This is a genomic window from Winogradskyella ouciana (assembly GCF_009709615.1).
In the GTDB taxonomy this organism is placed as follows: Bacteria; Bacteroidota; Bacteroidia; order Flavobacteriales; family Flavobacteriaceae; genus Winogradskyella; species Winogradskyella ouciana.
Genome location: NZ_WJYA01000006.1, coordinates 1 through 57,671 on the forward strand (window position 1 = coordinate 1; position 57,671 = coordinate 57,671).

At 35.7% G+C, this 57,671-nt stretch carries 46 protein-coding genes (1 of these 46 running past the window's edge); 19 read left to right on the forward strand and 27 right to left on the reverse strand.

The window, feature by feature from the left end; translation table 11 throughout:
- The 7 genes from F1003_RS10010 to F1003_RS10040 form a co-directional block, all read left to right on the forward strand.
- Positions 1-2,823 (forward strand): CLIPPER-2 domain-containing protein (locus F1003_RS10010; RefSeq protein WP_155089285.1); only part of this gene is annotated, 2,823 nt, incomplete at its 5' end.
- Between the two features lie 34 nt (positions 2,824-2,857).
- The gene (locus F1003_RS10015) at positions 2,858-3,784 is read left to right on the forward strand and encodes a PorP/SprF family type IX secretion system membrane protein (protein WP_155089286.1); all 927 of its coding nucleotides are present in this window, start codon (positions 2,858-2,860) and stop codon (positions 3,782-3,784) included.
- 10 nt (positions 3,785-3,794) lie between these two features.
- Positions 3,795-5,774 carry an OmpA family protein gene (locus F1003_RS10020; RefSeq protein WP_155089287.1) on the forward strand — a complete coding sequence of 660 codons (1,980 nt, stop codon included), beginning with the start codon at positions 3,795-3,797 and terminating at the stop codon, positions 5,772-5,774.
- Positions 5,775-5,881: 107 nt separating this feature from the next.
- Positions 5,882-6,409 carry an isopentenyl-diphosphate Delta-isomerase gene (idi, locus tag F1003_RS10025; RefSeq protein ID WP_155089288.1) on the forward strand — a complete coding sequence of 176 codons (528 nt, stop codon included), beginning with the start codon at positions 5,882-5,884 and terminating at the stop codon, positions 6,407-6,409.
- On the forward strand, positions 6,406-6,816 hold the full coding sequence (locus F1003_RS10030; RefSeq protein ID WP_155089289.1) for a 6-pyruvoyl trahydropterin synthase family protein: 411 nt from the start codon (positions 6,406-6,408) through the stop codon (positions 6,814-6,816). The genes idi and F1003_RS10030 overlap by 4 nt, the downstream gene beginning before the upstream one ends.
- Positions 6,817-6,820: 4 nt before the next feature.
- Entirely contained in the window at positions 6,821-7,792 is a 972-nt protein-coding gene (locus F1003_RS10035; RefSeq protein ID WP_155089290.1) for a type I phosphomannose isomerase catalytic subunit, read from the forward strand.
- Between the two features lie 72 nt (positions 7,793-7,864).
- Complete coding sequence (locus tag F1003_RS10040) at positions 7,865-8,131, forward strand: hypothetical protein (RefSeq protein WP_155089291.1); 267 nt, start codon at positions 7,865-7,867, stop codon at positions 8,129-8,131.
- 97 nt (positions 8,132-8,228) lie between these two features.
- Here F1003_RS10040 and F1003_RS10045 read toward each other — a convergent pair whose 3' ends face one another.
- The 9 genes from F1003_RS10045 to F1003_RS10080 all read right to left on the reverse strand — a co-directional run bounded on the left by F1003_RS10045 (position 8,229) and on the right by F1003_RS10080 (position 14,460).
- Positions 8,229-8,939, reverse strand: a complete 711-nt coding sequence (locus tag F1003_RS10045; protein WP_155089292.1) for a DUF4369 domain-containing protein — start codon at positions 8,937-8,939, stop codon at positions 8,229-8,231.
- Between the two features lie 64 nt (positions 8,940-9,003).
- Complete coding sequence (locus F1003_RS10050; RefSeq protein WP_155089293.1) at positions 9,004-10,314, reverse strand: DUF819 family protein; 1,311 nt, start codon at positions 10,312-10,314, stop codon at positions 9,004-9,006.
- A gap of 67 nt (positions 10,315-10,381) precedes the next feature.
- Entirely contained in the window at positions 10,382-10,561 is a 180-nt protein-coding gene (locus F1003_RS10055) for a type II toxin-antitoxin system antitoxin (RefSeq protein WP_155089294.1), read from the reverse strand.
- Positions 10,554-11,063: a hypothetical protein gene (locus F1003_RS16845; protein ID WP_155089295.1), complete on the reverse strand. Its 510-nt coding sequence runs from the start codon at positions 11,061-11,063 to the stop codon at positions 10,554-10,556. Before F1003_RS16845 ends, F1003_RS10055 begins: the two co-directional genes overlap by 8 nt.
- Positions 11,063-11,221: a DUF4177 domain-containing protein gene (locus tag F1003_RS16850; protein WP_202913893.1), complete on the reverse strand. Its 159-nt coding sequence runs from the start codon at positions 11,219-11,221 to the stop codon at positions 11,063-11,065. The genes F1003_RS16845 and F1003_RS16850 overlap by 1 nt, the downstream gene beginning before the upstream one ends.
- Positions 11,218-11,403 (reverse strand): hypothetical protein, encoded by a 186-nt coding sequence (locus tag F1003_RS10065; protein ID WP_155089296.1) that lies wholly within the window; start codon positions 11,401-11,403, stop codon positions 11,218-11,220. The genes F1003_RS16850 and F1003_RS10065 overlap by 4 nt, the downstream gene beginning before the upstream one ends.
- A gap of 2 nt (positions 11,404-11,405) precedes the next feature.
- Complete coding sequence (locus F1003_RS10070) at positions 11,406-12,266, reverse strand: SPFH domain-containing protein (protein ID WP_155089297.1); 861 nt, start codon at positions 12,264-12,266, stop codon at positions 11,406-11,408.
- Positions 12,267-12,553: 287 nt separating this feature from the next.
- Positions 12,554-13,480: an alpha/beta hydrolase family protein gene (locus F1003_RS10075; protein WP_155089298.1), complete on the reverse strand. Its 927-nt coding sequence runs from the start codon at positions 13,478-13,480 to the stop codon at positions 12,554-12,556.
- Between the two features lie 374 nt (positions 13,481-13,854).
- A complete protein-coding gene (locus F1003_RS10080; protein WP_155089299.1) occupies positions 13,855-14,460 on the reverse strand; it encodes an alpha-ketoglutarate-dependent dioxygenase AlkB family protein in 606 nt (201 codons plus the stop codon).
- 32 nt (positions 14,461-14,492) lie between these two features.
- Between F1003_RS10080 and F1003_RS10085 the strand changes: the two genes are divergently transcribed.
- Positions 14,493-15,173, forward strand: coding sequence for a M15 family metallopeptidase (locus tag F1003_RS10085; protein WP_155089300.1), 681 nt, complete (start codon positions 14,493-14,495; stop codon positions 15,171-15,173).
- Here F1003_RS10085 and F1003_RS10090 read toward each other — a convergent pair whose 3' ends face one another.
- The 4 genes from F1003_RS10090 to F1003_RS10105 all read right to left on the reverse strand — a co-directional run bounded on the left by F1003_RS10090 (position 15,174) and on the right by F1003_RS10105 (position 17,401).
- A complete protein-coding gene (locus F1003_RS10090) occupies positions 15,174-15,596 on the reverse strand; it encodes a WapI family immunity protein (protein WP_155089301.1) in 423 nt (140 codons plus the stop codon). It abuts the gene before it with no gap.
- Positions 15,597-15,601: 5 nt separating this feature from the next.
- Positions 15,602-15,958 carry a DoxX family protein gene (locus F1003_RS10095; protein ID WP_155089302.1) on the reverse strand — a complete coding sequence of 119 codons (357 nt, stop codon included), beginning with the start codon at positions 15,956-15,958 and terminating at the stop codon, positions 15,602-15,604.
- A complete protein-coding gene (locus F1003_RS10100; RefSeq protein WP_155089303.1) occupies positions 15,951-16,922 on the reverse strand; it encodes a peptidase associated/transthyretin-like domain-containing protein in 972 nt (323 codons plus the stop codon). Before F1003_RS10100 ends, F1003_RS10095 begins: the two co-directional genes overlap by 8 nt.
- Before the next feature lie 134 nt (positions 16,923-17,056).
- Positions 17,057-17,401 carry a DUF6249 domain-containing protein gene (locus tag F1003_RS10105; RefSeq protein WP_155089304.1) on the reverse strand — a complete coding sequence of 115 codons (345 nt, stop codon included), beginning with the start codon at positions 17,399-17,401 and terminating at the stop codon, positions 17,057-17,059.
- 143 nt (positions 17,402-17,544) lie between these two features.
- Here F1003_RS10105 and F1003_RS10110 point away from each other — a divergent pair, with 143 nt between their 5' ends.
- Positions 17,545-18,129 (forward strand): RNA polymerase sigma factor, encoded by a 585-nt coding sequence (locus tag F1003_RS10110; RefSeq protein ID WP_155089305.1) that lies wholly within the window; start codon positions 17,545-17,547, stop codon positions 18,127-18,129.
- A 98-nt stretch (positions 18,130-18,227) separates the two neighbouring features.
- Positions 18,228-18,632, forward strand: a complete 405-nt coding sequence (locus F1003_RS10115) for a hypothetical protein (protein WP_155089306.1) — start codon at positions 18,228-18,230, stop codon at positions 18,630-18,632.
- Positions 18,633-18,669: 37 nt separating this feature from the next.
- Here the strand turns inward: F1003_RS10115 and F1003_RS10120 are convergent, their stop codons facing one another.
- The 6 genes from F1003_RS10120 to F1003_RS10145 form a co-directional block, all read right to left on the reverse strand.
- Positions 18,670-19,905 (reverse strand): DEAD/DEAH box helicase, encoded by a 1,236-nt coding sequence (locus F1003_RS10120; protein WP_155089307.1) that lies wholly within the window; start codon positions 19,903-19,905, stop codon positions 18,670-18,672.
- A 47-nt stretch (positions 19,906-19,952) separates the two neighbouring features.
- Positions 19,953-20,357, reverse strand: a complete 405-nt coding sequence (locus F1003_RS10125; RefSeq protein ID WP_155089308.1) for a hypothetical protein — start codon at positions 20,355-20,357, stop codon at positions 19,953-19,955.
- A 30-nt stretch (positions 20,358-20,387) separates the two neighbouring features.
- Positions 20,388-21,344 (reverse strand): 23S rRNA (adenine(1618)-N(6))-methyltransferase RlmF, encoded by a 957-nt coding sequence (gene rlmF, locus F1003_RS10130; RefSeq protein ID WP_155089309.1) that lies wholly within the window; start codon positions 21,342-21,344, stop codon positions 20,388-20,390.
- Positions 21,345-21,399: 55 nt separating this feature from the next.
- Positions 21,400-24,852, reverse strand: a complete 3,453-nt coding sequence (locus F1003_RS10135) for a pyruvate carboxylase (protein ID WP_155089310.1) — start codon at positions 24,850-24,852, stop codon at positions 21,400-21,402.
- A 19-nt stretch (positions 24,853-24,871) separates the two neighbouring features.
- Positions 24,872-25,933: a hypothetical protein gene (locus F1003_RS10140; protein WP_155089311.1), complete on the reverse strand. Its 1,062-nt coding sequence runs from the start codon at positions 25,931-25,933 to the stop codon at positions 24,872-24,874.
- Between the two features lie 330 nt (positions 25,934-26,263).
- A complete protein-coding gene (locus F1003_RS10145; RefSeq protein WP_155089312.1) occupies positions 26,264-27,436 on the reverse strand; it encodes an NAD-dependent epimerase/dehydratase family protein in 1,173 nt (390 codons plus the stop codon).
- 188 nt (positions 27,437-27,624) lie between these two features.
- Here F1003_RS10145 and F1003_RS10150 point away from each other — a divergent pair, with 188 nt between their 5' ends.
- Positions 27,625-32,751 (forward strand): T9SS type A sorting domain-containing protein, encoded by a 5,127-nt coding sequence (locus tag F1003_RS10150; RefSeq protein WP_155089313.1) that lies wholly within the window; start codon positions 27,625-27,627, stop codon positions 32,749-32,751.
- A gap of 76 nt (positions 32,752-32,827) precedes the next feature.
- Here F1003_RS10150 and F1003_RS10155 read toward each other — a convergent pair whose 3' ends face one another.
- From F1003_RS10155 to F1003_RS10170, 4 genes are all read right to left on the reverse strand, one after another.
- On the reverse strand, positions 32,828-34,477 hold the full coding sequence (locus tag F1003_RS10155; RefSeq protein WP_155089314.1) for a serine hydrolase: 1,650 nt from the start codon (positions 34,475-34,477) through the stop codon (positions 32,828-32,830).
- Between the two features lie 75 nt (positions 34,478-34,552).
- Entirely contained in the window at positions 34,553-35,860 is a 1,308-nt protein-coding gene (locus tag F1003_RS10160; RefSeq protein WP_155089315.1) for a hypothetical protein, read from the reverse strand.
- 117 nt (positions 35,861-35,977) lie between these two features.
- On the reverse strand, positions 35,978-37,885 hold the full coding sequence (htpG, locus tag F1003_RS10165; RefSeq protein ID WP_155089316.1) for a molecular chaperone HtpG: 1,908 nt from the start codon (positions 37,883-37,885) through the stop codon (positions 35,978-35,980).
- A 273-nt stretch (positions 37,886-38,158) separates the two neighbouring features.
- Positions 38,159-40,603, reverse strand: coding sequence for a prolyl oligopeptidase family serine peptidase (locus tag F1003_RS10170; RefSeq protein ID WP_155089317.1), 2,445 nt, complete (start codon positions 40,601-40,603; stop codon positions 38,159-38,161).
- Between the two features lie 155 nt (positions 40,604-40,758).
- On the opposite strand from F1003_RS10170, the gene F1003_RS10175 reads away from it, so the two are divergent.
- From F1003_RS10175 to F1003_RS10200, 6 genes are all read left to right on the forward strand, one after another.
- Complete coding sequence (locus F1003_RS10175) at positions 40,759-41,769, forward strand: 3-oxoacyl-ACP synthase III family protein (protein WP_155089318.1); 1,011 nt, start codon at positions 40,759-40,761, stop codon at positions 41,767-41,769.
- Positions 41,770-41,881: 112 nt separating this feature from the next.
- Positions 41,882-42,442 carry a hypothetical protein gene (locus tag F1003_RS10180; protein WP_155089319.1) on the forward strand — a complete coding sequence of 187 codons (561 nt, stop codon included), beginning with the start codon at positions 41,882-41,884 and terminating at the stop codon, positions 42,440-42,442.
- Positions 42,443-42,612: 170 nt separating this feature from the next.
- Entirely contained in the window at positions 42,613-43,077 is a 465-nt protein-coding gene (locus F1003_RS10185; RefSeq protein ID WP_155089320.1) for a VOC family protein, read from the forward strand.
- A 155-nt stretch (positions 43,078-43,232) separates the two neighbouring features.
- Positions 43,233-44,144 (forward strand): TolB family protein, encoded by a 912-nt coding sequence (locus F1003_RS10190; RefSeq protein ID WP_155089321.1) that lies wholly within the window; start codon positions 43,233-43,235, stop codon positions 44,142-44,144.
- 86 nt (positions 44,145-44,230) lie between these two features.
- Entirely contained in the window at positions 44,231-44,713 is a 483-nt protein-coding gene (locus F1003_RS10195; RefSeq protein WP_155089322.1) for a YybH family protein, read from the forward strand.
- Between the two features lie 65 nt (positions 44,714-44,778).
- On the forward strand, positions 44,779-45,156 hold the full coding sequence (locus F1003_RS10200; protein ID WP_155089323.1) for a DUF2200 domain-containing protein: 378 nt from the start codon (positions 44,779-44,781) through the stop codon (positions 45,154-45,156).
- 374 nt (positions 45,157-45,530) lie between these two features.
- On the opposite strand, the gene F1003_RS10205 is transcribed toward F1003_RS10200, so the two are convergent.
- A complete protein-coding gene (locus F1003_RS10205; RefSeq protein WP_155089324.1) occupies positions 45,531-48,005 on the reverse strand; it encodes a TonB-dependent receptor in 2,475 nt (824 codons plus the stop codon).
- Between the two features lie 104 nt (positions 48,006-48,109).
- Here F1003_RS10205 and F1003_RS10210 point away from each other — a divergent pair, with 104 nt between their 5' ends.
- The gene (locus tag F1003_RS10210; protein ID WP_155089325.1) at positions 48,110-48,472 is read left to right on the forward strand and encodes a CoA-binding protein; all 363 of its coding nucleotides are present in this window, start codon (positions 48,110-48,112) and stop codon (positions 48,470-48,472) included.
- Between the two features lie 4 nt (positions 48,473-48,476).
- Here F1003_RS10210 and F1003_RS10215 read toward each other — a convergent pair whose 3' ends face one another.
- The 3 genes from F1003_RS10215 to F1003_RS10225 form a co-directional block, all read right to left on the reverse strand.
- Complete coding sequence (locus F1003_RS10215) at positions 48,477-49,808, reverse strand: vanadium-dependent haloperoxidase (RefSeq protein ID WP_155089326.1); 1,332 nt, start codon at positions 49,806-49,808, stop codon at positions 48,477-48,479.
- 4 nt (positions 49,809-49,812) lie between these two features.
- Positions 49,813-53,064 (reverse strand): VCBS repeat-containing protein, encoded by a 3,252-nt coding sequence (locus F1003_RS10220; RefSeq protein WP_155089327.1) that lies wholly within the window; start codon positions 53,062-53,064, stop codon positions 49,813-49,815.
- Positions 53,065-53,186: 122 nt separating this feature from the next.
- Complete coding sequence (locus F1003_RS10225) at positions 53,187-54,644, reverse strand: sodium:solute symporter (RefSeq protein ID WP_155089328.1); 1,458 nt, start codon at positions 54,642-54,644, stop codon at positions 53,187-53,189.
- A gap of 76 nt (positions 54,645-54,720) precedes the next feature.
- Between F1003_RS10225 and F1003_RS10230 the strand changes: the two genes are divergently transcribed.
- Positions 54,721-57,671, forward strand: partial view of a VPS10 domain-containing protein gene (locus tag F1003_RS10230; protein WP_155089329.1) — the 5' portion only. Its footprint extends 43 nt past the window's final position; only the first 2,951 of its 2,994 coding nucleotides appear in the window; the start codon lies at positions 54,721-54,723; the stop codon falls past the right edge of the window.

The window sequence follows — 57,671 nt, forward strand, 5'->3', positions numbered from 1 at the left end:
GATCCAACAGATACGACGATTCCACAGGCAGCAAGCATCGCTATAGAGAAGACCAGTAGTTTAGACCTAGGAGTTGATGGAGTAGCCAGTGTAGGAGATATCATTACTTACACGTATACAGTAACCAACACAGGTAACACGACCTTATTTGATGTTAGTGTCACAGAAGACGCAGCGGACTTTACAGGAACGGGTACCTTACCAACACCGACCTATGTCAGTGGAGGAACAGACCAAGACGGAGAAGCCGACTTAGAAGATATGGTAGTAGGTAGTGGAACGATAGTTTATACAGCGACCTATGCGATCACTCAGGCTGATATTGATGCAGGTATCGTAACGAATCAGGCGATAGCCGATAGTGATGACCCAAGCGGTAATCCAGTAACGGACGATAGTGATGATCCAGCAGATCCAACCGGAACGGACGATCCAACAGATACGACGATTCCACAGGCAGCAAGCATCGCTATAGAGAAGACCAGTAGTTTAGACCTAGGAGTTGATGGAGTAGCCAGTGTAGGAGATATCATTACTTACACGTATACAGTAACCAACACAGGTAACACGACCTTATTTGATGTTAGTGTCACAGAAGACGCAGCGGACTTTACAGGAACGGGTACCTTACCAACACCGACCTATGTTAGTGGAGGAACAGACCAAGACGGAGAAGCCGACTTAGAAGATATGGTAGTAGGTAGTGGAACGATAGTTTATACAGCGACCTATGCGATCACTCAGGCTGATATTGATGCAGGTATCGTAACGAATCAGGCGATAGCCGATAGTGATGACCCAAGCGGTAATCCAGTAACGGACGATAGTGATGATCCAGCAGATCCAACCGGAACGGATGATCCAACAGATACTATCATTCCAGAGAACCCAAGTATTGAGACGGTTAAAACTGTAATGATCACAAATGATGTGGCACCAGTAGGAGCTTCATTAGGAGATGAGATGACCTATACAATAACTGTAACCAATACAGGTAATGTAACCTTGGATAGCGTGGGTATTGTTGATACATTCACAGATGCCAATGGGAATACATTGACCTTAGCTTCAGGACCTACATTTGTAAGTTCGGATGCGGGAAGTGCAGAAGGCACATTACAAGTTGGTGAAACAGCTACTTACGAAGCAACTTATATAGTTCAACAAGATGCAGTGGATGCAGGTGGTTTCCAGAATAGCATAGTAGCTAGTGGAGACAGTCCAGCGGGAACAACGGTAAATGACACGAGTGATGACGATGATGATACCGATGGTAACACCGAGGATGATCCAACTGTGACTATCATATTAGAGGATCCAAGTATTGAGACGGTTAAAACTGTAATGATCACAAATGATGTAGCACCAGCGGGAGCTTCATTAGGAGATGAGATGACCTATACAATAACTGTAACCAATACAGGTAATGTAACCTTGGATAGCGTAGGTATTGTTGATATATTCACAGATGCCAATGGGAATACATTGACCTTAGCTTCAGGACCTACATTTGTAAGTTCGGATGCGGGAAGTCCTGAAGGCACATTACAAGTTGGTGAAACAGCTACTTACGAAGCAACTTATATAGTTCAACAAGATGCGGTGGATGCAGGAGGTTTCCAGAATAGCGTAGTAGCTAGTGGAGACAGCCCATCGGGAACAACGGTAAATGATACGAGTGATGACGATGACGATACCGATGGTAACACTGAGGATGATCCAACGGAGACTATAATTCCTCCTAATCCAAGTATTAGTTTAATTAAAACAACTTTACCGTTAGAAGATACTAATGGAGATGGGATAGCAGGAAGTATAGATGATATTATTTCATATGTATTTATTGTTGAGAACACAGGTAATCTTACATTAACTAATATAGATGTACAAGATGCTTTACCAGGACTGACATTGATGGGTGGACCTATAGCTCAGCTTTTGCCAGGTGAGATTGATAGTACGACTTTTACAGCTACTTATCAAATAACTCAAGCTGATTTAGATACAGGGTTTGTTACGAATTCTGCTACAGTTAGTAGTGAGGCACCAGGAGGTGATCCAGGTGATCCATCAGATGATGTTACTGATACCAGTGATGATCCTAATGATAATAGTAATAATGATGACAATGGTGATGGAGAACCAGATGACCCAACGATTACATTTGTAAATTCAATTTTCGATTTAGAAGTTGATAAAGTTGTTGATGAACTACAACCTGTAGTTGGTGATGAAGTCACATTTACAATTGAAGTTGCAAATGTTGGTAATGTTACTGCTACGAATGTTGTTATTAGTGAACAAATACCAAGTGGATATGTATTTGTGTCAGCTATAACAACCGCAGGAACTTATTCTGATATAGATGGTGAATGGATTGTAGGACAACTTGATCCAGATCAAGTTGAAATACTTCAGATTACAGTAGAAGTTCTAGGTATTGGAGATTATGCAAATACTGTGTTTGTCCTCAATGCTGATGGCGGAACAGATGTTAATCCAAGCAACGATGAAGATACTGCAGCTGTCGATCCTATATGTTTAACAATTTACAACGAATTCTCACCAAATGGTGATGGTGTTAATGAAACATTTGTAATTGATTGTTTAGAGCGATTCCCTAATAACAAGTTAGAAGTTTATAACAGATGGGGTAACATAGTATATACTAAGAATGGTTACTTAAATGATTGGGATGGTACTTCTAATGGTAGAGCTGTAATTAATCAATCTGATAAATTACCAGTGGGAACATATTATTATGTACTTGACCTAGGTGATGGCTCAGAACCAAGAGTAGGATGGTTATACATCAATAGATAAGACTAATTAACACTGAATTATAAAATACATTAAAATGATACATAAATCATCAATAATAAAAGGATTAATAGTTTTAGTATTTATACTACTTAGTGCTAATAGTTCTGCACAGCAAGATCCTCAGTACACACATTATATGTACAATACGCTAAGTGTTAACCCAGCATATGCTGGTCAACGAGAAACGTTGAGCGTAGTAGGTTTACATAGGTCCCAATGGGTTGGAATTGATGGTGCGCCTCAAACACAATCTTTAGGGATTCATTCACCTTTGCGAAATGAACGCGTTGGATTGGGTCTTAATATTGTAAGTGATGCCTTAGGACCAGCAAGAGAAACCTTTGTCGATGCAAACTTTTCATATACAATACCATTAAACGCTAATGATCTTAAATTGTCATTTGGTGTTAAAGGTGGTGTACATATGTTAGATACAGATTGGAGCAAAGGACGTTTTCAAGATTCAGATGTTGTGTTCAATAATAATCTAAACTTAATTTCACCAATGGTAGGTGCAGGTTTATACATGCATACCAGAAAATGGTACCTAGGTTTAGCTGTTCCTAATTTTTTAGAGACAGAGCATTATGACGATTTTCAGGAATCTGTAGCCACAGAGCGTATGCATTTTTATGCTATAGGTGGATATGTATTTAATCTTAGTGAAACCTTAGAATTAAAACCAGCTTTTTTAGTAAAAGGTGTATCAGGTGCTCCACTTATTGCGGATGTCTCAGCGAACTTTTGGTATAAAAAGAATCTTACAGCTGGTTTAGCTTGGAGATGGGATGATTCATTTAGTGCATTAGTAGGGTTCCAGGCGACACCAGGAATGTTTATTGGTTATGGTTATGACTTAACGACAACAGGATTGAATAATTACAATAGCGGAACTCACGAAATAACTTTAAGATTCGAAATTAAGCGATTAGGTAGAATTTTATCACCACGTTTCTTCTAAAAATAGGACTATGAGAACAATTACAAGATATATATGTTTAGTGTTTGCAGGTTTATTTGCTTTAACTGCTTATGCTCAAGAAGGAAAAATTAAAAGCGTACAAGATGACTATAGAGATTTCGCTTACGTTAAAACTAGCGAAGTTCTTCTCGAGGTTGCCAATAAGGGCTATAAGTCCGTTGATCTTTTTCAGAAGTTAGCTAATTCCTATTATTTTCTAAATGATATGGAAAATGCTGCTAAGTGGTACGGTGAATTAATGGAGCTTAATGAAGTCATAGATCCTGAGTACTATTTTAGATATGCTTTAGCTCTTAAAGGTATTAAGAACTATGAAGAGTCAGACAAATGGATGAAAAAGTTTCACGAATTGAAACCAGATGATTTAAGAGGAAAGGCATTTCTTTCGAGAGTAGATTATAGATCTAATATTGAAGAAGCAAGTAGAGAAGATATTGAGCCTCAAAACCTTGAAATCAATACAGAGTTTTCAGACTTTGGTACAACAGAATATGAAAATGGAATTGTATTCGCTTCAGCTAGAGGCGGAGGGCGAAAGTATCGTTGGAACGAAGAACCATACTTAGATTTATATTCAGTAGAAAAGACCGAAAATGGTTTTGGTGAAGTAAAGGAGATTGATGGTAAGGTAAACACAAAGTTCCACGAGTCTAGTGCTGTATTTTCACCAAATGGCAAGTATATGTTCTTTACCAGAAATAATTTTTTCAAACTAAGATATAAGGAAGACGATTCTGGTATTAACAGACTGCAGTTATATAGAGCAACATTAAGTGAAGATGGAACTTGGGATGAAATTCACAAAATTCATTTTAACAGTGAAGATTATAGTGTGGCACATCCTGCTTTAAATCTTACTGGTTCTCGTTTATACTTTGCATCAGACATGCCAGGTACTTTTGGGCAATCTGATATTTTCGTTGTTGATGTCAATGACGATGGTACGCTAGGTGAACCTGAAAATTTAGGGCCATCAATTAACACTGAAGGGCAAGAATCATTTCCATTTATGGACACAAGTGGTAATTTATTCTATTCTTCAACTGGGTTTCCAGGTTTAGGTGGGTTGGATGTCTTTAAGTCAGAAGGATTAGATCAAAAAGTAGCTCAAGGTTCAAACAGAAATTTCCCGATAGAAAATATAGGAAAGCCAGTGAATAGTGCCGCAGACGATTTTGGTTATTACGAAAATTTAGTAACCAAGCGTGTTTATTTTAGTTCTAACCGAGAAGGTGGAAAAGGAAGTGATGATATCTACACCTTTCAAGTTCCAGAATGTGAACAACTTGTTGTGGGTACTGTTCAAGATAAAAAGACAGATGAGTTGATACCAAATGCGACGGTTATTTTATTTGACGGTGAAGGTAATGAGCTAGAGCGTAAGACCGTTGGTGACGATGCGGCTTTTGAGTTTGAGCTAGAGTGCGAAATGGAATACTTAATTAGAGGTGAAAAGGAAACGTATATTTCTGACGAAAAACGTTTTACCACGCCAAAGAAAAAGCAAGAATTACAGCTGCAGTTGTTATTGGATAAAGATGTACAGGAAATCAATCCATGTGATGATTTAGCCAAAATATTGGATATTCCAATCATTTATTTCGACTTCGATAAATACAACATTAGATATGATGCCGAAATCGAATTACAGAAAGTTTTGGCTGTATTGAATAAATATCCAACAATGACTATTGATATTCGTTCTCATACCGATTGTAGAGGTACTATGGCTTACAATAAAACACTTTCAGAAAATAGAGCACAATCTACGCGTCAGTATTTATTGGATAATGGTATTTCTGAAGATCGTTTAACGGCAAAAGGTTATGGTGAATCTAGATTAGTAAACGATTGTGGTTGTGAACCTACAAACGAATCTAGTTGTTCTGAAGAAGAACATCAATTAAACAGACGTAGTGAATTTATTATTACAAGTATTAATGGTAAATCTTGTGACGATAAAGACTAAACTATAAATTTGATAAAATATAGAAATAGCCGTTTAAATTTTTTAAACGGCTTTTTTTTTATGAAATCCTTTACTTTTGTTTCAGGTTTAGATAGTAACTTTGCAATATGACAGAAGAACAAGTCATCCTTGTGGATGAGAATGATAATCAAATAGGGCTCATGCCCAAAATGGAAGCGCACGAAAAAGCATTGTTGCATCGTGCATTTTCGGTGTTTGTTTTCAATGATAAAAATGAATTAATGCTGCAACAACGTGCCATGCACAAATACCATTCACCTGGACTTTGGACCAATACCTGTTGTAGTCACCAACGCGATGGTGAAAGCAACTTAGAAGCTGGTAAACGACGTTTACAAGAAGAAATGGGATTTGTTACGGACCTGGAGGAAACTACATCATTCATTTATAAAGCACCCTTTGATAATGGGTTAACAGAACACGAGTACGACCATATAATGATTGGTTATTACAACGATGCGCCAAATATAAATACAGACGAAGTCGCAGATTGGAAATGGATGCCACTGGAAGAAGTTAAAGTGGATATGGCATTAAATCCAGAAAAATACACAGCTTGGTTTAAAATTATATTTGAGAAGTTTTACGAATATATAAACGTTAATAAGACATGAAGGTAACCGTACACAGAAAAGCACATTTTAATGCAGCGCACAGGCTTTACAGAAAAGATTGGAGCGATGAAAAGAATGAAGCAGTTTTTGGTCTGTGTAACAACCCAAACTTTCATGGGCACAATTACGAATTAATTGCAAGTGTTACTGGAGATATTGACCCAGAAACAGGCTATGTTATCGATGTGAAGATTTTAAAGGACATCATAAAATCTGAAGTTGAGGATGCCTTTGACCATAAAAATCTTAATGTTGAAGTTCCAGAATTTAAAGATTTAAATCCTACCGCAGAAAATATAGCTGTAGTCATATATAATAAAATAAAGGCAAAATTAGATTCTAAATTCCATTTGGAAATCACACTTTATGAAACTCCACGTAATTTTGTAACCTATTCTGGTGAGTAATGTTATGAAAAACACTTTACATCCTTTAAAGTTTCAGCCAATTTTAAAAGAAAAAATTTGGGGAGGCGAAAAACTTATTCAGCAGTTCAATAGAAAATCCAATTCTAAACAATTGGGTGAAAGCTGGGAGGTGAGTACTGTACCTGGTGATATTTCTAAAGTTGTAAATGGTCATTTAAAAGGACAAAGTCTTCAAGAAATTCTAGAAGCTTATAAAGCCGATTTAATAGGGCATAAAAACTATAAACGCTTTGGAAATGATTTTCCTTTACTTATCAAGTTTATTGACGCAAAGCAGGATTTAAGTATTCAATTGCACCCTGATGATGACTTGGCAAAAGAACGTCATAATTCCTTCGGAAAAACAGAGATGTGGTATGTGATGCAGGCAGATAAGGATGCTAATCTTATTGTTGGATTTAATCAAGATATGGACAGAGACACTTACTTAAAGCATCTTGAAGAAAAAACACTGCCTAAGATTCTAAATTTCGATAAAGTAAAAGAAGGTGATACCTACTTTATTGAAGCCGGAAGAGTCCACGCGATTGGAGCAGGAGTGTTGTTGGCAGAAATTCAACAAACTAGTGATGTAACATATCGTGTATATGATTGGGATAGAGTAGATGATGAAGGTAATGCACGCGATTTGCATAATGATATTGCTATAGATGCTTTTAAATTCAACATGAAAGATGATTTTAGAGTTGACTATGAAAAGCAAAAGAATGCATCCAATAAAATGGTGAGTTGCCCTTTCTTTACAACCAACTTTATAGACATCGATTCTGAAATTGAAAAGACTAACACTAAAGACTCTTTCCTCATTTATATGTGTGTTGACGGTGAAGTTGAATTGTCAACAGAAACTACAAGCGATGTCATTTCAAAGGGTGAAACCATATTAGTCCCAGCTGATATAAAAGACTTTAAACTAAGAACAAAGGGCGCAAAACTTCTTGAAGTCTATGTTTAAAACTATAAGGCTTTGCCGATTATATAATCATAGGATTCATTACCTTTGCACAAGAAATTAATATAAATTATCATGGCGAATAAAAGAGATTTAAAAAAGGACATTAATTACGTTTTTGGAGATATCATTGAAGCGGTTTACTACTGGGAATTGGAGAATGCCGAGAAACCAACCAAAGAAAGTAATGCCATTATCGATGATGCTATTGCTGGATTTGATGAATTAATAGGACGTGTAAACGAGAGAGACATCGAAGATCCTAAAGCACACTTTAAATCAATAAACAATGATTTAGAAACCAAAGGTAGAGCGTTAATAGATCGTATCAATAAATTATAATAGACTCATTCAGGCTATTCAACAAAAAAACCAATCATGAAAGTGATTGGTTTTTTCGTTTTTGGTTCTGTCCTTCTGAACTTGTTTCAGAATTTCACTATTCGTCAGATGATCTGTTAGCGATAACCTCTTCCAGCTTTTTTCCATAAAAAGATTGCTTTATGTCTTCGGTTAAGCCATTATAAACCGAATCGATATAAATAGGATTGGCAGATGGAATTTCATACAATGCAAGATAAGGTGCAATCATATTATCTTTATGGTTGAGTGCAAATTGTATGGTATATGAGTATTTGCGCTTCATGAGGGTTTCTGATACTTTATTTAATGAATCCACAGCAATACTATCATTTTCTTTCTGAGCTAAAAAATTGGCTTCAATAAGACTTAGGTTTTGGTCATTGAATTTAGACATAACCTTTGTGTACTCGTTTAACAAATCTTGCTGTTTAGAGCCGTTTATTTCAGCATCATAGTTGAATTTATTTAAAGAGGTTTTAATTGTGGTAACACCTTTGTCAGCAAAAAATGGAATATAATGTTCTTCACCATCATTTTTAAACAATTTAAGATAGAGTAGGATGGGCTCATCAATATTGGTGTGTAAGGTGAATTCTGGTTGTCCAGCTATAGTCATTGAGTCTAAATCAATTATAATGGAATCTCCATCTTTTTGAAGATACACCACACCTTTTTTCAATCCTTTGATACTACCCTTTAAAGTAAAGTTTGCCTCTTTGTCCTTTCCGCAAGAAACGATCATAGAAATTAAGATTAAAAGGCTTAGAATTTTATTGAATTTCGTCATGTTTTGTTTTAATAGTTATGCTTGAAAATAGAAGCGCAAATATCTTATTTTGAAATTAAATATACTAGCCACCTGCTGCTAATTGCATTAAAATTGTACAACCTATGGCGGCAATGGTACCAACTGCATAACCAAAAACGGCAAGTAGTACACCTACGGTAGCTAGTGATGGATGAAATGCTGATGCTACAATTGGTGCAGAAGCTGCTCCACCAACATTGGCTTGGCTTCCTACGGCAAGGAAGAAATAAGGTGCTTTTATCAGCTTTGCAACTAAGATTAATAATAAGGCATGAATGGTCATCCAAACTACACCGATGGCGATAAGTCCTAAATTATCAAAAATGAGCGTTAAATCCATCTTCATACCAATGGTTGCCACGAGGATATAAATAAACACACTACCAAATTTACTGGCTCCTGCGCCTTCATAGTTTCTGGCTTTAGTGAAAGACAATAAAATAGCAATGATAGTAGCAATACTTATCATCCAAAAAAATGTCGATCCTAAAAATGTGAATATATTTTTAGTGGTTTCAGATTGAATATTAGCAACAACACCTTTAAAGAATGGAGCTAAGAAACCTGCACACAAATGCGCTATACTAACAGTGCCAAAAGCTATGGCCACTATAATCATTAAATCTGTTAGTGAAGGGTTTCGTTTTACTTTTTCTGAAAATGTAGTGACTTTTTCTTTTAAGCTTTCAATAGAAGAGGTGTCAGCTTTTAGCCAAGTATTGATTCTTTTGCGTTTGCCAATTCCTAATAAAATAATTGCCATCCATATATTGGCAACCACAATATCCACGAAAACCATTCCACCGTAAAGTTTTTGATTGTATCCATAAATTTCTAACATGGCGGTTTGATTGGCACCACCACCAATCCAACTTCCTGCTAAGGTAGAAAGTCCTCTCCAAACGGCATCTGCACCAGCACCTCCAACGGTTTCTGGTGAAACCATGGCAATTAATAAAATGGCAATAGGTCCACCGATGACAATTCCTATAGTACCAGTAAAGAACATCACAAGTGCTTTCCACCCTAAATTGAAGACTGCTTTTAAATCTATACTCAAGGTCATCAGAACAAGTGCAGCTGGTAATAAGTAGCGACTTGCGACATAATATAAATTAGATTTGTGTTCTATCTCGACTCCAGTCTCAGAAACTGTTGTCCATTCTGGTGCAATTAAGCCTGAAGTAGTTAAAAATGCCGGAAGCATATATGCCATAAACAATCCTGGTACTATTTTATAAAACTTTGCCCAAAAACCAGTTTTTATAGATTCTGTTAAAAAAACTAATCCTAATGCAAGCATCAGGAGTCCAAAAACAATAGTGTCATTTGTAAATATAGGAGAGTTGTCCATATCGAAGATTATTTAGCGGTTGCAAAATACCAAAATAAAAGCGCATTAAAAAAGTGACCATCTCTGATCACTTTTCGTCTGTAGGTTTCTCTTTCTTTTTGGGTTGCCGATTATGCTCTTTTAGGTATTGCATTAGCATCCATTCTATTTGGCCATTGGTACTACGAAACTCATCTGCAGCCCATTTTTCAACGGCTTTTAGCATATCTTCATTAATTCGTAATGCAAAGGCTTTTTTCTTAGACATTATTCTCAATTTTGTTTTTATATGTTGCTAAAACACTCTCCGTCTCAGCTTTTTTTTGTGTACCTATCAGCAGTTTTTTTCCGTTTTTTAGCTCCAGTTGAATACCAATATCTCCTGAAACGTTAATAGCTCTACCTTTAGATTTTTTCCAAAGTGGCCCGCCTTTAAATCCCCAACCTCCGTATTCGCTTAAGGCATCATACCTTCTCACGTAGGCTTCGTTAATATCATGCCATTCTAAGGTTTTGAATTTCCAATGAAACGGAAAGAATTTATAATGAATACCTTTTTCATCAATCCTGGTTGTGAGTTTAAACATAAATATTAAAGTAGAAACTAACACTAAAAAGCCGATGAGCAATACAAGCTCAATGGCAGAAAAACTACTTGGGTCTTTTATATATACGGCAATTATGAGACCAATAGGCACTAAGAGGCTTATCACCATTAAGATGATAAGCCACAATTGTTTAAATCGTTGTTCTTCTTTAAATATTCGCATTATCTGTTTTTATCACGTTCTAAGACTACGCTAGACCAACCTTGCCCTATGTGCTTAACTATCCAGCCTTCACGTGCATGCTGGTTTAATAAATCTTCAAAATTTTGAAACCTTTGTCTGAAGCCCAGTTTAGGTTGAATTACTTTATATTCTTTCATAGATTCTCTGTTTTATCATTTTTAAATACTACTAATGCCAAAACAACACCGATAACTAATCCTATCATAGAACCGTAGACAGTTCCCATTGCCACTTCATTTATTACAGCTCCAATAGTGGTGCCAATGCTTGTACCAAATGCGCTTCCTAAGGCAATACTGTAAATTTGTTTTTTATTCATTTTTAATGGCTTAAAGTTCCTGTATTAACGATTGGTGAGGCATCTTTGTCTCCACATAGAACCACCATAAGATTGCTTACCATAGCAGCTTTACGTTCCTCATCTAATTCTACCACATCATTTTTATTTAGTGCTTCGATGGCCATTTCTACCATGCTTACAGCACCTTCAACGATTTTATGTCTTGCTGCGACTATGGCTGTAGCTTGTTGACGCTTAAGCATGGCATTTGCAATTTCATTGGCATAAGCTAAATAACCTATACGAGCTTCAAGTACTTCAATACCTGCAATGGTTAAACGCTCATCAATTTCTTTTTCCAAGGCTTCGCTTACTTCATTCACGCTTGATCGTAATGTGATGTCTTCATCAACGCCTTCGTCAGCAAAATTATCATAAGGGTACATACTTGCCAATTTACGTACGGCTGCATCAGTTTGTACACGTACAAAGTTTTCATAATTATCCACGTCAAAAGCTGCTTTGTAGGTGTTTTGTACGCGCCAGACCAAAATAGTACTGATCATAACTGGGTTTCCAAGTTTGTCGTTGACTTTAAGACGCTCGCTATCAAAGTTACTAGCTCTTAATGAAATCTTCTTTTTGGTATAAAACGGATTTACCCAATAGAAGCCATTCTTCTTTACGGTGCCTACATACTTTCCGAATAAAAGTAATACTCTAGAGCCATTGGGTTGCACCATTAAAAAGCCAAAGGCCATAACTATTGATAGGAATATGGTTATTCCTGGCCAAGGTGTCTGCATGGCAATTATTGTAGCTATACTTCCAAAAAAGAGTATAATAAATAAAAATAGCATTAAGTAGCCATTTGCTGGGACGATGATTTTTTCTTCTTTCATGATCTTAGAATTTAATAGGTTTATCATTAATAATTCAATATGATATTAAAATGATATCATAAAGATATAACATGTTAGTGTAAGGAAAGATGATTTTGTTACATTTTTTATAAAAAAATTAAAAAATAAAGTTTGGCACGCGGTTTGCTGTAAACTAATTGTAATGATTACAGCGATAGTTACAATCGTAACAACACTACAAAATCGCGACATTACGTTTGGTTGGTTAGTTAGTAAAAAAGCATCTCGGTAGAGATGCTTTTTTAATTTCTATTATTTCGGGTGAATTATTCTTTAATGAATTCAGTAATGGTTTCTATGAGCTCAGAAGAAATTGGTCTAAAAGATTCATTGTATGATTTTGAATTTTCCAGATCATCTCCTTCAATTTCAAAAAGGACATGATTCATATTTTCAATGATTTTGAGCTCAGCCTTTTCATTTGCTTCCTTTAAAAGTTGGGCTTCATCCTCTGAAACTTGAAGATCTTTTGTGCCATTAACAATTAGAATCGGTATTTCTAAATCTTGTATAATTTCTGCAGGATTGTATTCCATCCAATTAATCATAAAAGGTTGAACATCTGCATTAAAAACTGAAGCTAATGCTGCTGGATAATCTGTTGTGGTTTCTCCTTGTTTTAACTTATCCACCACTTTTTGTGCTTCTTCACCAAGTTGAGGTGCCATATTGGTAACCTGGTCAACAATAACATCTCCAATATTTTGACCAGCTCCTGCAAGCGATATAAATCCATCAGCATGTTCTTTAGCCGCTAGCATGCCAATTAAGCTTCCTTGACTATGGCCAATAACATAAATTTTTGAATACGCGTCTTGTTCCTTAAAGTAGGTGATGACGTCTGAAGCATCATTGACAAAATCATCAAACATTATATCTTTATCTACCTTGCCTTGTCGAATCTGCTTTACGATACGCTTATCATATCGAAATGTAGCAATGCCATTATTTGTAAGGCTTTCGGCTAATTTTTTAAGGGCATTACTTTTTAAAAAGTTTTGGTTTCCATTTCTGTCTGTAGGACCAGAACCAGCTATGATAATTGCCAAATTTGGTTTTTTATTATCATTTGGTGTAAGCAGTGTACCATCTATCCATTTTGAAACCGCAATTTCTTTTTCATCATTATTTTTATTTTGACAAAAACTTACTACTGAAAAAAAGAGTGCCAGAACCCATATATAATATTTCATTTTTTTAAAATTTAGAGTTATAAAATTACAGGATATTAAAATCAATTCTTTGCACTTAAACAATTTTTATACCATTTTATTATTTCTTATTTGTGATTCCTTGGACTAAATCGAGTTGCATTTTATCGACGAAATGCACTATTTTATCTTTAAATGTTAAAATTATATGTATTTCATCGATTCAATATGTTTTTAGACGTTGAAATTAAAACCTAATTATATATTTGAAGTGTACTAAAATTTAGTTTTTAGTTCAATGGATTAATTAATTAATATTTGCATATGTTATGTTGACTTAGAGACCCTGAATCTACTAACATATATTAAAAAGCAAATTAGAGAAACCGGGTTTGAGGGAACCCGGTTTTTTGTTTTTATAGTTTTATTAATTTTCTAAATGTGAGGTTAATTCTCGGTTGAATCTCTTTTTTTGTTTTCGCAATTTGATGTAGCCAATAGTGTTGCATTTCTCCTTTCATTAGTAACAGACTAGCGTGTTCTAATATTAGTTTGTGCCTTTCTTGCTTTATGGTTCTGTGCTTAAAATGGAATGGACGTGCTTCACCAAAACTCACAGAAGCGATGACTGGGTTTATGCCTAATTCCTTTTCATTATCGGCATGCCAACCGTTGCTATCATTACCGTCTCGATAAAGGTTAATTAAAAGTGTATTGAATTTTTCTTCTGAAAAATCTTCAACCTTGTCCTTTATGGATTGTAATGTTGAAGTAAATGGTTGAGGATACATTGTGATATTAGAATAGCTATAAGGTTGATCTGTATCTCCAAATAGCGCTGTTAATCTTGGTTGTTTATAGGTTTTTCCAAAGACAGTAATATTATCGTGTTGCCAATCGGTTTCAGCTTTTATGGATTTAAGATAGTTGTCGGATTCTTGTGTATTGAAGAAGTTGGGAATGTAGATCAATTCCGCATTTGGTAATTTAAAATGTTGTTTCTCTGTAGAAAACAAGTCCATAGTGTAATTTTTCTCTAAATTAGTGCTTCAATATGAAATATAAAATACTCATATCTTTATTTGTAACTGCTATGTTAGCGATGACTTTCAATGGTAAACAGAGTTTACCTGAAGGTTTTGTGTATGTAAAGTCAGTGATACCAGACATAGAAGTGGAGTTAAGCTACTATGGCACCAATAATTTTGTTGGTGACACCATTGATGGTTATAAGGCAAACAAACTGATACTTACTAAGGAGGCTGCTGAAAAATTAAAACTGGTTCAAGACGAGTTACAAAAGCAAAATCTATGCTTAAAAGTTTACGATGGTTACCGTCCGCAACGTGCGGTAAATCATTTTATTCGTTGGGCAAGGGAGTTAAAGGATACCATAAATAAAGCCCAATTTTATCCAGATGTAGAAAAGCGAAACCTATTTAAGGAAGAATATATTGCTTCTCGGTCAGGACACAGTAGAGGTAGTACAGTAGATTTAACCATCATCGACGGTAATACAGGAGAACCTTTGGACATGGGAAGTGCTTATGATTTTTTTGGACAACAATCTTGGGTAAATTATGAAGGGGTAACAGAGGTACAGAAAAAAAACCGACAGCTGTTACAAACGGTAATGCTAAAACACAATTTTAGAAACTACCCAAAAGAGTGGTGGCATTTTACCTTACGCTGGGAACCGTTTCCTGATACTTATTTTGATTTTGAGGTTGAGTGATTAAGCTTTGTACTTATCTAAAAATGTCATCTGATTCAATGTTTCTTTTACGAAAGTTTGATCACTATAGAATTCAAAGCTTAAAACATTGTCTATTGATAAAAATTTTTGGAAGCTCCCATATATATGAACACCACCTTGTTTTAAAAAATTTAAATTCATTTTTAGGTTTGAGTCTCTGTGAAAAAAAATTACTTCACCATCAAGCATTTGGTAACACTGAAGAATATCATCTCTTAACTTGATTAAATTATTTGTTGTTGCATAAAAACTTGAATTAGCAGAATAGTCTTCAACATTAATAGCTATTTTCATATTACAATCGTAACCTCCATCAAAATGCGTATTATTTGGGTAGCCTATTACTTCTACTAATTCAATTTTTATAGAGCCACTTGACCCTTTAATTTCAAATTCATCCATTTATATTAATTCAAATAAATCCAAGCCCAATACATTAAACCAAACTGAAGCGGAATTCGTAAAATCAGTATCCACTTTGGGAAACCAGCTGCCGCTTTTTCGCTCGATAGCATATAAAAGTGAACAAGTAGAAATACAGAAAGCATGGCGATGATGCCATAAATGGATATTGTTTTCATTGTAGGAACGCACAAGCCAACACCAAGTAAAATTTCAGTAACACCACTCCAAAATACCAAAGCCTTGTGGTTGGGTAAGTATCTTGGCATTATACGCATATACATTTTTGGTTTCACAAAATGCATGATGCCAGCTAGAATGTATAAGCCAGCCATAATGTAAAGTCCTGCTGGCTCAGTCATCCTTAAAGGTTTTGTAGGTTAAGCCAATACCATAATTGTAAAGCCCTTTGTCCAATAAGCTTGATTTAAAACCATTGCCCTTGTCAAACTTCACCCAATTGTTGCCATTAATAAATACACGTTTTATATAGGTGTTTTTGGTTTCTCGTTCATCTGTAAAGGGTAATAGTGGTCTGAAATTGGTTGGAATCTTTACCACACCATTCTTAGTTTTAATTTCCTTGTATTTTTTGTTTGGCAGTAATTTTCCGAATTTATCCGTGTAACCCATGACTTGTAACGATACAAAGAAACCGTCTTTTGGAATGTAAATACCGTAGTCTTCAACATTGAGTTCATAAGCATCACCATTTTTTTCAGTGGCTCTAAAGACAATCGTTTCGTAAGTCAGCACTTTGCCAGGTTTGCCATTATTGTTTCCATAAAGCTTCACCTTAAACAAGGTTGAAAATTTCTTCTTATCACTATTGGCACGTTTACGTTTGCTCCAATCTTTTGATTCCAAAGCAATAGGAAATATAACTGAAGTCAATTTTTGGTCTTGACTGGAAGTTTTTGGAAAATAAACCGCAATTTCAGATTCTATGGTCGGTAACCAACAATTATAGTAATCATCGTCGAGATAGGGTTTAAGTTTTTCTTCCTTAAATTTTCGGTTCAGTTTGGTGCCAATGACCACTTCATCTAGCTCATCTGCCTGTGGCTGTAGAAATAATTGATTCGGTAAGTTTTCTGTGGAAATATTCAGATCCTTAAAGCCCAGTGCTGAAATAAAAAGCGAATCAATATCTGGATATAGTTTTTTTGTGAAGTAAAATTTACCTTCATCATCAGCAAAAGTGCCGTTACCATCACCAAATGAAATGGTGGCATAGCTCACAGGATATTTTGTGATGCTATCACTCACTGTGATTTGGGCATAGCTTAATTGGCTAAATGAAATTAAGAATAGGTATTTGTACATTTTAACTTATTATGGAATTAAAGATGCTGAAATAAATTCAGCAAGGCAAATTATTCTTAAGCTACATTATTTGTGCCACAAAAAAACGCCTCATAAATGAGGCGCTTTCTTATTTGATTGATTAGCTTTAAGTGTTAGTTGTCTAATGCTTTTTTGGTTTGGGTAAAGCCTACGTAAAGTCCGACTCCAGCCATTAAAAAGGTCATAGCAGGATAAATAACATTGTCGTCTAAATTTGTAGTGCTTTCTAACAAATTTGCAAGGAAAAGCCCTAGACCAATACCCATTAATAGAAAGGCTATATTTATAACAACAACCTTCCAGGCTGATCCAGATCGCTTTCCAATATTGAATATACTGGCGTCTGCGCCTTTTTCGATTAGGGCCAAACGTTCTTTATTTCGTGTTGAAAAGTATAGATATACCATTCCGAAAATAGCGGCGAACAGACTAATTGGTATTAAAATTTCTTCATCCATAATGTTTGTTTTTTAATTGATTAATTTTACGTGTTTCATACCTTATGACGATAGGTTTTTGATTTAGGTTACAATTTTTTCAAAAAAAAATAATTTGAACTGTTTGTGTAACCTAATATATAATGTAGTCGTCTTAAATAAAAATGACCACCAACGACGAAAACATATTAATAGATGCTATTAATAATGGCGATACTAGGGCTTATGCGCAACTAGTTGATCGTTATAAGGACTTAGTCTATACTTTAGCGTTACGAATGTTAAAGCATAAGGAAGAGGCGGAAGAGGTGGCGCAAGACACCTTTATAAAAGTATTTAAGTCATTGGACAAATTTAAAGGAGACTCAAAGTTTTCTACTTGGATTTACAGAGTGGCTTATAACACGTGCTTGGATAATATAAAAAAGAACAAGAAACATCTAAATAATGTAGCCATAGATGAGTTTACTTTTAATAAACTCGATACTATAGATAATGCTTTGGACAATATCATTAATGAAGAAAGAAGTGTATTGATTAAAAACTGTATTGACAAATTACCAGAAGATAGCAGTGCGTTATTAACCTTGTTTTATTTTGAAGAGTTATCTTTAGAAGAGATATCAAAGATTATAAATATTGAAGCCAATACCGTAAAAGTGAAGCTTTTTAGAGCTCGGAAAAAACTGGCAGTTATTTTAGAGCAGTATTTGCAACCACAAAATATGATAAACTATGGAAGCCCATAACCTGTCTGCCGGCAGGCAAGTGGGCATTTGGTCAATGGTGGTTATTGCCATCTAAATAAGTTAGTGCATTAGAACTAATGTTATAAAATATTGAAGTTATGATAGAAGATGATAAAAGAATAGAAGATTTAGTTAATAAGTTGATGTCTGCTGATAGCTTAGAACAAGCACCTGCTGACTTTACCGATAATGTAATGTCAAAAATTGAAGCTATATCAGAATCTAAAACTATTGTCTATAAACCATTAATTCCTAAATATGTTTGGTGGCTCATAGCCTCAGGTTTTGTAGGATTGGTTGGGTATGCGCTGTTTTCAAAATCCAATGACACTACAAGTCTTTCTGAGCGTTACAATTTACCTGATGTATCATTTAGCTTATGGGAGAATTTTTCTTTTGACTTTTCTAATGCATTGATGCATGCAACGGTATTGTTGGCTATAATGGTTGGTGTTCAAATTCCGTTGTTGAAACAGTATTTTAATAATAGATTGTCTTATTAGTTGTGATTCAGGAATTTTATCTAACCTATTAGACAGATTAATACCAACGCTTCTTCTTTTTCTTTGAAGCTACACTTTTACGTCCTTTTTTATACTTACTACCTTTCTTTTTATGTACTATCGGTTTGGCTTTAGGATCTAAAGGATATGGATGTTCAGTCTCAATTGGAATTTGAACATTAATGTACTGTTCAATGGTTTTTACATAGCTTTTTTCGTCCGCCGAGCACATGGAGTAGGCTTTTCCAATATTACCAGCACGACCAGTTCTGCCTATTCTATGCACATAGGTTTCGGCTTGGTTGGGCATATCAAAATTAAAAACATTGTCGAGCTTATTGATATCAATACCACGAGCGGCAACATCAGTGGCAATTAATACTTTTACATAACCGTTTTTAAACTTGTTTAAAGCCGTCTGTCTATCACTTTGGTTTTTATCGCCATGAATACTATCCACCTTGTATCCATTTTCAGCAAGGCGTTGTTCGAGTTTATTGACACCAAATTTGGTACGTCTAAAAATGAGGACATTGCCTTTAATTTCATTTCGTAGCAAGTGCAAGCACAGTTCTATTTTTCTTCGCTTAGGGACATAATACAACACTTGACTTACATCTTGAGCCACAGATTTGGTTGGTGTTACATCAATACGCTCAGGATCTTTGAGAATGGTTTTGGCTAATTCTTCAATTTTATAAGGAATTGTTGCCGAAAACAAAAGGGTTTGTTTCTCTTCTGGGCAAAGACGTTCAATCTTTTTGACATCATCTATAAAACCCATGGCCAACATTAAATCGGCTTCATCCAGAACCAAGGTTTCTATATGATCTAAATTGATATAATCTTGTTTGTGCAAATCGAGTAAACGACCAGGTGTTGCCACTAAAATATCAACGCCTTTTTTCAACACATCAATTTGTGGTTCTATGGAAGTACCACCAAAAACCACCAAAGATCTTAGGTTAGAAAATTGCGCATAGTTTTTAAAATTCTGTTGAATTTGTACGGCCAATTCTCGTGTAGGACTTATAACCAAAGCCCTGATTTTTTTACCGCGTTTTGGAGCATCTTGCTTGTCAAACAATTGTTGTAAAATAGGCAAAGCAAAAGCAGCAGTCTTACCAGTTCCTGTTTGCGCAGACACAATAACATCTCTCCCTTCCAATACTGGCGGAATAGCACGTTGCTGCACTAGCGTAGGTTCAGAATATCCTGAAGCTTCAATAGCTTTAAGTAAAGGTTTTATGATTTTTAGGTCTTTGAAGGACATTTAATTTGATTTAGTGTAAAGGTAGAATTATAATTTACAATTTATTATCAACTCCAACTCATATCAATCCGTATTTTATTATCATTTATTTCAACTTCACCACCATAAGAATCATTTTCACCAGGATAAATTTCAAATGTTTTTGTATTCCCTTTAATTTTAGGAATATTATCTTTCAACCTTTTACTTCGCTTTATCCAATTGTCTATTTCTTTTGCATTGTCTAATTCAAATTCAATGATGTATTGTCGAGTGAAAATACTTCCTCTTTTTTTAATTGACAGGTTTTTAATTCCTTGAGGTAACTCATCCAATCCACCCATTTCTATTGTAGCCTCAATCGCTTCTTGTTTTTCCCATGGAAGGACATAAATACTAGAAATATAAATATAGGTAAAGAATAATGTAGCTATTGCAAGTAATAATTTGAATATAAATTTAATTTTTTGCATAAAAGCTTTGCCTTAATAATTTATATCATTCTACCAACGCTTATTAACCCAATCCTTTTGTTCTTGTTCAGTCAAAAACGTCCAAGCAATAAATCGGCTAATTTTATTTCCTTGTCCCATTTCAATGGTTTTTACATCAGTTGCATTCACTTTTTGTAAAATTTTGTAGGTAGGTTTTAATGTCGCTTCTTTCGAAATTAAACTCGTAAACCAAAAGCATTGTTTGCCAAAATGTTTGCTTTCGTAAATCATGTCTTTTACAAAACGGGCTTCACCACCTTTGGTCCATAACTCATTGTTTTGTCCACCAAAATTTAAAAGTGCCTTACTTGGTCGTTTTCCTTTTAAGTTTTTAAGCTTTTTTAAACTTGCTTTTTCAGCATCTTTGGCAGAGGCATGAAATGGAGGATTGCACATGGTGAAATCTACTTTTTCTTCTGGTTTTAGAATGCCGCGGAAGAAATTATTAGCTTGCTCTTGGCGTCTAATTTCAATGTTAGATTTTAAATTAGAATTGCGTTGCTCAATTTGTTTTGCAGATATAATAGCAGTCTCGTTGGTGTCACTTCCAATAAATGACCAGCCATATTCGTGATTGCCAATAATTGGATAAATGCAACTGGCGCCAACACCAATATCAAGTCCTTTAATGTGACTGCCTTTTGGGATTTCTTCCCTATCACCCTTTAAAAGATCAGCGATATTATGAATATAGTCTGCACGACCTGGAATTGGAGGACATAAATAATGCTCAGGAATTTCCCAGAACTCAACACCATAATGATGCTTTAAAAGCGCTTTGTTTAAAGCTAATACGGCTTTAGGGTTAAAAAAATCTACAGAATCATCACCATATTTATTCGGTGCAACGAAAGCTCCTAATTCTGGTGAACTTTTTATAAGTGCATCAAAATTATAACGTTCTCTATGTTGGCTTCTGGGATGAAGTTCTGATTTTACTTTTGGATGCGGTTTCTTTTTATGCAAATTGAAAGATTTTCTTCGTGCAAAGGTAGTTGAAAAGAAACAGTTATATTTCTTTTTATTCCATAGTCACAATCAAATCGTCCTGCTTCACCATACTCCCTTCACCTAAAGTAACCGATTTAATTTTGCCAGCTTTATGCGCAGTTACAGTTGTCTCCATTTTCATGGCTTCAATAATAAATAATGGGTCGTTCTCTTTAATGTCTTGCCCTTTCTTAACTAAAACCTTATAAAGCGAACCTTGTAAAGGTGCTCCAATTTGGTTGCTGTCTTCTGGGTCGATTTTTACATTTTCATGTTTTTTAATGTTGAGCGATGCATCCAATACTTCAACATATCTGTTTTCGCCATTGACTTTAAAAAACACGATACGTTTACCTTCGTCGTTAGGTATGCCAACAGATAGTAGTTTTACAATAACAGTCTTTCCAGGTTCTAAAGTCACTAAGGTTTCTTCACGTAATTTCATACCATAGAAAAAGTTTTTGGTCGGAATTAGAGCCACGTTGCCATATTTCTTATAATTTTCGTGTGCTTTGTCAAATACCTTTGGGTATAAGGTGTAAGACAGAAAATCTTCCATCTCAATAGCTCTGGTAAATCCTTTTTGATATTTTTTCTTGAAGGCCTTATACTCCTTGTCAAAATCTATAGGATCTAAATGCGCATTTGGTCGATCTGTGTAGGGTTCTTTATCTTTTAAAATTATTTTTTGAAGTTCCTTTGGGAAACCACCGGTCGGTTGTCCTAAATCTCCTTTAAAGAAACTGATGACGGACTCTGGAAACGAGAGCTCCTTGCCACGAGACATCACATCTTCTGGAGTAAGATTGTTGGTAACCATGTAAATAGCCATGTCACCAACCACTTTAGAACTTGGTGTAACTTTTGGGATTTCACCAAACATATCATTCACTTTGGAATACATTTGTTTAACTTCGTCAAAACGATCTCCTAGCCCTAATGCTTCACCTTGTGGTCTTAAGTTAGAATATTGTCCACCAGGAATTTCGTGTTGAAACACTTCGGCTGTACCAGCCTTTAAACCCGATTCAAATGGGTAGTACATCTCACGAGTATCTTCCCAGAAATTAGAGAATTCATTGAGCTTAGTCATGTCAAAATCGTGCTCACGTTCATGTCGTTTCATCATCTCTACAACTGCATTAAAGTTGGGTTGCGATGTTAATCCTGAAAGTCCTCCTAAAGCTACATCAACCACATCAACTCCAGCTTCTATGGCTTTAAGATATGTTGCTGTTTGTAATGATGATGTGTCGTGCGTATGTAAATGGATAGGCACATTAACTGTGTCTTTTAAAGCAGTGACCAACTCAGTTGCAGCATAAGGTTTTAGTAATCCAGCCATATCTTTAATGGCAATCATATGCGCACCTGCATTTTCTAAATCCTTAGCGAGTTGTGTGTAATATTTTAAATTGTACTTAGTCTGTGTTGTATCTAAAATGTCGCCTGTGTAACTCAAGGCTGCTTCTGCGATTCCGCCAGTTTTATTACGAACATAATTAATACTTGGTTCCATGGCTTTTACCCAATTGAGCGAATCGAAAATCCTAAAAATATCGACACCATTTTCCCAAGATTTTTCTACGAATTTTTCAATCAGATTATCAGGATAAGCCTTATAGCCCACACCATTAGAGCCACGTAATAGCATCTGAAACAAGATGTTTGGAACTGCTTCCCTAAGTTGCTTTAAACGTGTCCATGGACTTTCGTGTAAAAAGCGTAAGCACACATCAAAGGTTGCTCCTCCCCAAACTTCCATACTAAAAGTGTTTGGATGATTTTTTGCAAAGCTTTCAGCGACTTTTAGCATGTCAAAGGTTCGCATGCGCGTAGCTAAAAGTGATTGATGCGCATCACGCATCGTTGTATCTGTATATTGAATTTTCTTTTCGTCTTTAAGCCATTGACAAAATTTTTCTGGCCCGAGTTCTGTCAGTAAATCCTTTGTGCCTTTCGGGTAATCTTCTTTAGAATTAAACTTAGGGACTTTGGCATCTCTAAAGACTTTGTTCTCATCAATAAATTTTACATCCGAATTTCCGTTAACGATGACTTCGGCTAAAAAGTTTAAAGCTTTTGAGGTTCTATCCTGAGGCAGCTTAATGTCAAAAAGCTCTGGTGTGTTTTGAATAAAATTCACATTCACCTTCCCCTCTCTAAAGGTTTCATGTAGAATGACATTCTGTAAAAAATGAATATTAGTTTTTACACCTCTAATTCGAAACTCTTTTAGTGCACGTGACATTTTTCTTATAGCTCCATCTAGTGTTCTACCATGAGCAGAAACTTTTACAAGCATAGAATCAAAAAAAGGACTCACATTATAGCCTTGATAAATACTACCAGCATCTAATCGAATTCCCATACCAGAAGCACTGCGATATGTAGTAATGTCTCCGTAGTCTGGTGTAAAATTGTTTTCGGGATCTTCTGTAGTCAATCGACATTGTAAAGCAAAACCATAAGTAGCTAAACTATCTTGATCGTAAATCTTGATTTGCTTATCAGATAACTTATAACCACCAGCAATAAAAATTTGTGATTTCACCAAGTCAATACCAGTAACCATTTCGGTAACGGTATGCTCAACTTGGATTCTTGGATTCACTTCGATAAAGTAGATGTTGTCTTGTTGATCGACCAAAAACTCAACCGTACCAATATTGTTATAATTAACTTCTGAAGTGATATCAACTGCATATTTGTAAAGCGAGTCTTTAACCTTTTGAGAAACGTTATAAGATGGAGCTACTTCAACCACTTTTTGATGACGACGTTGCACAGAACAATCGCGTTCAAATAAATGACGAATATTACCGTGTCTGTCTGCAACGATTTGAACTTCGATATGCTTAGGATTTTCAACATATTTCTCTAAAAACATGGTATCATCACCAAACGCATTAAGTGCTTCATTACGAGCTGAATCGAAATTCGATTCTAAATCTTCACTGGTTCTAATAACACGCATTCCTCGACCACCACCGCCTGAAGCAGCTTTTAACATTACAGGATATCCAATTCTATTCGCTTCAGAAATTGCAACGTCAACAGATGTTAAATCGTCTTTATTACTTTCAATAATCGGTACGTTACATTTTACGGCAATTTTTTTAGCTGTAATCTTATCACCAAGCGCATCCATAACTTCAGGGTCTGGGCCAATAAAAATGATGTCATTTTCGGCACAACGTCTGGCAAATTCTGAGTTTTCAGATAAAAAACCATAGCCAGGATGTATAGCATCTACGTTTTTTGCTTTAGCTAAAGCCACAATTTCCTCAATATCAAGATAAGGCCTCAAAGGGTCATTGTTTTCACCAATCTGGTAGGCTTCGTCAGCTTTGTAGCGATGTTGGGAGTAACGGTCTTCATAAGTGTAAATCGCAACAGTTGCTAGATTTATTTCAGAGCAAGCTCTTAAGACACGTATAGCAATTTCGCTTCGGTTGGCAACTAAGACTTTTTTGATTTTCATGATGGGTTGATTGGTCTGGTTATTTGATGAGGTATGGATTTTCGTTAACATAGTTTCTGGTAATAAAATCTAAGCCATTGCTTAGAAGTTCTCCCATGTTTTTCGATTTTTTAAAGTTAACGTCTTTAGTTAACTTGAACAAGGCAGCTCGTAGTTCATTTATTTTGTCTGGAGTAGAAATAGTGTCGGCTTTCATACATTTAACGAGATCATCTAATCGTTCGTGCTCACTGGTAGCACGTTTTGCCAATAGCGAACGTTCTTCCTTTTCGTATTGTTCTATGGATTCCTTTGCCAATACATTTAAGGTCATCTCCACATAGGCATTATTTTCTTTTAGAAACTGAGGTTTATAGACTTTTGGGTTGCCTTCATAACATTGTTGGTCAAAATCTATGGCTCTGATACGGTATTGCACACGATCGAAATCTTGTGTAATGACAATGACATAATTATACGAGCGCATATCTGCCAACAACCGCACAAAACAGCGTTCGTTAAACTTTACAAACTCTTTGGCTAGTGCTCGCTTGTCTTGCTCAGAAAGAGTGTTTAGATTGTTGTCTATAAAGGTGTCTCCCGGAATTCCAGAAATATGTTCTTCTATAAGTGTGTCTTTATGAACCAGAAAATTGATATGATTCGGTGATAATAAATGCTCTAATTCCAGACCATAAATACGTGAAGCATCTGCCTTTTTTATATAGAGGAAAATATAGTTGTCGTTAAGTATATTTCTAACCTTTACTCTGAATGGTTTGGTGTTACCGAACGTACAAAAATCAATACTGTCTATATTGAGATATGGAATAATATTATCACTACCATCAGAGTGTAAGATGGAATACATTTGCTTTAGGCTGTGCTCAATTTCGTCACGTTCGTATTCTGCGTAGTAACAACTGATCCATAACGTGTCTTTACCGTCATTATCAAAAATTTCTACCGCTCCTTGAAAGCGCAATAAGTCATCATAAAAAATCGGAATTTTTATGTTTCTGCCTTGTTCGCTTAGATAATCGGATAGGCAATTACTTATGGGATAAGCAGGCTTTTTTTTGGATATCAGCTTTTCACTCATGGCATTTATTTGGCGGCTATAAGGTAAATTTTAATTATTAAATTTCCTATGCGTGCATAATATTTTTTAGTTTTCTCTATTAATCAGCTTGAAAAACAGTTAAATAGAGATATAATGAAAATTACATAATAAATTAACGTGCTGTTAATTAAGTGTTTAAATAATAGATATACGGTTAATTATTGACTATAAGTTGAAGTGTTTTTCAAAAAAAATCGATGTAATTACAAAATCCTATTTTTAGGGCTATCGCATGAAGAATTTTAGACGCTTTTTTAATAGTTGTGGGTAATAGTTTGAGATGGATGTTGTTTCAATAGGACGGATTTACTAGTTGCGCTCTTTCCATTGTGCAATCATTTCTTCTTCCTTTTTAAGCATAGCTTCAAGATTCGTATTAAAATTTGTCTTTCGTTCGCTATCCACTTTATCGGAATTCCACCAACTTAAGGTGTCCTTGACTATAGTGCTAATCGGTCTAAAGGTTAATCCTGCAGCAATAGATTTTTCATTAGAAACTCTAGCTGATCCATAATGTTCTTTATCAGGGAGTATCCATGGAATAGAATAATACATGTCACTGGCTTTTAAAAACTCATAATCATCGATCATGACAAAAGACGATTCAACGTCAAAAGCATTTGCAGCTTCTTTAATAAATTCTTGCATGGTCTGTTCAGATTTTGGACCAACTCCATTGTAAGTGCCATGCTGATTATTTTCTGCCAATCTAATAAACCATTCTGCAATATCCCTTACATCTATATATTGCACAAGATCTTCACTTTTTCCGGGAATTAGGTGTTCGCCTCCTTTTGATAATCTAACAGGCCAATGCACAAAGCGGTCTGTTCTGTCACCTGGCCCTAACATATAGGTTGGCCTTACAACGACTGTACGTTCTTTACCAAAGGCTTTTATAGCTGCTAATTCAGAGTTGGCTTTCATTACGCCATATTCCATTTCGTACTTTTCATATTCATCGAGACCTTCAGGCATTATTAAAGCAACTTCTGTTTCTGGAGTTAGATTACCATTTAAATATGGATAATAAACACCAGTTGAAGAGGTGTACATATACAAGTCAACGTTATCCTTTAGCAATTCTGCCGTAGCTTTTGTCCATTCCACTTTTCGGCCAGAGTTGTCTATAACGACATCCCATTTTCTATTTTCTAAAGCTTTAAGATTATCTTCTCGGTCACCTATAAGTTGTTCAACTTTGTCAAATAATTCCGCGTGTATTCTCGGCTTTGTTTTTCCTCTTGTAAATGTAGAAACAGAATGTCCCCTAGAAAGTGCATAGGCTATTTGATGTGGCCCCAAATAACTTGTTCCTCCTAATATTAAGATGTTAAGTTTTTTGGAAGTTTTATTAAGATCATTTGATTTGGTTTGTGCATCCGATTTACAATTCAAAACACTACTGCCTAAAATTGGAATTGCGACACTTGCCAATGCACTTTTTTTTATAAATGACCTTCTTGTATTTGGCTTTTTCATCTTAATGGCTTTAGATTCTAAAGTTATGAAAATAATGGTCGGTGATGACGTTTTAGCACTTTTTTCATTATGTTAAAATAATGTTAAAACAACACTTTTTTAAAACCCTCATTAGCACTATCTCGTAAGCATTATGTCTTTCCCAAGAGACTAACCACAACCTATTCATTTAATTTAAAACTTACCAAATGAAAAACAAAACTACCTTTATTGCTATTCTCTTAGCAATTTTTACAACTTCATTATCTTTTTCACAGGTCGTCACTAGTGGCGCAGATGATGGTACAGACGGAACTTTACGAAACGAAATTGCAGATACTCCCGTTGGTGGCACAATAACCTTTGCCGGTGTATCTACAGTGACGTTAAATAGTGAATTATTAATAGACAAAGATCTAACTATTGATGGTATAGCAGTTACAACAGTTACAATTGACGCTAATAACAATGGTCGAGTATTTAATATAACTGCAGGCAATGTTACTTTTAATGATTTAACAATTACTAATGGTTTAGCAGATGATGGTGGTGGAATTTACATGACCAATGCAACCGTAACCATTAATAATTCAGTAATAACAAACAATGTTGCTAATGGAACAGGTTCTCCCGCTGGATCTGGTGGTGGAATTTTTAATGACATAGGTGGTGTTCTAACGGTTAACGATTCAGAAATTTCCAACAATACAGCCAATAGAGCTGGTGGTGGAATCGAAGACAATTCAGGTGCTGGTTTAGCTATCACACTTAATAACGTCAATTTAGATAACAATAATGCTGGTGCTTCACCGGCAATTGCTGCTCCAGGAAATGGTGGTGGATTACATATTACAGGAGCAGGTGATGCCAATATTACAGGAGGAACCGCTAATGGAAACATCGCTGGCAAAGAAGGTGGTGGTTTATGGAATGGATCTGGTGCAATGACAATTACAGGTACAATAATTACAGGTAATTCCGCAATTGGTGATGCTACAGGTGGAGGAGGCCTTTTTAATAATGGAGGAATAATCGATGTAGACGCTACAACAACTTTATCTGGAAATATAGCAATGGGAGCGACACCAGGAGGACGTGGTGGAGCCATTTTTAATAATACAGGTGGTACATTGAATTTAGCATCTGGACTAACGATCTCAGGAAACTATGCAAGTAGAGCTGGTGGTGCAATAGAGGATGCTTCAGGTGGAACATTAGTTTTATCAGGTGTAACACTTAGAGATAATGCAGCAGGTGTTGATATAGGATTAGGAAATCCTATTATGCCAAATCCAGGAAACGGAGGTGCATTACACTTATCTGGTACAACCAATGCTACATTAACCAATGTAACTGCAGATGACAATTTTGCTGCCTCAGAAGGTGGTGGACTATGGAACAATTTAGGAACCATGAATGTTATTAGCGGTAGTGTGAGTGACAATATTGCGTCTGGTGATGCAGCCGATAATGGTGGTGGTGGAATCTTCAATAATGGAGGAACCTTGTTTGTAGGAAGTGGTGCAACAGTTTTAAATAATATTGCCAATGGAGCCTCAGGTTCTGGTGGTGGAATTTTTAGTACTGATGGTGATGTCACAATAGATTCATCATGGGTAGCTTATAATACATCCAACAGAGCTGGTGGTGGTATTGAATTAGTGGAAGGTTTTGTAACTATTACAAATACCACTCTAGATTTTAATGAAACAGGTTCTGCACCAGGAAATGGTGGTGGACTTCATATCACAGGTGCTGCCAATGCAAATATCACAGGTGGTACCGTAAATAGTAATATAGCATCTCGAGAAGGTGGTGGTCTATGGAATGGTACTGGCTTAATGACAGTTAATGGTACAACTATTGACGGAAATACAGCAAGTGGTGCAGCAGCAGATGATGGTGGTGGAGGAATCTTCAACAATGGAGGTGACATGCTAGTTCAAAACAGTACTGTAATCAGTAATAATATAGCTGACGGAGCATCTGGTTCTGGTGGCGGAATTCTAACTATTGGTGGAACAGTAACGGTAGATGGTTCTACTATTACAATGAACCAAGCGAATAGAGCTGGTGGTGGAATTGAACATGCAGGTGGAACACTAAACCTTGTAAATACAACTTTAGATATAAATAATGCTGGAGTCACTCCTGCAGTAGCTGCACCAGGTTCTGGTGGAGGATTGCATGTATCTGGAGCTGCAACAACAAATATTACAGGAGGTACAACAAATGGAAACATCGCTGCTAATGCAGGTGGTGGATTATGGAATGGTTCTGGAGTAATGACTTTAGTAGATCACACAGTCGATGGAAATACAGCATCTGGAAATGATGCTATGACTCCAGGCGCTGCAGGTGGTGGCGGAATTTATAATGAAGGTGGTACACTAGATTTATCAGGTTCTACAGCTATTACAAATAACGTTGCAGACGGAGCCCAATCTACTGGTGGTGGAATTTTAAATGCAGCTGGTACTTTAATGGCAAACGGCATTTCTATTATGAATAATACATCTAATAGAGCTGGTGGTGGAATTGAAGCTAATAACAGTGGACCAGTAATACTTACTAATGTAAGTTTAAACTTAAATGAAACAGGAGTTGTTACAGGAGCTGGTGCGCCAGGAAATGGAGGTGGACTACACATAAGTGGAGACAGTGCTGTAACAATTACTGGTGGAACTGTAGAAGGCAACACTGCTGCCTCAGAAGGTGGTGGATTATGGAATGGTTTAGGTTTAATGACAGTAGATGCTGTAAATATTGAAAATAATACTGCTAATGGTGATGCTGCAGATAATGGTGGTGGAGGAATCTTCAATAATGGAGGTTCGGTTACCGTACAAAATGGAACAATAATCACTAGTAATCTTGCTGCAGGGACTGCTGGTTCTGGTGGTGGAATTCAAAATGTTGACGGTGGGACTATAACGGTTTTAAATGCTTCAGTAAGTGGTAACCAAGCTAATAGAGCTGGTGGTGGAATTGAGGATAACTCTTCAGTTGCTATTGGTACAATTATATTAACCAATGCTACTTTAGATAACAATACAGTAGGTACAGCACCAGGAAATGGTGGAGGACTACATATTACTGGACCTGGTAATGCAACTATTACTGGAGGAACAGTTAATGGAAATATAGCTGCTTCAGAAGGTGGTGGATTATGGAATGGTTCTGGTATAATGACTGTAGATGGAACAACCATAGATAACAACACCGCAAATGGTGATGCTGCTGATAATGGTGGTGGAGGAATCTTCAACAATGGAGGAACACTAATTGTTCAGAATGGAGCAATCATTAGCAATAACAATACTGGTGGAGCTGCAGGATCTGGTGGAGGCATTCAAAATGTTGATGGCGGTTCGGTTTCAGTTTCAGATTCATCTATTACAGGAAACGTTTCTAATAGAGCAGGTGGTGGAATCGAAGATAATTCTACTGTTGCCGTTGGAACAATCACCCTTCTTAATGTGATGTTGAATAACAATTCAACAGGTTCTGCACCAGGAAATGGTGGTGGATTACACATGACAGGCCCAGGAAATTCAACAATAACAGGAGGAACAGTTAATGGCAATACTGCATCTTTAGAAGGTGGTGGATTATGGAATGGCTCTGGTATGATGACTGTTGATGGTACAACTATCGATGGAAATACTGCAAGTGGAGCTGCTGCCAACGAAGGTGGTGGAGGAATCTTCAACGCTGGAGGAACGCTGATTGTTCAAAACAATACAGTTATAAGTAATAATATTGCTGACGGAGCTGCTGGTTCTGGTGGTGGTATATTGAATGATATGGGAACATTGACCGTAACTGATTCTCAATTAAATGGTAACACATCTGTTAGAGCAGGTGGAGGAATTGAAGATAATTCTGCTATGGGGGGTTTATTAACCTTAACCAATGTTACACTTTCAACAAATAGCACAGGTGCAGCACCAGGAAATGGTGGTGGACTTCATATCACTGGACCTGGAGATTCAAATATTACAGGTGGAATGGTAACAGGTAATGACGCTGCTAGAGAAGGTGGTGGACTATGGAATGGTTCTGGAATTATGACTATAGATGCTGTTACAATTGATGCCAATACAGCAACAGGTGATGCTGCCGATGATGGTGGTGCAGGAGTCTTCAACAATGGTGGAACCCTAAATATCACAAATGGAACTATCGTTTCTAATAATGTGGCCTCAGGAGCTTCTGCTTCTGGTGGAGGATTGTTAAGTACAGCTGGTGATGTTACCGTTATAGATTCATCATTTGATAATAACTCAGCTAATAGAGCTGGTGGAGCAATTGAGCTGATTGATGGTAACTTAACATTTACAAATTCTGTAATGTCTAACAATGATGTTGATGGTTTTGCTGGTGTAGCTAATCCAGGTAATGGTGGTGGATTCCACGTTACGGGAATGTCTGGTACAATAGATATTTCAACAAGTACAATTACAGGAAATGCAGCTGCTAATGAAGGTGGTGGATTATGGAACCAGAATGGAACTACAATGAATGTATCTATGTCAACTATAGATAATAATACTGCTGGAGAAGGTGGTGGAATCTATAATAATGGTGGTGCGATAACTACGGTAATAACAAGTACAATTTCAGGTAATTCAGCATCAGTTTCTGGTGGTGGAGCAACCAATAATGGTGCTAGTCTCGATTTTAATGCGGTAACTATTGCAATGAATACATCTGCTGGAAATGGTGGTGGTATTGATGCTGTTAACAATGTATCTTTAAAAAATACCATTGTAGCATTGAATACTGCAGCTTCTGGAACTGATGTTTCAGGTACTTTAACGTCAAATGATTATAATTTGATTGGTATGGATGATTTAAACGTATTCACACCACAAACAAATGATATCGAAGGTGCAGACCCAGTAGTTGGTCCATTACAAAATAATGGAGGAACAACATTAACACATCAATTACTAGATGGTTCTCCGGCATTTGATGCTGGTGATGCTGGTGATGCCTTTGTAGATCAGATTGGGCAACCTGTATTTGGAGCTGCAAGAGATATTGGAGCATACGAATCGCAAGTAGCATTGTCTATTGAGGATTTCAATGAAGTTTCAGTATTGAATATTTATCCTAATCCAACAAAAGGACAATTCAATATTGTAATTGATGACGCTGTAACTGGTGAAGTTAAGGTTCAGATTGTATCTATGACAGGTAAGATGGTGAAACAACTATCTATCGGAAATGGAACAAACCAAATGGATATAAGCGGTATGGCTTCAGGTATTTATGTGGTTAACATTAATACAGAACGCGGAAGTTCTACTCATAAATTGATTTTAGATTAATAGTAAATTAACCGCTTGCTAATACTGAAAAAGACCATCGATAGATGGTCTTTTTTTATTTTAAAGGTTTAAGTTTTTATTCAACTTTTTTGGCAACCGTCTCTGCTCCTCCTTGATATAAGGTAAAGCTTTCAACTTCACCAGAATCGTTTTTACTAAATTTTACTTTCAGAGGAGTTACTTTAGCAAAGAATGTCGTTTCGTTTTCAGCAAAAATTTCAAACTTACCTTGCCCAGTCGCTTGTCCAAAAATTTGGTTGCCATCTACGGTGACTTCAACATTAAAATTAGGAGCTATTTCATAGGTTCCAGCATATTGTTTTAATACGTCGTTGGATAAAGTGATTTCTTTTCTGGCTTCAGGCATAGGTTTATCAACTTCTTTACCTACATTTTCGGAATCTGTAATAAAGATGGCCTGTCGCTTTCCATCTGCTAATGTTGAGAATTTGTATTCAATATTTCCTTCTTCAAACATAAAACGATTTTCAGAAAGCGGGAAAATTTCAAAAACAGTATTGGTTTCTGATTCTCGCATACTGTTTAGTTTTCCATCTTTCATAAAAATATGTCTAATGGCTCCATCTTCAAATTCATAAGCACCGACCCATTGTTTCATTTTTTCTTCAGAAAGTGAAATAACATCCTTCATGGTTGGGAATGGTTTGCCGATAGCTGCTGCTGCAAGGCTTCTTGTAACTGCTCCGATATCATTACAGCTGCAGTTGCTGAGTCCGATAACATAAACATCTTCATCAATTAAGTAAATACCATTGGTTGAAGTCCCAAAAATACCACCACTATGGGTATAGCCTTTTGAGCCTTTTAAGTTCATTTCTCCCAAGCCATAACCATACGGAATATGTTCTCCGTTATTAAGTTCTGAGCCTTTAATCGCTTTATTGAAAGTTGCTTCTTTGATTAGCGTATTATTCTTTAGAGCATTTTGCCATTTTAGCATATCATCTACAGTTGAGGTTAAGGAACCTGCAGCGTGTGGTAAGGTCATGCTAATATAGTTTGCGTTTACATAACCATTAGCATCTTGTTCGTAACCGTCAACTCGATTTTTAACTATTTCTCTATTGTTACCAAAACTAGAACTTGTCATTCCAAGTTGTTTGAAGATTTTGTTCTCTATAAAGTTCTCATAGGTGTCACCAGACAAAACCTCAATGATTTTTCCAAGGAGGACATAACCCGAATTATTATAAGCAAATGCTTCACCAGGATCGAAATCCATAGGCTCATTTTTAAAGTAGTCAATTAATTCGTCCAGGGTTTTATCGTGACGAGCTACTTTGGCTAAATCTCCCATACCTGTATAACTTTTTATCCCAGAGGTGTGATTAAGCAAATGATGGACAGTTATAGTTTTACCATGTGTGGGATAATCTGGAATAAATTTAGTGATAGGGTCATCTAAACTCAATTTTCCCTGCTCTTCTAGCATTAAAATTGCTACAGCCGTAAACTGTTTAGTGATAGATGCCAGCATAAATACATTCTCAGGAACCATATCTACGTCTAATTCTAAATTGGCCTTGCCTACGGCTTTCCTATAAATAGGTTTACCGTCTTTGGCAATTAAAATTGTAGCACCTGGCATATCATCTTGATAATATTTTGAGACAATATCATCAAATTGTGTGGTTAGGTCTTGGGCTTGTGTGGTTGTAAAAAGAAAACAAAGGGCAAGAGTTAAGAAAGAGAATTTTGGTTTCATAATGTTGTGAGATTGATTGTTTTATGTGTGACGACTTATTTGCCAATAAGTTACAAAAAAACCACTTAGAGTTTGCTAAGTGGTTTCTTCTTCGTCATTGTTGATTTTTTGAATGAGATCCATTGGATGCTCTTTGTAAATAATTTCACCTATTGTATCAAATAGAAGGCTTTCAATTTTCTTCTTATTGATTTTTTTGGTTTTGAAATCCAAATAAATACTCAATAATTGTAGACCTGTTATAATAGCCTGTTCTTTACGATTGACATAAGTCAACATTTGCTTAGGGAAATCTATATCAGTTCTTTCTTCTAGTTTAAGCTTTTTATAAGTATTAACTACTAATATCCCTTTAGGCTCAATACCATTTTCTACATGATAACTACTTACCCATTTTTCAAGTTGAGCAGCATTCTGTTCTTTGGCGCTTTTTGTCAATCCTTTAATTTCAAATACAGCAACTTTAGATTTGGTTTTTATTATTAAATCAGTTCTATTTTTTTCTTTATACTTTTCGATATCAAAACCAATTTCTTTCAGAATAAATTCTACTGCTTTTTCAAGAGTTTCACCATCTGAAGAGAATAGTGCTTTTAGAAACCTATATTTATTCAACAACTCCTTACTTTTATTAAGAGATTTTTTAAGTTCACATAATTTATCATTGAGTTTTACATAATTTTCACTTTCTGATTTTTCAATGTCGAAACTATAGTTATCAACCCAATCAGGTATTTCTAATTTGGCTACACTTTTTTGTTTTAAACTTCTTATAAAACCTTCAGTATAATGAATAAAATTGTTTGTTTCTTCAACTTCACGTTTTGGGTTAAAACTTATATCTGGTAATATTATTATTTTACCATTTTTCACATTATAATACTCAGCGACAATGTATTTAGTGTCCTTAATAAAAAGTAACGGAATACCACTTGATTTAACTATTTTTGATGTATATGAGAGATATTCTTTACACTCATACAAAAAATGTTCTGTATGGTCATCTCTAATTGGCTCTAATACGTGACCTTTTACAGGCTTTAAAATTGGTTTTTTTATACCCAATGCATCAATAAAATTAATTTTGGTTTCTTGGTTGCCATTTCTGTAAACATAATCTCTAAAATCTGGTTTTATAATTATTAAGGTTCTACCTATCTCAAAAAATTCATCAAACTCATCTTTTCTGTTTTTTATGCATTTAGCAAATTGAGCCATTATATTTGAATTTTTATTCGATATTGGCATTTCGTTGTATGATTTGCTTACATTCCAGAAAATAAGCTCAGCATCGAGAAAAGTTATGCCAGAAAGAAAAGATGTATTGGAAACTTTGTAATGAGAGCTGCTTTTTATAGAAGTTCCTATATTTATTATATGCATTTTTATAAAATTGGTTGATGAAAAGTATAACATTTTTAAGAAAAAAACCACTTAGAAGATTATTCTAAGTGGTTTTTACAATTAATTATCAGATTCCTGCCTGCGCAGGAATGACATCTACTTTATCATATCATAGCTACGTTTAATAAAGTTCGTCAGCTCTTCACCTTTAAGTAGGCCTTGAGATAAACGTGCTAAGTCTAAACTTTGATTAATTAAACGCTCTTGTTTTTTTCGTGTTTTGGTATTTAAGATTTCGTTCACTAAATCGTGATTGGTGTTTACTACTAGATTATACATCTCTGGCATATTGCCCATACCAAACATACCACCTCCAGTTTGTTGCATCTCTTTCATACGACGCATAAACTCTGGTTGCGTAATCATAAATGGTGAGGCAGAACTATCCATAGCTTCTAATTGTACCATAAACTTTTCTGATGGTACAACGTCTTTCAACAATTCATCTAACTTCGTTTTTTCCTCATCAGATAATTTTGAAATGGCAGTGTCTTCTTTTTTGATTAAGTTATCAATATGGTCTGCATCTACACGAGCAAATGATATATTTTCCTTAGAGGTTTCCAACTTTTGCATTAAATGACTCACAATTGGTGAATCTAATAACAATACCTCGTAACCTTTGTCCTTGGCCGTCTGGATGTAGCTGTGTTGCTCATCTTTATTAGATGCGTATAGAATCACCATTTTATCATCCTTATCAGTTTGCTTCGCTTTAATAGCATTTGTCAATTCTTCAAATGTATAATGCTTGCCATCAACCGTTGGGTATAGCGCGAATGCATCTGCTTTTTCAAAGAACTTTTCTTCAGACAACATTCCGTATTCAATAACGATTTTAATGTCGTCCCATTTCTTTTCAAAATCCTCACGGTTATTGTTGAATAACGACTTCAACTTATCAGCAACCTTACGTGTAATGTAAGATGAAATCTTCTTCACGTTTCCATCAGCTTGTAAGTAAGAACGCGATACATTCAATGGAATGTCTGGCGAATCAATCACACCTCTTAGCATCGTTAAGAATTCTGGTACAATACCTTCAACATTATCAGTTACGAATACTTGGTTTTGGTAAAGTTGAATTTTATCCTTTTGAATGTTGAGGTCATTCGTCATTTTAGGGAAATACAGAATTCCGGTTAAGTTGAATGGATAATCTACATTTAAATGAATGTTGAATAATGGCTCTTCAAACTGCATTGGATAAAGCTCTCTATAGAACTTTTTATAATCCTCGTCTTCTAAATCTGCAGGTTGCTTTGTCCAAGCCGGATCTGGATTGTTGATAATATCATCAACTGTAATTTTCTTATGAGGCTCGGTAGTTTCCTTGCCATCTTTATCCTTAGTGGTTTTTGGTGTAAAATCCGGATCATTGATTTCCTTAGTTCCGAATTTAATCGGAATAGGCATAAACTTATTGTACTTAGTTAAAAGCTCACGGATTCTAGCTTCCTCTAGGAATTCTTGTTCATCTTCAGAAATATGGAGAATAATTTCCGTACCTCTTTCTTTCTTGTCTCCTTCTACTAAGGTAAACTCAGGCGAACCATCACAGGTCCAATGTGCTGCAGGTTCATCTTTGTAGGATTTAGTGATAATTTCAACTTTATCAGCTACCATAAAAGCAGAGTAGAACCCAAGACCGAAATGACCAATGATTCCAGCATCCTTACCAGCATCTTTGTACTTATCTAAAAACTCTTCAGCACCAGAGAAAGCAACTTGGTTGATGTATTTTTCAACCTCTTCAGCCGTCATACCAATACCTTGATCTATGATGTGAAGTTTTTTGCCTTCCTTGTCAATTTTCACCTCAATGATTGGGTTGCCATATTCTACTTTGGCTTCGCCAATACTGGTTAGATGCTTTAACTTTAGAGTTGCGTCTGTCGCATTACTAATCAGCTCGCGTAAAAAGATTTCGTGATCTGAGTATAAAAACTTTTTAATTAACGGAAAGATGTTCTCTACCGATACATTAATGTTTCCTTTTGCCATGATAAAAATTTATTTTTAGTCTTTCCCATAAAAATGGGAATCTGTTTACATTGTGTTTTATTTCATTTAACCAATAGTCAAATAAAATACCAACTCAACAATTGTGACAAGATGACATAAAAAAAGACTATCCAAAAACATTTCGGAACTGTCATTGCGAGGTACGAAGCAATCTCTAAAATTTTAGTTTCAAATTAAAAGATTACTTCACTGCGTTCGTAATGACGGTTGTATCTTATTTTTAGATAGTCTCTTCTATGACTTTTTAATCATTTAATTCTTTATCGTTTCTTCATTCTCAATTTTTTCTTCTTTCTTCTCTTTGTTTTTAACGTGCTTATCCAACCATTGGTCTTGTTCCCAAAGCATGTGCATTATGGATTCCTTAGCTCTATAGCCATGACTTTCTTTAGGAAGCATTACTAATCTTACAGGTGCTCCCAATCCTTTTAGTGCGTTAAAATAGCGTTCACTTTGCAATGGATAGGTACCGGAATTATTATCTGCCACACCATGGATTAACAATAATGGTGTTTTCATTTTGTCAGCATGCATAAATGGTGACATGGTATAATAAGTTTCTGGCGAATCCCAATAGCTGCGCTCTTCACTTTGGAAACCAAATGGCGTTAATGTTCTGTTGTAAGCACCACTTCTGGCGATTCCGGCAGCAAACAAATTGGAATGCGATAACAAATTGGCTGTCATAAATGCGCCATAACTGTGACCGCCAACAGCTACTCGGTCTCTGTCAATATAATCTAATTTGTCAACAGCATCTATGGCCGCTTTTGCGTTAGCCACAAGTTGTTCTCTAAAAGTATCGTTAGGTTCATCCTCGCCTTCGCCAACGATTGGGAAAGCTGCATCATCTAAAACTACATAACCTTTAGTCACCCAGTAAATCGGTGAGCCCCAATATGGATAAACAAATTCATTAGGGTTAGCCGTACTTTGCCCAGCACTGGCTTTATCTTTGTATTCACGAGGGTAAGCCCAAAGAATCATTGGGTATTTTTTACCTTCTTCATAATCTAACGGAAGATATAATGTGCCATCCAAGTCTAAACCATCATCTCGCTTGTAATTGATAACACGCTTATCGACATCCTCTAAACTTTTAAAAGGGTTTTCAAAATCCGTTATTGGTGTTAGGCTGTTCTTTTTAATATTTCTAATGTAATAATTCGGGTATTCGGTTTGGGATTCAATTCGAACTAAAATATCACCTGTTTTCATGTCAATGGCAGAATTTAAGCTTTCTAGCTTATCTGTATATTCTGATTGATACAAACGTTTAGTTTCACCTGTTTTAATATTATATTCATCAATAAAAGGAAATTGACCTTCCTTACTATAACCAGGTCCCATTAAATAGAGGCTATTTCCATTTTTAGTTAATGTATAACGTCCAAATTCATTTTTAGAACTCACAAAATCCCCAGGATTGCTATACACATCTTGGTAATTTCTATCCACAATAATTTTTGCTTCGTTTGATTTTGAAGGGTTAAACAGATATTGCTTTGTGTTTCTGGTATTCCACCAGTAGTCATAAGCTATCGCTGTGTTATCATCTCCCCAAGAAATACCAGAGAAACGTTGTTTTGTTTTTAGCAATAGCTTTGGGTCACCTGTGAATGGTGCTTTTTGTTGATAGACGGCATCTCTGTACTCTACATCAACTTCTGGGTCACCTTTATCCAATGCTTCAGCCCAAACCAATGTTGCAGGTTGGTCTGCGCGCCAGTTTAAACTTCGTTTTCCCATTCGTGTTGCCATAAAACCTTTGGGGCGGACTTCATCCAAAGGTACGGTGTTCACGGTTTTTACCACATTACCTTTGTTGTCGTAAATGGTCTGCTCGTAAGGAAATCTCGTATAAGTTACTAAATATGAGAACGGTCTGTCTATAGTGGTCACCATGACATAGTTACCGTCTGGTGAAAAACTTATACCACGATACATATCTGCTGGCAAGAAATCTTCAACATCTCCATTTATTGACACTTTTTTGATTGTAGAGCGTGCCAGTTGCTCAAAATTCTTTTCATCATTTGGTGTTTTTAATAAATCCTGATAGGTTCTGTTCTGCGCTTTTGCTCCATCACTTACGGAAACCGTTGGTCCTGTTGGTACAGCAATAGCTGTGTCTATCAATGGTTTTCTGTCGCTTGGTAACATTTTTACCAAAAGATGCTCATTGTCCTTAAACCAGTTGATGGTACTGCCCATATTGGCATTAACACTGGCATCTGTAAGCTTGGTGACTTTGGCGTCCTCGATGTTTAACACCCAAACTTCAACACCTTTAGAGGTAGTGTTTAAGCATGCTATCATGGTTTCGTCTGGCGACCAACTAAAACCTGAAAGCCTTGCGTTTTCAGGTAAGCCCATAACCTGTTTGGCCTCTTTGTCCGTGGTTTTCTTAACTTTTAAATTGGTGTAGTAATTGGTTCGGCTTCCAATATTGGTCACAGGATTGATACGCAAACCAGCGAGTCGCATTTCGGTTTCAGATAGTTCTGCTATGGATTTGTACTGATTGCGGTAGAGTAGCACCATGTGCTCTCCTTTACTGTCAATTAGTACTCCTGGTGCCAACTCTACGTCTGCCAGTTCTAAAATTTCTTCTGATGGTTGTTGATACGTTAAGCTTTGTTGCGCATAGCCATTTAATAAAAATAGTAATGCGAATAATTTGATGAATGATTTCATGTTTTAAGAAAATTGATTAGCGCCTTGAAGATAAGGAAAAATGAAACCGGCAAATGTGATAGAGATGTTAAATTTATAGACTAATATTCTGAAAATTAGCTAAACAATTAAAGTAGTAAATTTGTACTATATTTATCTATCTAATAAGATTTTCAATGTACAATTCAAAAATAATAGGCCTAGGAAAGTATGTTCCTGATAATGTGGTAACTAATAACGATCTGTCTAAAATGATGGACACCAATGACGAGTGGATTACAGAACGCACAGGTATAAAGGAACGTCGTTGGGTAAAGGAAGGTGATGGAGATACCACAGCGACCATGGGAGTAAAGGCTGCAAAAATTGCCATAGAACGTGCTGGCATTGATAAGGACGATATTGATTTTATCATCTTCGCTACTTTGAGCCCAGATATGTATTTCCCTGGTCCTGGTGTGCAAGTACAACATGCCTTGGATATTAAAACCGTTGGCGCATTGGATGTACGTAACCAATGCTCTGGTTTTGTTTATGCCATTTCCGTAGCTGATAATTTTATAAAAACAGGCATGTATAAAAACGTGTTGGTGATTGGTAGTGAACTGCATTCGCATGGTTTGGATAAAACCACTCGCGGACGCGGAGTTTCCGTAATTTTTGGTGATGGAGCAGGAGCAGCGGTGTTAACGCGAGAGCAAGACACCTCAAAAGGTATATTGTCCACACATCTGCACAGCCAAGGAGAGCATGCCGAAGAATTGGTGGTTAAAGCACCTGGTATGGGTACACGTTGGGTCACCGATATTATTGAGGATGATAATAAAGATGACGAAAGCTATTTCCCATACATGAACGGCCAGTTTGTATTTAAAAATGCCGTAGTACGTTTTAGTGAGGTGATTATGGAAGGCTTAATGCAAAATAATCTCAAAAAGGAAAATATTGATATGCTGATTCCGCACCAAGCGAATTTGCGTATTGCCCAATTTATACAGAAAAAATTCCAGCTATCGGATGACCAGGTTTATAACAACATTATGCGCTATGGTAATACGACTGCAGCATCTATCCCTATTGCACTGACCGAAGCTTGGGAAGAGGGTAAAATAAAAGAAGGAGACACCGTTGTTTTGGCGGCTTTTGGTAGTGGCTTTACATGGGGAAGTGTGATTGTTAAGTGGTAACTACTTAAACCGTTTATTCAGTTACCATTGTTCAATAAACCCTAATTTTTTGCTATTTTTAAAGTGTCTTTTTATCTACGAGTTGTACACAAGCTGAAAAAACCGAAAGTGAATGATCAAATCTGAAATTTCTGAAATTGTTTCTAGTAAACACTTGAAATTAAGAAAATGGAAATTAATTGAGTATTATTCACCTACTATCCTCTTTTTGTTGATGTCTATTGGATATTTTATTTTCATTATCAAAGCCAAAATTGATAATAACACTATTACTCTTGATAAAATAATGTCTGACATAGGTTTTCCTATTGTCTCTCTGCTTTTTGCGATAATATTGTTCGTCTTATACCGTAGAGAATTGAAATTTAAAACTATAGACTTAAAAGTCTCAAAAGGAGCTTTTCACAAAGCTATCGATTTCACTCAAATAGAGCTGAAATGGCTGATTTCTGAAAAGAATGATCAATATGTAATCGCTCACTCAAGAAACAATTATGGAGGTTCAGGAGAAACTATACGAATAATAAAAAAGCATAATCTAATTTTAATAAATAGTATTCACAATTCATTTAGTAATCCGCTTTCTGCAAGAAACAATGAAAATATAGAAGCTTTTAAGAAGATGCTAACAAAAGCCAGTGTACAACAAAGTACTGTGGTAAAAAACAAGTAAAACCTCATTAATTTTTCACTAAGATGCTTTTATATCCTAATTGGAATTCCAAACCTTTTTGCTAAATTTATGGTTGTTGCAGAGTGATACTCGCCTACCATTTCGTAACGAAAACATAGCTGAGGCGGTTGTGCGCAAGCTAAAATCTAACTAACATTAACAATAGTATTATGAAAAAACTTATTGCTCTGCTGGTTTTAATCCTATCGAGCGGATTTGTATCAGGACAAGATAAGAATGAAATTTCCGTCAATTTCAATCACATTGCTTTATCAGTCAAAGACTCTGACGAATCTGCCGAATTTTATAAAAATGTGCTCAATCTAAACGAAATTACCAATAGAACAATAATTGAAGGAATCAGATGGTTGTCGCTCGGAGAAGGAAAAGAATTGCATCTGATTTCCATTCTTAAGGATGAAATAAAGACGAATAAGGCAGTACACTTGGCTTTGACTACATCTGACTTTGATTTATTAATTGCTAAACTGAAATCTATGAAAGTTGAATATAGTGACTGGCCCGGAAATGTGAATAAAATAAATGTTAGAGCTGACGGAATTAAGCAGGTCTTTTTTCAAGACCCAAATGGATATTGGATTGAAGTAAACAGTGTTGCAGAAAGTAACGATTAAAAGCCTAAGCATAACAATCTATAAATATAATTGCGGTTTAGTGCTTAATCAAATGTCGTTGCGTGTTTCTACATATAAATTTCCTTCGGAAATTCCTCGTAAGTAAACTCGCAACCACTCATTGCCAAAACCATTACCAGCAACAATATAAACTTATGAATACGTTTAAATTTTTGATATGTCTTTTAATTTTTACTTCGTGCAAAGAAGATAAAAAGGTAATGCTACATGATGAGACACCATCATCAAACCAAGAAATTGCTTTTGTAACAGATAGAGACGGAAACTCTGAAGTCTACATAATGAATATAAATGGAGAGAATCTGCGAAATATTACAAAAAATGACTCTCTAGACTTTAGTCCTTCTTGGTCTCGAGATGGACAAAGGCTTTATTTCTATTCAAAAAGAGATGGCAATGCAGAGATTTATACTGTAAAATCTGACGGAACTGATCTAACACGGTTAACAAATCATATAGCATCTGATGTACTTCCTAGGATTTCACCCGATGGAGAGACTATTGTATTTATGAGTGATAGGGATTCTCTTTCTAGAAATATTTATCTAATGCACAAAGACGGTTCTAATATTAGACAATTAACAAAAAATACATCTTACGAAGAAAGTCCTAGTTGGTCTATGAATGGTGAAGAAATTATTTTTACAAGACAGTTGCGCGATTCATTGGATACGTCTCACGCTGCTAATGGAGAAATATTTATAATTAACTCAGACGGCAGTAATGAGAGAAGGCTTACCAACAAAGTGGGGTATGATTCTGGAGCAAAATTTTCGCCCAATGGAAAACAAATCGCTTTTTATGGTCTCAATGATAATAATTGGGATTTGTTTATAATGAATGCAGATGGAACAAATTTGTACAATCTTACCAATGATAGTATTGAGTGCTATTCGCCAGATTGGTCAGCAGACGGAGAATGGCTTGTTTATACAGCAGGAAGTAAAGGAAATTACAATATTTGGAAAATTAACATCAATACAAAAGAACGGATTCAACTAACGAACACTGATAGCAGAAATGAAAGTCCTGTTTGGAAAAAATAGTAACGTGCTAACCTAGTGAAGGACGGAACGAAATTATACACTACATCATTTTGTATGAGCTGAAACAACTCACTAAATAAACCAATATGAAAAAGATAAAATACAAGAACACTCTGTTTTTGCTTATAGCAATGGTAATGACTCTCTTTAGCAGTTGCGACCAAAATGTGACTGAAAAGAATGTAGAAATTAAACAGACCGATATGTCAACTCTTGAAAAAGAAATTGAATTACGCCTTCGGGAATATGAAAACCATTTACGCAATGGAGATTCAATTGCACTTGGGAATATGTATATGGAAGATGCCGAAATTATCCCATCAACGGTTGGACGAGAAAATATCATTAAGGTTTTTGGAGGTATGATTCGAGATAGCATTACGGGTTCAAGATTTAAAACCACAAAATTGTGGGGAAATGACCAATTACTGGTGGAAGACGGAACTGGAATATGGGCTCATACAAACGGAACAGTAGTCGGTCGTGGAAGATATTTATTGGTTTGGCAAAAAGATAACGGAAATTGGAAAATATTGCGAGATACGTGGTTTCCTGACAAAAAGAATTAACTCAAACCATTTACATTACATAATTACGTTGATAACAGCCCATTAAAAATTAAACTCCAATAAAAATGAAAGTTACACCTGAAAAGAATGAACAAGTCGCCAATATGGTATTTGCTTCCATTTATCCACTGTATTTAAATCGACTGGAAAAAAATGGCAGAACAAAAGAAGAACTCAACCAAGTTATAGAATGGTTAACAGGTTACGACGAAGAAAAATTGCAAAGCCTTATTGATGATAAAGTAACTTTTGGAACATTTTTTCAAAAAGCAAAAATACATCCTAACGCTCACTTAATTAAAGGAGTGGTTTGTGGTTACCGTATTGAAGAAATAGAAGATGAATTTGAAATCTATAAACAATGCAGACGTATGGAAAAGCTGATTGATGAATTGGCAAGAGGTCGTAAAATGGAAAAAATACTACGAGAAGAAAAAAAATAAAACTAGCGTTAGAGTCAACAAAAAAAAAGCCCAAACACAATGTCTGGGCTTTTTCAGCTATTAACCAACTTTAACTAACACTAAATTATAAAACAATTAGTTCTATAACCATTATTACTTAAAACTTATCTCACCTATTAGACGTAATACTTTCGGTTTTATTTCATGCCTTATTATATTTAACGCCTTTTTAACAAAAACCCTGATGAACTTTTCAGTTATCAGGGTTTTCTTATTTAATAGCTAAACATTAACACTAACCATCAACTATTTATGTAAACTATTAAATATAAGCTATGTTCTCTACTATATAGACACTAAGACCATACACACTGTGACAGTTTTGTGCCAATTTTGACAGTTTTTAACATTTTTTATATAAATCCGCCTCCAGATTTTTCATTATTGTCTCTTTGTTTACGAGACTTTGCTCTGTATTTGCTGCCACCAAATCGGTAGGATAAACCAACGAAGATAGTTTTAAATTCAGGCATAAACTCAACCTCTTGCCTAAATGGTCGTTCGCTAGTAATGAATATTTCTTGTGTGTCAAAAACGTTATTAAAGTTAAGACTAAAGGTTGCTCTATTCTCTTCAAGAAAACTGTAACGCATTCCTAAATTGACGAAGTACATTGGGTCCATTTCAAAGTTTAAGCCTGTGTCTGGTCCTCTGTACATAGCAAAAGCAGAAAGGGATAGACTTTTGGTTACTTTAAAGTTATTAAAGACTCTAAAGTTGTAAATCATATTGGTTACTTCAACATTATTGATCTCTATATCGCTTTCCGTAGGATTTACTATTGTTGGGTCTAAAGATTCTGCAAAACCGGTTTGCTTACGTGTATATAAATCAAAACTTGCATTAAGACTCCACCATTTTGTTGGTCTATAACTACTGGATAGTTCAAATCCGTAGGCAGAGGTATTATCAAAATTATCGTTGGTTAATATCACTCTACCAGAACCTAAATCCGATCGATCTACAAATACACCTTGGTTAATTTCATCTTCAATAAGTCTATAGAATACACCAGCTGTGATGCTACCTTTTTCAAGATTTCTTGTATAGTTAACCTCGAGAGAGTTAGTAAACTGTGGTTCTAATTCTGGATTACCAAACTGGGAAATTAATGGCGTGTTAAACTCTGGAATAGGATTTACCTGTCCAACACCAGGACGATCTACACGTCTGCTATAACTCATCTGATAAGAATTTTTTTCTGATGGGTTATAAGTTACAAATGCCGATGGATACACCTGAAAATAATCGTTTTCAAAAGGAAAATCCGTTGCTGTATTATTGGTTAAATCCGTATCGATAGCTAAAACATCTACCTGCACGCTTTCTGCTCTTACACCAATTTGATACGACCATTTTTCTATTTTATTACCATAGGTTGCGTATGCTGAATAGATGTTTCTTTCGTAATCGAAAGCTGTTGAGGTTGGTATATAATCACCAAACTCATTTCTTACTCTGGCATCAGAATTATAAGCAATAGAATTATCGAACAATCTTGCTTGTACACCCAGTTCTAATTTCGATGTTTCAGATAAAGGATTTACGTAATCTAAGTTTATCGTTGTTCTATTACGATCAACATCCGTGAATTCATCAAAATTTGGTCTAGATCCAGAACCTGCAAAACGGTTAAGTGTTTCTAGTTCATTGTCAAAGATATTATGATCTACCTCGAGCTCAATGTGATGGCCTTCATCGTCAAAATCTAACTTATAGTTAACATTGTATTGCTGACTATTGTTTTCATTCTCATTCAAAAACCTTTGACTTAGATTATTAGATGGGTTGTTTTCAAAACGTGTTACCGTTTCGCCTAAGGTTCCACCATCAAAAACATTTTGATTGGTAAATACCGAAAATGTGTTCTTGTCATTGATGTAAAAATCGACTCCAACTTTAAATAAATGCGAATTACGCTCATCTAAAAAATTGAAAGTTTGAGATATATCATTATCGGTTTGTGCTAATAGACCAGTATTTCTATTGTCTGAAATATTATTACCATAGCTACCGTAAAAGTTAAGCTTTCCGTTTCTATAGTTCATATCAATAGAGCTGTTAAATTTTGGCTCTAACTGATAACTAAGCCCAACATTAGCATTTCCATTGAAGCCAATATTCACGTTTTTATGCAAAATAATATTAATAATACCACTCATGCCTTCTGGATTGTATTTTGCAGACGGATTAGTAATCAGTTCAATTTGCTTTATTGAAGTAGAAGGAATTTGCTTTAATAATTGAGCCGCAGGAATATTTGATAATTTTCCATCGACCATTACCTGTACGTTTTGGTTACCTCTTAAGGCAATATCACCAGTTTGCTGGTCAACATTCACAGAAGGAATATTATTCATTATATCCGAAGCGGTTGGGCCAGAAGTGGTTAAATCCTTACCAACATTAACCACTTTTCGGTCAATTTTTTGTTGAATCGTAGAGGTTTCAGCAACAACGGTAACTTCGTCCAAACTTTCGGCATCTTCCTCTAGCATAATGTTACCCATTTCTATATCGTAGTTGTCTTTACCAATGGTTTCTTGCTTTGAAATGGTCTCGTAACCAATGAAGGTGATTTCAATAAAAATAGTGCCTTCCGGAATTTTCTTTATTTCAAAAGTGCCATCGCCATCAGTAATGCTACCTGTAATAATTTTACCTGAAGCATCCTTAACAATAACGTTTACATACGGTAAAGGTTGGTTGAGTTGAGCGTCTAATACACGTCCTGAAATAGAACCGTCTTTAATTTCTGAATTTGAATTGGGTTGCGAATGTGCTGAAAAAGAAAAAATTATAGCACATAAGAGCAATAAATGTCTCATTTTTTGATTGATTTTTTAGATTGATTGATGAATTATTAATGACTAGACGACTATATTTACATCATGTTACCATTTTTAACACAACTTAACTTTTCTTTAACATTATGAGCAAACACACACTTGTATTAGGAGCTTCATTGAATCCGGCACGTTATTCTAACCTTGCTATTAATAGAATTAAAAGCCGTGGACATGAGGTAAAAGCATTTGGACTAAAAGCAGGAGAAGTCAACGGTGTACAAATAGATACTGAACTGATGCCTTATAAGGATATTGATACCGTTACCTTATATCTCAACCCAAAGCGTCAGTCAATGTATTATGATTATGTGATTGGTTTAAACCCTAAGCGTGTTATTTTCAATCCAGGTACAGAAAACCCTGAATTCTATAATTTACTCAAGCAGAATAATATTGATTATGAAGTGGCTTGTACCTTGGTAATGTTAGGAACAGGGCAGTATTAGGCGATTATTTTAAAAACGAAATTTTATCGTTGACTAAAGTCCCTAAACTAATACCTTGATCTAATCCTATTTCTACTGCAGCTTTATAATGAATGCTGCCGTATAAACGGCTCACAGCGGCTTCTTGGGCAGCTAACCTAAAGGATCTAAAGCTACGCATTGGTAGACCATAAGGTAATTCGGTAGTGTCATTAAAAGCAAAATTATCACCAAAAATGTCTGTTAACACTTCAGAAGAAGCACCAGAGACCACAGAATGACCACTAGTGTATTCTGGGAATGGTGGAGTTTGTAAAATTGGAGCCCATTCTAAATCGATGTGTTTGTTGATTAGTGTCTCGGGACGTATAAGGTTGCTTCGGTATTTTTCATCCCAACAACTTATAAAGGCATCTGCTATGGCAACCGAAGTTTTGGTGTAAGCATACACTGTTTTTTCAAAGTCAGCCTGAGTATCCTTGCAGGCAATTTTGCAAATACCAATCCAGTGTGCGCCAGGTGTAATTTTCTTTTCTGCAAACATAAAATGCCCTTTGTTTACAGATACAAACGGGTTACAATCCCAAAACCTTGCAATTTGAATTTCTTCACTATCGTCTCCCTTTTCTCTAATATCATTGGTGAGATTATAGACATCCATCAATTCATTATGAAACGTAGAACCTTCCTCCAAAGAAAATTTAGGATGTGTTGCAGGTTTAAATTGTGCTGCAGAATCTAATACAAATGGTCTTAGCTTATTCCAATGCGGTTCTATACCTTTCATGTACGCAGGTGGAGTAGGTTCCCACTGCGATGGGTCTTCAGTATAGATATTGTAATCTGGCATCGTTCGGGTTTCTGCATAATTATCTGCATTCATCCATGCGATAATTTGCTCGGATATTTGTAAGCCGTAGTTTTTAGCACTGTTGAACTCGTCTTCATTTTGAGTTTTCCAATGGTTGTATAAACTATCTCTGTAAGCTGTAATTCGTTCTTTTGAAAAGACCAATTCTTTAGCCACATTCATATAAGCGATAACAGAAGCTAATTGTAAGTTCGATGCTTCGGCAGTGTTTTCAGTATCTAAAGTCTCCAATCCATTAAGTTGATTAGCTAAAGATTGATAGGTACTGCTATTTTGATTTAAGGTTTCGTAAGCTGCAATATTTGGATAAACATAAATTCTGCTGGCTACAGGTGGAGAGAAAATATCATGAACCATAACCTCAGTCAACTTGTCAACGGCTGCATGATAATCATCAGTGGTTATTGTAATTGGTTCTTGTTCTTTGCTACAGGAAAAACATGTGAAAAGAATACCAAGGAGAATTGAATAGTATTTTAATTTCATGACTTTATTTCTGATAAGAATACACTTTTATGTCATCATTATTGGAGACCACTATCACTAAATTTTTGTCTCTCATTGTTAGAGTTTCAATTTGCTTTACTTGACTATTGAAAGGTTCCATACCATAATTTGAAACTGAGTTATAACTAGAATTATCTTCCACCAAAAGTCCTTTTAAAGCGGTATAAGACCCATGATATGTATTGACTTTATATGAGTTGCCTCCAATGAGCAATTTATAATCTTCATTCATATTAAGTGTAGAAAAAGTATTGATTGGTGCCAATTGAAAGGCGTCTGGTAAAATGATAAATTCATTAAAATTACCGTCGTCGTTTCTCAAATAGCCAGATGCCAAAGTATGTACTTCATATTTATCTGCCATATCAATGGAGCCTTGGGTCATAACCTCTTCAATAGTTTTGCCTGCATAACGCGAATGACTCGTATATATTTTGTTAATAACGTTCATTTGTGCAGCAAGTTCGTCTTTAGAATTCAAAGGATAATATTTACCATCTTTATTATAGGCCAATAAAGTTTCAGCTTTTCCATTTTCATCAAAATCATCATGATACATTACTAATGGACCATCAAAATTAAGGTTGAATTTTGTATTTGTTCCCCAATTTCCTAATAGGATGTCTTGGTCTCCATCGCTATCAATATCAAAAGTTGTTATGGATTGCCACAGCCCATTTATGTTTTTAGGTACATCCATTAATTGAAGATTACCATTGTTGTTGATGTAAATTTTTGGAGCGTCCCATTCTGTCGCTACAAGCAAATCCTGTATGTTGTCGCCATTAATATCTTGCCATTGCGCATCATTAACTTTTGAGGTAAACTCAAAGTTATCATCCTTTGAAAAGTTTCCTTTACCATCATTTACTAATAGGTAAGATTTTACAGATTTACCAAAATCCAGTACATCTGCCAGATTGCCAACGAACAAGTCAGTATCGCCATCATTATCATAATCGCAGGTTTCAACTGTGGTTGTAATAAGTGTGTTATCTGGAATTTGATTTAGAGAACGTGTAAACTTCCCTTCATTATTTATATACAAGCGATCATTTTGAAACTTCTTATTTTTAAAGTCATTAACACCAGAAGCGATATACAGATCTAGATCACCATCATTATCGGCATCAAAAAAAGTAGCGTCATTATCTTCAAATGGAGCATCGTCCTCAAAGCTAATTTGTTGCGATAATTTAAAATCGGTGCCTGTGTTCAAATAGAGTTCGGCGACTTTTCCTGAAGCGTTTCCGATGAAAAGGTCTTCAAAACCATTACCGTCCACATCAGCTATAGCTACTGCAGGACCTTGCATTGAAATTTTATACGGAATCAATTTTTCTTGGGCAAAATCGTTGTAACGGTCTTCTTTATGCGTGTAATCTAACAATGATTCTTTTTTGAAAATATTGTTGTCATCAGAAGCGGTTTTATAATCATAAAACGTATTGGTAGAAGCATATGTTATATTTAAATGCTGATTGATTTCAGGGTTTTTAATGGTCTGTAATTCGTTGTTTGGCCAAATGACTTGGATTGAATCTATACTATTGGCATCGTTCAATCCAAAATGTAATTTACTGTCTATAGAAGACAGAAATCCCCTAGATTTAAACAATTGCTTCAATTGAGGTTTTCCGTTACTATATACGAGTGCTTTTGTACCAATACCTTCTTTATTGGCACCTTTGTATTCAAAATCCAAAGAGATATAATTTCTTAAACTATCTGTAGTGTTTTTATAAAGTCCTACAGGTTCACTGTAGTTATTGGTCACCAAATCTAAATCACCATCTAGGTCTAGATCAACGTATATCGCTCCATTGGATAAATTGGGCTGATTCTCAATCCAATCGCCAGTTTTACTTTCAAATTTCGTAGAATTACCTTTAAAAATTTCGTTGCTTACTTTACCGCTGGTCATTTCATTAATTGAATTGAATAACCATTCCAAACCTTCAGCTTCAGATCGTCCTTTAAAAGCACTGGAAACATATTTTTTAAAATCGAGCCCATTAGGACGTCTGAGAATGCCATTTGAAATAAATAAATCCTGATGACCATCATTATTATAATCGGCAAAAAGAGGTGCCCAACTCCAATCCGTATCCGCAACTTCATTCAACAAGGCAGTTTCCTGAAAATAGATTCCAGAACTATTAATTTGGAGCATATTTCTGGCGTATTGATCTTTATATCCCAAATTTGTAAGATGGGTTTGCATGTTAAACATGGCGTCATCACCTTCGGTCTCCTTTAAGATACGTTCTTCTTTAGGCAACATATCTAGTGTTATTAAATCTTGAAATCCATCGCCATTTATATCTGCTGCATCACTTCCCATTGAGAATCGGCTAATGGTAGTAAATGCATCGTCAATCTTTTCGGTAAAAGTGCCATCCTGATTATTGATGTAATAATAGTCATCTTCATGAAAGTCATTGCAAACATAGATGTCGTCCCAACCATCGTTATTAAAATCAGCAACCGAAGCGCTTAGTCCATAACCATTAACACCACCATAGATATTGGCAGCTTCGCTGACATCCGTAAATTTTCCGTTTTCATTTTTCAAAATTACATCACCAACTAAAGGAGCACGCTCATTACGTAATTCTGCTCTACCGTGAGAAAGCGTAGTATGCACAGCATGATTAACTATATAAACATCTAAATCGTCATCTTTATCGTAATCAAAGAAATAGGCTTGGGTAGAATAGCCTTTAAAATCGAGACCATAGTCTTTTGCCTTTTCGGAAAAGGTACCATCTCCGTTGTTTATGTATAACTCATTATGTCCTTCAAAATCCAAAAGCCCTGATACTGCACAAACATAAATGTCTAACATCCCGTCATTATTTATGTCTACCATAGTCACACCAGTTTGCCAACTTGCATTACCAGAAATATTAGCTGTTGCTGAGATGTCTTCAAAATTTAAATCCCCTTTGTTGAGATACAGCTTATTGTCTCCAGTATTAGCGACAAAAAACAAATCGGATAACCCATCATTATTAACATCTCCCGTAGCGACACCACTTCCATTATAATAGTAGATGTAGTTAATGATACTGTGCTGTGGGTCTTCAGAAACAAAATTCACAAAATCTAAACCAGAATCTTGCTCAGATACTTTAGTTAAGAGGTACGAGGGTTTTGTAGTTTCTTTTTCCTTGTCTTTAGTACAAGCAAATAGAATAGCCATTGCAACCAAGGCTAAGTATATCTTTTTCATAAAATTATGATGGTTAATCAACACTGCAAAAGTAATGATTTTTTAACAAACATTTAACACTGTGACTGCTAAATAAATAGCTCGTCATCTATGTTGTTAATCAGTTATTAAGCCTTAAAAAGTTATGTCTTTACTAGATTTTTGCTCTTAATGAGAAGTAATCCAATAAACATAAAGAGTCCATTGATGATTAAGATTTCAAAACCAATTTCGTATCCATTAAACAGTTCCTTGGAATACATATTAAGTATATAAGAAATGAGAGGTGATATAATAGCGATCACCCAAACCAGGCGGTCTTTAATTTGAAAATTAGTTAATAAACCAAAGGCAAATAGTCCAAGAAGTGGTCCGTAAGTATAACCAGCTGCTTTAAATAATTCCCAGATCACAGACACATCAGTAAAAATGATGTCAAATAATAGAATGACTAAAATAAGTACGATGCTAAAACCAATGTGAACACGTTTTCTAATTTGTTTTCTTTCTGCTTCTTTCTTGTTTTCAATTTCCACGATGTCAATACAAAATGATGTGGTTAATGACGTTAAGGCAGAATCTGCGCTAGAATATGCAGCGGCAATTAGTCCCAAAAGAAAAAATGCCGATGTCACTACACCAATTTGAGGTAACATAGCAATCGTTGGAAAGAGGTCGTCTTTTTTAGCGGTTATACCATTAATTTCGGCATACTGCGTAAGCATTAGCCCTAAAACCATAAATAGCATGTTCACAAAAATCAAGACAATGCTAAAGGACACCATATTTTTTTGGGCATCCTTTAGGTTTTTACAAGTTAGGTTTTTTTGCATCATATCCTGATCCAAGCCTGTCATGGTTATGGTGATGAAGATTCCAGAGAGAAAGCTTTTCCAAAAGTATTGTGGGTCATTACCGTCTTCAAAAAAGAAGGTTTTACTGAGACTACTTCCCATGGTGTTATCTACAACTGCAGATATACTATTTAAATCCAAAGCTGACGTTAAAAAAACTATGGTGACGACAACAGAAACCAACATAAAAAGTGTTTGGAGCGTATCCGTAAAAATTATGGTTTTAATGCCTCCTCTAAATGTATAGAGCCAAATAAGAGCAATCGTTATAATTACTGTTATGGCGAAGGGAACATCAAATAAATCAAAAACCAAAAGTTGTAATACCTTAGCTACTAGAAACAACCTGAAAGCTGCTCCTACGGTTCTTGAGATTAAAAAGGCTATAGAGCCGGTTTTGTAACTTACATTTCCAAATCTTTCCTTTAAGTAAGTATATATTGATGTAAGATTGAGTCTATAATAAAGTGGGAGTAGTACGTAAGCAATAACCAAATAGCCAAAAAAGTAACCAAAAACTACTTGCATATAGCCAAACTGCTTGGCTTCTACAGCTCCAGGAACGGAAATAAATGTGACTCCAGATAACGATGCTCCAATCATTCCAAAAGCTACTAAATACCATGGAGCGGATTTATTGGCTTTAAAAAAGGCTGCATTAGAATCTTCCTTTCCTGTGAAATAGGAGATAAGAACCAAAAGGCCAAAATAACATCCGATTAAAACCAATATTGAAGCTGGACTCATAAAACTCAAGTTTTTTAAGAAAATTTTATGAAAAATAGTACATTTGAAAAAAAAAGCTACTTAAAAATTGATTTTTATGAAAAAGATTATCCTTTTAATGGGTGCTGTGCTATTTGCAGTTAGTATGTCTGCCCAAGATTATCATAAACTTATTGCAGAGGGAACACATACTGTAGAACATATTAGCGAGGTGGCAGAGAGTCATTTTGATTCTGTAGGTAGAGATAGAGGTACTGGTTATAAACCATTTAAACGTTGGCAATATTTTGCAGAGCGTGCCATGGACGAAACAGGCAAACTAAAGTCTCCTGAATATTATTATAATGAGTTACAGAATTATAACGCTAGAATAAACGATGAAGGTATTGCTTCTAGAACTGTTGTAGGTACTTGGGAAGAAATGGGGCCGACATATTGGAGTGCAACATCTGGTTGGAATCCTGGTGTAGGTCGTATTACCTCTATAGCTATTGATGAAAGCAATATGAACCATATCATTGCAGGCAGCGAAACAGGAGGTGTTTGGAAAAGTACAGATGGAGGTTCTTCATGGACAGTCCTCACCGATAATCTCGCCAATATAGATGTGTATGCCTTAGCTATAGACCCTTTAAATAGTTCTACGTATTATTGGGGATCTAATGGAGGTACGATTTTTAAATCCACTGATGGTGGATCTACTTGGACGCTTCATGGTAGTTTACCGGCAGGATTCGTCAATAAAATTCTTGTTGATCCGACCAATACTTCTAAAATATATGCTAGTGCCCAAAGTGGTGGACTCTATAAGTCTACCGATGGAGGGTCTACCTGGACTATAATAGATGCTAGTGCAACAACGGGTTATGATTTTGAGTTTAAACCAGGCGACCCTAATACAGTCTATGCAAGTGGTTCACAGTTTTATGTTTCAACAGATGGTGGAACAACCTTTTCAATAGATGATGGGCTAGGAGCTTGGACACAAGAATTTGTTTCAGGTTCTACAACTTGGACAACTTCAGATTCTAATCAAAACAATACTGTTAGTCCTAGAACAGGAAATAAACTAGGGTTTTTCTATATAAGTAACTTTTCTACACCTGTGACAAGGTTAGTTACGCCATCAATGAATTTGAGCGGTGCTGTTAATCCACAAGTAAATTTTTCTTATACACAAGTTAACTGGGCAGGAGATATAGATGAACTAAGAGTTTTATATAAGACCTCTGTAGGTGGTAGCTGGATAGAATTGGCACATTACACGGCAGAAGTAACTAGTTGGGCGGACATAACTATTAACTTGCCTAATCCCTCATCAGATTATTATGTAGCGTTTGAAGGAACGTCCAACTATGGAAGAGGATTAACTTTAGATGATATTTCTGTTGAAGCCAATAATTTGGGTGTCGTCTTTTCTGAAGGCTTTGAAACTTCATCAAATGAATTTGGTTCGGGACCAAAAATGATAGGAGTGTCACCAGATGATCCATCAGTGGTTTATGTTGTGGAAGCTAGCAGTGGTGTTTTTGGAGGTTTTCATGTATCATCAGATAATGGTAATACGTTTACAAAGCGAAACCATTCCATAGTAAATTATTTTGGCTATGACAGTAATGGATTTGATAGCTTAGGGCAGGCACCTAGAGATATGGATATAACGGTTAATCCTAATGATGTTAACGACGTTCATATAGCTGGTATTAATACTTGGCGCTCTACTGATGCAGGAGTAAGTTTCAGTATTACATCACAATGGACACCAGGCGCAGCGTTCAATGAAAATATTGGGTATTGCCATGCCGATGTGGATTTGATGATGTTTGCTGGTACAGGTGCCAATGCTAAACTTTTTGTAGGAACCGATGGTGGTATATACGTGGCAAATGACCCTACAAATGTATCGTCTTCATACTATACGGATTTAACACCAGGTATGGGTATTAGACAATTTTATAAAATAGGAATTAGCCAAACGGATCCTGTAGTGGTTACTGGTGGATCGCAAGACAATGGTACATCAACAATGGATGTTAATGGTAACTGGAAAGATTGGTTAGGTGCCGATGGTATGGAGGGCTTTGTAGATAAAGATAACATCCAAACAATGTATGGTACTTTGCAATTTGGTTCTCTATATAAAACCTCAAATGGTGGAAGTATAAGCTTTAGTATTCCTCAACCAGACGGAAAGGGTGGTCAGAATAACTGGAATTGGGTTACTCCACTCGAGCAAGACCCTATTTCGCTAAACACGCTATATGTTGCTTTTGACGAAGTATATAGATCTGTTGACGGAGGTAGTAATTGGATATCAATATCACAGAATTTTGGTGCTAATATAGATCACTTTAAAGTAGCACCGACAAATAGTAGCAAAATGTATTTGGCAATTAATGGTGCATTTTGGTACTCAACTAATGGTGGCTCAATATGGACGCAATCTTCTTTAAACTTAAATGGAGGTAGAATTAACGAAATTGCTGTGCATCCTACGAATCCAGATAAGATCGCTATCGCAACGACTAATAGCGAAAAAGTTTATGTTAGTACTAATAATGGGTTGAGTTGGACGTCAATGCGATGGGACTTACCTAACTTTTCATCTCAGGCATTAGCTTGGCAAAATAATGGTGATGACGGTTTGTATGTAGGTATGAATTATGGTGTGTATTATACAGACAACGGTTTAGGAAATACTTGGCTGCCATTTAATAATGGTTTACCAAATGTGCGAATTAATGAATTGGAAATCAATACTGCGGATAACCGAATATATGCCGCGACTTATGGCAGAGGATTGTGGAGATCAAATGTATATGACGAAAATTTATCAGTTGATGAATTTGAATTTAATGATTTTACACTATACCCAAACCCAGCCAATAACGAAGTAAACCTTAAATGGAACAAACCAGATGATGTAAGTGTTAGAATTTATAATACACTTGGTAAGATAGTGTTCTATGGCAAAAAGGTGAATCTTCAGAACGGGTTTAAAATTGATGTATCTCCTTTCGATTCCGGGCTTTATTTCGTGAAATTAAA

Excerpts from the sequence above, each read along its gene's own strand:
- F1003_RS10195 (WP_155089322.1), top strand. The coding sequence starts at position 44,231 with ATGAAAAAGATAAAATACAAGAACACTCTGTTTTTGCTTATAGCAATG.
- F1003_RS10040 (WP_155089291.1), top strand. The coding sequence starts at position 7,865 with ATGGCGAATAAAAGAGATTTAAAAAAGGACATTAATTACGTTTTTGGA.
- F1003_RS10170 (WP_155089317.1), bottom strand. The coding sequence starts at position 40,603 with ATGAAATCATTCATCAAATTATTCGCATTACTATTTTTATTAAATGGC.
- F1003_RS10135 (WP_155089310.1), bottom strand. The coding sequence starts at position 24,852 with ATGAAAATCAAAAAAGTCTTAGTTGCCAACCGAAGCGAAATTGCTATA.
- F1003_RS10045 (WP_155089292.1), bottom strand. The coding sequence starts at position 8,939 with ATGACGAAATTCAATAAAATTCTAAGCCTTTTAATCTTAATTTCTATG.
- F1003_RS16845 (WP_155089295.1), bottom strand. The coding sequence starts at position 11,063 with ATGCGAATATTTAAAGAAGAACAACGATTTAAACAATTGTGGCTTATC.
- F1003_RS10120 (WP_155089307.1), bottom strand. The coding sequence starts at position 19,905 with ATGTCCTTCAAAGACCTAAAAATCATAAAACCTTTACTTAAAGCTATT.
- idi (WP_155089288.1), top strand. The coding sequence starts at position 5,882 with ATGACAGAAGAACAAGTCATCCTTGTGGATGAGAATGATAATCAAATA.
- F1003_RS10080 (WP_155089299.1), bottom strand. The coding sequence starts at position 14,460 with ATGGACTTGTTTTCTACAGAGAAACAACATTTTAAATTACCAAATGCG.
- F1003_RS10030 (WP_155089289.1), top strand. The coding sequence starts at position 6,406 with ATGAAGGTAACCGTACACAGAAAAGCACATTTTAATGCAGCGCACAGG.
- F1003_RS10210 (WP_155089325.1), top strand. The coding sequence starts at position 48,110 with ATGAGCAAACACACACTTGTATTAGGAGCTTCATTGAATCCGGCACGT.
- F1003_RS10095 (WP_155089302.1), bottom strand. The coding sequence starts at position 15,958 with ATGACTGAGCCAGCAGGACTTTACATTATGGCTGGCTTATACATTCTA.
- F1003_RS10160 (WP_155089315.1), bottom strand. The coding sequence starts at position 35,860 with ATGCATATAATAAATATAGGAACTTCTATAAAAAGCAGCTCTCATTAC.
- F1003_RS10075 (WP_155089298.1), bottom strand. The coding sequence starts at position 13,480 with ATGAAATATTATATATGGGTTCTGGCACTCTTTTTTTCAGTAGTAAGT.
- F1003_RS10015 (WP_155089286.1), top strand. The coding sequence starts at position 2,858 with ATGATACATAAATCATCAATAATAAAAGGATTAATAGTTTTAGTATTT.
- F1003_RS10055 (WP_155089294.1), bottom strand. The coding sequence starts at position 10,561 with ATGTCTAAGAAAAAAGCCTTTGCATTACGAATTAATGAAGATATGCTA.
- F1003_RS10050 (WP_155089293.1), bottom strand. The coding sequence starts at position 10,314 with ATGGACAACTCTCCTATATTTACAAATGACACTATTGTTTTTGGACTC.
- F1003_RS10085 (WP_155089300.1), top strand. The coding sequence starts at position 14,493 with ATGAAATATAAAATACTCATATCTTTATTTGTAACTGCTATGTTAGCG.
- F1003_RS10090 (WP_155089301.1), bottom strand. The coding sequence starts at position 15,596 with ATGGATGAATTTGAAATTAAAGGGTCAAGTGGCTCTATAAAAATTGAA.
- F1003_RS10175 (WP_155089318.1), top strand. The coding sequence starts at position 40,759 with ATGTACAATTCAAAAATAATAGGCCTAGGAAAGTATGTTCCTGATAAT.
- F1003_RS10070 (WP_155089297.1), bottom strand. The coding sequence starts at position 12,266 with ATGAAAGAAGAAAAAATCATCGTCCCAGCAAATGGCTACTTAATGCTA.
- F1003_RS10205 (WP_155089324.1), bottom strand. The coding sequence starts at position 48,005 with ATGAGACATTTATTGCTCTTATGTGCTATAATTTTTTCTTTTTCAGCA.
- F1003_RS10020 (WP_155089287.1), top strand. The coding sequence starts at position 3,795 with ATGAGAACAATTACAAGATATATATGTTTAGTGTTTGCAGGTTTATTT.
- F1003_RS10125 (WP_155089308.1), bottom strand. The coding sequence starts at position 20,357 with ATGCAAAAAATTAAATTTATATTCAAATTATTACTTGCAATAGCTACA.
- F1003_RS10215 (WP_155089326.1), bottom strand. The coding sequence starts at position 49,808 with ATGAAATTAAAATACTATTCAATTCTCCTTGGTATTCTTTTCACATGT.
- F1003_RS10140 (WP_155089311.1), bottom strand. The coding sequence starts at position 25,933 with ATGAGTGAAAAGCTGATATCCAAAAAAAAGCCTGCTTATCCCATAAGT.
- F1003_RS16850 (WP_202913893.1), bottom strand. The coding sequence starts at position 11,221 with ATGAAAGAATATAAAGTAATTCAACCTAAACTGGGCTTCAGACAAAGG.
- F1003_RS10035 (WP_155089290.1), top strand. The coding sequence starts at position 6,821 with ATGAAAAACACTTTACATCCTTTAAAGTTTCAGCCAATTTTAAAAGAA.
- F1003_RS10105 (WP_155089304.1), bottom strand. The coding sequence starts at position 17,401 with ATGGATGAAGAAATTTTAATACCAATTAGTCTGTTCGCCGCTATTTTC.
- F1003_RS10200 (WP_155089323.1), top strand. The coding sequence starts at position 44,779 with ATGAAAGTTACACCTGAAAAGAATGAACAAGTCGCCAATATGGTATTT.
- F1003_RS10150 (WP_155089313.1), top strand. The coding sequence starts at position 27,625 with ATGAAAAACAAAACTACCTTTATTGCTATTCTCTTAGCAATTTTTACA.
- F1003_RS10225 (WP_155089328.1), bottom strand. The coding sequence starts at position 54,644 with ATGAGTCCAGCTTCAATATTGGTTTTAATCGGATGTTATTTTGGCCTT.
- F1003_RS10180 (WP_155089319.1), top strand. The coding sequence starts at position 41,882 with ATGATCAAATCTGAAATTTCTGAAATTGTTTCTAGTAAACACTTGAAA.
- F1003_RS10110 (WP_155089305.1), top strand. The coding sequence starts at position 17,545 with ATGACCACCAACGACGAAAACATATTAATAGATGCTATTAATAATGGC.
- F1003_RS10155 (WP_155089314.1), bottom strand. The coding sequence starts at position 34,477 with ATGAAACCAAAATTCTCTTTCTTAACTCTTGCCCTTTGTTTTCTTTTT.
- F1003_RS10190 (WP_155089321.1), top strand. The coding sequence starts at position 43,233 with ATGAATACGTTTAAATTTTTGATATGTCTTTTAATTTTTACTTCGTGC.
- F1003_RS10145 (WP_155089312.1), bottom strand. The coding sequence starts at position 27,436 with ATGAAAAAGCCAAATACAAGAAGGTCATTTATAAAAAAAAGTGCATTG.
- F1003_RS10185 (WP_155089320.1), top strand. The coding sequence starts at position 42,613 with ATGAAAAAACTTATTGCTCTGCTGGTTTTAATCCTATCGAGCGGATTT.
- F1003_RS10115 (WP_155089306.1), top strand. The coding sequence starts at position 18,228 with ATGATAGAAGATGATAAAAGAATAGAAGATTTAGTTAATAAGTTGATG.
- F1003_RS10100 (WP_155089303.1), bottom strand. The coding sequence starts at position 16,922 with ATGTACAAATACCTATTCTTAATTTCATTTAGCCAATTAAGCTATGCC.
- htpG (WP_155089316.1), bottom strand. The coding sequence starts at position 37,885 with ATGGCAAAAGGAAACATTAATGTATCGGTAGAGAACATCTTTCCGTTA.
- F1003_RS10220 (WP_155089327.1), bottom strand. The coding sequence starts at position 53,064 with ATGAAAAAGATATACTTAGCCTTGGTTGCAATGGCTATTCTATTTGCT.
- F1003_RS10065 (WP_155089296.1), bottom strand. The coding sequence starts at position 11,403 with ATGAATAAAAAACAAATTTACAGTATTGCCTTAGGAAGCGCATTTGGT.